The sequence below is a fragment of the Corynebacterium neomassiliense genome, from assembly GCF_900626215.1.
Lineage (GTDB): Bacteria > Actinomycetota > Actinomycetes > Mycobacteriales > Mycobacteriaceae > Corynebacterium > Corynebacterium neomassiliense.
Genome location: NZ_LR131106.1, coordinates 446,727 through 504,397 on the forward strand (window position 1 = coordinate 446,727; position 57,671 = coordinate 504,397).

The 57,671-nt window shown below is 68.0% G+C and carries 45 protein-coding genes and 1 pseudogene (1 of these 46 only partly in view); 13 read left to right on the forward strand and 33 right to left on the reverse strand.

The window, feature by feature from the left end; all coding sequences use genetic code 11:
* The 3 genes and pseudogenes from E0E18_RS14105 to E0E18_RS02025 form a co-directional block, all read right to left on the reverse strand.
* A pseudogene (locus tag E0E18_RS14105) lies at positions 1-349 on the reverse strand (hypothetical protein); the annotation flags it as partial.
* Positions 350-353: 4 nt separating this feature from the next.
* Positions 354-1,832 (reverse strand): Fe-S cluster assembly protein SufB, encoded by a 1,479-nt coding sequence (sufB, locus tag E0E18_RS02020; RefSeq protein WP_272914242.1) that lies wholly within the window; start codon positions 1,830-1,832, stop codon positions 354-356.
* Position 1,833: 1 nt separating this feature from the next.
* Positions 1,834-2,499 carry a helix-turn-helix transcriptional regulator gene (locus tag E0E18_RS02025; protein WP_066587741.1) on the reverse strand — a complete coding sequence of 222 codons (666 nt, stop codon included), beginning with the start codon at positions 2,497-2,499 and terminating at the stop codon, positions 1,834-1,836.
* Between the two features lie 243 nt (positions 2,500-2,742).
* On the opposite strand from E0E18_RS02025, the gene mptB reads away from it, so the two are divergent.
* The 4 genes from mptB (at position 2,743) to E0E18_RS02045 (ending at position 7,518) form a co-directional block, all read left to right on the forward strand.
* Positions 2,743-4,506: a polyprenol phosphomannose-dependent alpha 1,6 mannosyltransferase MptB gene (gene mptB / locus E0E18_RS02030; protein ID WP_202616676.1), complete on the forward strand. Its 1,764-nt coding sequence runs from the start codon at positions 2,743-2,745 to the stop codon at positions 4,504-4,506.
* 74 nt (positions 4,507-4,580) lie between these two features.
* Complete coding sequence (locus tag E0E18_RS02035; protein WP_066587747.1) at positions 4,581-5,540, forward strand: ABC transporter ATP-binding protein; 960 nt, start codon at positions 4,581-4,583, stop codon at positions 5,538-5,540.
* Positions 5,537-6,337, forward strand: coding sequence for an ABC transporter permease (locus tag E0E18_RS02040; RefSeq protein WP_066587749.1), 801 nt, complete (start codon positions 5,537-5,539; stop codon positions 6,335-6,337). Before E0E18_RS02035 ends, E0E18_RS02040 begins: the two co-directional genes overlap by 4 nt.
* Positions 6,338-6,450: 113 nt before the next feature.
* Positions 6,451-7,518 (forward strand): COX15/CtaA family protein, encoded by a 1,068-nt coding sequence (locus E0E18_RS02045; RefSeq protein WP_110482509.1) that lies wholly within the window; start codon positions 6,451-6,453, stop codon positions 7,516-7,518.
* Between the two features lie 91 nt (positions 7,519-7,609).
* On the opposite strand, the gene E0E18_RS02050 is transcribed toward E0E18_RS02045, so the two are convergent.
* Positions 7,610-8,596, reverse strand: coding sequence for a hypothetical protein (locus tag E0E18_RS02050; protein WP_130839196.1), 987 nt, complete (start codon positions 8,594-8,596; stop codon positions 7,610-7,612).
* A 56-nt stretch (positions 8,597-8,652) separates the two neighbouring features.
* Positions 8,653-8,982, reverse strand: a complete 330-nt coding sequence (locus E0E18_RS02055; RefSeq protein ID WP_130839197.1) for a hypothetical protein — start codon at positions 8,980-8,982, stop codon at positions 8,653-8,655.
* 97 nt (positions 8,983-9,079) lie between these two features.
* On the opposite strand from E0E18_RS02055, the gene E0E18_RS02060 reads away from it, so the two are divergent.
* A complete protein-coding gene (locus E0E18_RS02060) occupies positions 9,080-9,592 on the forward strand; it encodes a hypothetical protein (RefSeq protein ID WP_130839198.1) in 513 nt (170 codons plus the stop codon).
* The gene (locus tag E0E18_RS02065; protein WP_202616677.1) at positions 9,567-9,959 is read left to right on the forward strand and encodes an ImmA/IrrE family metallo-endopeptidase; all 393 of its coding nucleotides are present in this window, start codon (positions 9,567-9,569) and stop codon (positions 9,957-9,959) included. The genes E0E18_RS02060 and E0E18_RS02065 overlap by 26 nt, the downstream gene beginning before the upstream one ends.
* Positions 9,960-9,997: 38 nt before the next feature.
* Here E0E18_RS02065 and E0E18_RS02070 read toward each other — a convergent pair whose 3' ends face one another.
* Positions 9,998-10,954 (reverse strand): heme o synthase, encoded by a 957-nt coding sequence (locus E0E18_RS02070; protein ID WP_272914252.1) that lies wholly within the window; start codon positions 10,952-10,954, stop codon positions 9,998-10,000.
* Between the two features lie 204 nt (positions 10,955-11,158).
* On the opposite strand from E0E18_RS02070, the gene tkt reads away from it, so the two are divergent.
* Genes tkt through pgl form a run of 5 tightly spaced genes read left to right on the forward strand, consistent with a single transcriptional unit; the run spans position 11,159 to position 17,900 of the window.
* Complete coding sequence (tkt, locus tag E0E18_RS02075) at positions 11,159-13,240, forward strand: transketolase (RefSeq protein WP_130839201.1); 2,082 nt, start codon at positions 11,159-11,161, stop codon at positions 13,238-13,240.
* A gap of 37 nt (positions 13,241-13,277) precedes the next feature.
* Positions 13,278-14,378, forward strand: coding sequence for a transaldolase (gene tal / locus E0E18_RS02080; protein ID WP_130839202.1), 1,101 nt, complete (start codon positions 13,278-13,280; stop codon positions 14,376-14,378).
* Positions 14,375-15,892: a glucose-6-phosphate dehydrogenase gene (gene zwf / locus E0E18_RS02085; RefSeq protein WP_066587776.1), complete on the forward strand. Its 1,518-nt coding sequence runs from the start codon at positions 14,375-14,377 to the stop codon at positions 15,890-15,892. Before tal ends, zwf begins: the two co-directional genes overlap by 4 nt.
* 35 nt (positions 15,893-15,927) lie before the next feature.
* Positions 15,928-17,058 (forward strand): glucose-6-phosphate dehydrogenase assembly protein OpcA, encoded by a 1,131-nt coding sequence (locus E0E18_RS02090; protein ID WP_130839203.1) that lies wholly within the window; start codon positions 15,928-15,930, stop codon positions 17,056-17,058.
* Positions 17,055-17,900: a 6-phosphogluconolactonase gene (pgl, locus tag E0E18_RS02095; RefSeq protein ID WP_272914243.1), complete on the forward strand. Its 846-nt coding sequence runs from the start codon at positions 17,055-17,057 to the stop codon at positions 17,898-17,900. Before E0E18_RS02090 ends, pgl begins: the two co-directional genes overlap by 4 nt.
* On the opposite strand, the gene secG is transcribed toward pgl, so the two are convergent.
* From secG to rpe, 15 genes are all read right to left on the reverse strand, one after another.
* Positions 17,888-18,124 (reverse strand): preprotein translocase subunit SecG, encoded by a 237-nt coding sequence (gene secG / locus E0E18_RS02100; protein WP_066587784.1) that lies wholly within the window; start codon positions 18,122-18,124, stop codon positions 17,888-17,890. The two genes, pgl and secG, sit on opposite strands and share 13 nt — an antisense overlap.
* 166 nt (positions 18,125-18,290) lie before the next feature.
* Positions 18,291-21,041 (reverse strand): phosphoenolpyruvate carboxylase, encoded by a 2,751-nt coding sequence (gene ppc / locus E0E18_RS02105; RefSeq protein WP_202616747.1) that lies wholly within the window; start codon positions 21,039-21,041, stop codon positions 18,291-18,293.
* Between the two features lie 301 nt (positions 21,042-21,342).
* Positions 21,343-22,131, reverse strand: a complete 789-nt coding sequence (gene tpiA, locus E0E18_RS02110; protein WP_110481409.1) for a triose-phosphate isomerase — start codon at positions 22,129-22,131, stop codon at positions 21,343-21,345.
* A complete protein-coding gene (locus E0E18_RS02115) occupies positions 22,128-23,354 on the reverse strand; it encodes a phosphoglycerate kinase (RefSeq protein WP_130839205.1) in 1,227 nt (408 codons plus the stop codon). Before E0E18_RS02115 ends, tpiA begins: the two co-directional genes overlap by 4 nt.
* Positions 23,355-23,528: 174 nt before the next feature.
* A complete protein-coding gene (gene gap / locus E0E18_RS02120) occupies positions 23,529-24,536 on the reverse strand; it encodes a type I glyceraldehyde-3-phosphate dehydrogenase (RefSeq protein WP_130839206.1) in 1,008 nt (335 codons plus the stop codon).
* A gap of 165 nt (positions 24,537-24,701) precedes the next feature.
* Positions 24,702-25,721 carry a DNA-binding protein WhiA gene (gene whiA, locus E0E18_RS02125; protein ID WP_237559597.1) on the reverse strand — a complete coding sequence of 340 codons (1,020 nt, stop codon included), beginning with the start codon at positions 25,719-25,721 and terminating at the stop codon, positions 24,702-24,704.
* Entirely contained in the window at positions 25,711-26,790 is a 1,080-nt protein-coding gene (locus E0E18_RS02130; protein WP_130841132.1) for a gluconeogenesis factor YvcK family protein, read from the reverse strand. The genes whiA and E0E18_RS02130 overlap by 11 nt, the downstream gene beginning before the upstream one ends.
* A gap of 50 nt (positions 26,791-26,840) precedes the next feature.
* Complete coding sequence (gene rapZ / locus E0E18_RS02135) at positions 26,841-27,776, reverse strand: RNase adapter RapZ (RefSeq protein WP_130839207.1); 936 nt, start codon at positions 27,774-27,776, stop codon at positions 26,841-26,843.
* Positions 27,777-27,804: 28 nt separating this feature from the next.
* Positions 27,805-29,895: an excinuclease ABC subunit UvrC gene (uvrC, locus tag E0E18_RS02140; protein WP_130839208.1), complete on the reverse strand. Its 2,091-nt coding sequence runs from the start codon at positions 29,893-29,895 to the stop codon at positions 27,805-27,807.
* Positions 29,896-29,908: 13 nt separating this feature from the next.
* Positions 29,909-30,427: a PH domain-containing protein gene (locus E0E18_RS02145; RefSeq protein ID WP_130839209.1), complete on the reverse strand. Its 519-nt coding sequence runs from the start codon at positions 30,425-30,427 to the stop codon at positions 29,909-29,911.
* A 50-nt stretch (positions 30,428-30,477) separates the two neighbouring features.
* Positions 30,478-30,960, reverse strand: a complete 483-nt coding sequence (gene ribH, locus E0E18_RS02150; RefSeq protein WP_066588737.1) for a 6,7-dimethyl-8-ribityllumazine synthase — start codon at positions 30,958-30,960, stop codon at positions 30,478-30,480.
* A gap of 65 nt (positions 30,961-31,025) precedes the next feature.
* Positions 31,026-32,387: a bifunctional 3,4-dihydroxy-2-butanone-4-phosphate synthase/GTP cyclohydrolase II gene (locus E0E18_RS02155; protein WP_390620348.1), complete on the reverse strand. Its 1,362-nt coding sequence runs from the start codon at positions 32,385-32,387 to the stop codon at positions 31,026-31,028.
* Positions 32,347-33,027 (reverse strand): riboflavin synthase, encoded by a 681-nt coding sequence (locus E0E18_RS02160; protein WP_066588730.1) that lies wholly within the window; start codon positions 33,025-33,027, stop codon positions 32,347-32,349. The genes E0E18_RS02155 and E0E18_RS02160 overlap by 41 nt, the downstream gene beginning before the upstream one ends.
* A 101-nt stretch (positions 33,028-33,128) precedes the next feature.
* On the reverse strand, positions 33,129-34,142 hold the full coding sequence (ribD, locus tag E0E18_RS02165; protein ID WP_066589935.1) for a bifunctional diaminohydroxyphosphoribosylaminopyrimidine deaminase/5-amino-6-(5-phosphoribosylamino)uracil reductase RibD: 1,014 nt from the start codon (positions 34,140-34,142) through the stop codon (positions 33,129-33,131).
* Positions 34,143-34,240: 98 nt separating this feature from the next.
* Positions 34,241-34,912 (reverse strand): ribulose-phosphate 3-epimerase, encoded by a 672-nt coding sequence (gene rpe / locus E0E18_RS02170; protein ID WP_130839210.1) that lies wholly within the window; start codon positions 34,910-34,912, stop codon positions 34,241-34,243.
* Between the two features lie 282 nt (positions 34,913-35,194).
* On the opposite strand from rpe, the gene E0E18_RS02175 reads away from it, so the two are divergent.
* Both E0E18_RS02175 and E0E18_RS02180 read left to right on the forward strand, forming a co-directional pair.
* Positions 35,195-40,864: a glutamate synthase-related protein gene (locus tag E0E18_RS02175; RefSeq protein WP_130839211.1), complete on the forward strand. Its 5,670-nt coding sequence runs from the start codon at positions 35,195-35,197 to the stop codon at positions 40,862-40,864.
* The gene (locus E0E18_RS02180; protein ID WP_130839212.1) at positions 40,861-42,630 is read left to right on the forward strand and encodes a diflavin oxidoreductase; all 1,770 of its coding nucleotides are present in this window, start codon (positions 40,861-40,863) and stop codon (positions 42,628-42,630) included. The genes E0E18_RS02175 and E0E18_RS02180 overlap by 4 nt, the downstream gene beginning before the upstream one ends.
* A 31-nt stretch (positions 42,631-42,661) precedes the next feature.
* Here the strand turns inward: E0E18_RS02180 and E0E18_RS02185 are convergent, their stop codons facing one another.
* From E0E18_RS02185 to carA, 12 genes are all read right to left on the reverse strand, one after another.
* Positions 42,662-44,206: an RsmB/NOP family class I SAM-dependent RNA methyltransferase gene (locus E0E18_RS02185; protein WP_130839213.1), complete on the reverse strand. Its 1,545-nt coding sequence runs from the start codon at positions 44,204-44,206 to the stop codon at positions 42,662-42,664.
* The gene (fmt, locus tag E0E18_RS02190) at positions 44,206-45,255 is read right to left on the reverse strand and encodes a methionyl-tRNA formyltransferase (protein ID WP_130839214.1); all 1,050 of its coding nucleotides are present in this window, start codon (positions 45,253-45,255) and stop codon (positions 44,206-44,208) included. The genes E0E18_RS02185 and fmt overlap by 1 nt, the downstream gene beginning before the upstream one ends.
* Complete coding sequence (def, locus tag E0E18_RS02195; RefSeq protein ID WP_130839215.1) at positions 45,252-45,752, reverse strand: peptide deformylase; 501 nt, start codon at positions 45,750-45,752, stop codon at positions 45,252-45,254. The genes fmt and def overlap by 4 nt, the downstream gene beginning before the upstream one ends.
* A gap of 11 nt (positions 45,753-45,763) precedes the next feature.
* On the reverse strand, positions 45,764-47,875 hold the full coding sequence (locus E0E18_RS02200) for a primosomal protein N' (protein ID WP_161972234.1): 2,112 nt from the start codon (positions 47,873-47,875) through the stop codon (positions 45,764-45,766).
* Between the two features lie 16 nt (positions 47,876-47,891).
* Complete coding sequence (gene metK / locus E0E18_RS02205; protein ID WP_066588720.1) at positions 47,892-49,109, reverse strand: methionine adenosyltransferase; 1,218 nt, start codon at positions 49,107-49,109, stop codon at positions 47,892-47,894.
* An 83-nt stretch (positions 49,110-49,192) separates the two neighbouring features.
* A complete protein-coding gene (gene coaBC, locus E0E18_RS02210; RefSeq protein WP_130841138.1) occupies positions 49,193-50,491 on the reverse strand; it encodes a bifunctional phosphopantothenoylcysteine decarboxylase/phosphopantothenate--cysteine ligase CoaBC in 1,299 nt (432 codons plus the stop codon).
* A gap of 254 nt (positions 50,492-50,745) precedes the next feature.
* A complete protein-coding gene (rpoZ, locus tag E0E18_RS02215) occupies positions 50,746-51,027 on the reverse strand; it encodes a DNA-directed RNA polymerase subunit omega (RefSeq protein ID WP_066588716.1) in 282 nt (93 codons plus the stop codon).
* Between the two features lie 37 nt (positions 51,028-51,064).
* The gene (gmk, locus tag E0E18_RS02220) at positions 51,065-51,679 is read right to left on the reverse strand and encodes a guanylate kinase (protein WP_066588713.1); all 615 of its coding nucleotides are present in this window, start codon (positions 51,677-51,679) and stop codon (positions 51,065-51,067) included.
* Positions 51,680-51,684: 5 nt separating this feature from the next.
* Positions 51,685-52,005, reverse strand: a complete 321-nt coding sequence (gene mihF / locus E0E18_RS02225; RefSeq protein WP_066588710.1) for an integration host factor, actinobacterial type — start codon at positions 52,003-52,005, stop codon at positions 51,685-51,687.
* 266 nt (positions 52,006-52,271) lie between these two features.
* Complete coding sequence (pyrF, locus tag E0E18_RS02230) at positions 52,272-53,219, reverse strand: orotidine-5'-phosphate decarboxylase (RefSeq protein ID WP_130839216.1); 948 nt, start codon at positions 53,217-53,219, stop codon at positions 52,272-52,274.
* Positions 53,206-56,550, reverse strand: coding sequence for a carbamoyl-phosphate synthase large subunit (carB, locus tag E0E18_RS02235; protein ID WP_130839217.1), 3,345 nt, complete (start codon positions 56,548-56,550; stop codon positions 53,206-53,208). The genes pyrF and carB overlap by 14 nt, the downstream gene beginning before the upstream one ends.
* Positions 56,551-57,671: the 3' portion of a glutamine-hydrolyzing carbamoyl-phosphate synthase small subunit gene (gene carA / locus E0E18_RS02240; RefSeq protein WP_066588702.1), read on the reverse strand. The gene runs 31 nt beyond the window's last position; only the last 1,121 of its 1,152 coding nucleotides appear in the window; its start codon lies off the right edge, out of view; its stop codon occupies positions 56,551-56,553.

Consider the following 57,671-nt stretch of genomic DNA (forward strand, 5'->3'; position numbering starts at 1 on the left):
CCCCCCCTGTCTTCAGCCTCCCCTTTTGGTGGGCGGCGTCAGAGGTATATAAGAGACAGGGCCGGTCCGGCGCCCCCGCCACAGAACTGTCCATGGGCAGTTCTGTGGCGGTGACGCCGGACTGTCCTGCGGTGTCGACCGTCACTCTGGCGCGGACGGCGGGGGCGGCGGTGTCGTTCTGCAGCCCGCGGAGGCGCCGCAGCGGTGTGAAACGCCAGTCCTCGTCCCTGCCGTAGGGGACCGGGAAGTCCTCGGGGTCCGTTGACTGGAACCGGTCGCCCTTGGTGGGTGTCCGGTTGGCGGGGGTGAGTGAAGCCGGGGTGGTCGTCTTGGTCGTCAATGTCGTCATTGTCCTAGCCCACCGATCCTTCCATCTGCAGTTCGATCAGGCGGTTGAGTTCGAGTGCGTACTCCATCGGCAGCTCCTTGGCCACCGGCTCGACGAAGCCGCGGACGATCATCGCCATGGCCTCGTCCTGCTCCAGTCCCCTGCTCATCAGGTAGAACAGCTGGTCCTCGGAGACCTGCGACACCGTCGCCTCGTGCCCCAGGGTGACGTGATCGTTACGGATGTCGTTGTAGGGGTAGGTGTCGGACCGGGAGATCGAGTCGACCAGGAGGGCGTCACACTCCACGTTCGCGGTGGAGTGGTGGGCGTCCTTGTTGATCTGGATCAGGCCACGGTAGGCGGCACGACCACCGTTGCGCGCCACCGACTTCGAGACGATGTTGCTCGAGGTGTACGGGGCCATGTGCACCATCTTCCCGCCGGTGTCCTGGGTCTGTCCCTCACCGGCGAAGCCGATGGAGAGCACCTGGCCCTTGGCGTGCGGCCCTGTCATCCACACCGCCGGGTACTTCATGGTGATCTTGGAGCCGATGTTGCCGTCGACCCATTCCATCGTCGCGCCCTCTTCGGCACGGCAACGCTGGGTGACGAGGTTGTAGACGTTGGTCGACCAGTTCTGGATGGTGGTGTACCGGCACCGGCCGCCCTTCTTCACGATGATCTCGACGATCGCGGAGTGGAGCGAGTCCGACTGGTAGATCGGTGCGGTGCACCCTTCCACGTAGTGGACGAAGGCACCCTCGTCGACGATGATCAGGGTGCGCTCGAACTGACCCATGTTCTCGGTGTTGATCCGGAAGTAGGCCTGCAGCGGGATCTCCACGTGGACGCCCTTGGGGACGTAGACGAAGGATCCGCCCGACCACACTGCCGTGTTGAGTGCCGCGAACTTGTTGTCGCCGGCCGGGACGACGGTACCGAAGTATTCCCTGAACAGGTCGGGATGCTCACGCAGTGCCGTGTCCGTGTCGAGGAAGATCACACCCTGCTTCTCCAGGTCCTCGCGGATCTGGTGGTAGACGACCTCGGACTCGTACTGGGCGGCGACACCGGCGACGAGACGCTGCTTCTCCGCCTCCGGGATTCCGAGCTTGTCGTAGGTGTTGCGGATGTCCTCGGGCAGTTCCTCCCAGGACGTGGCCTGCTTCTCCGTCGACCGGACGAAGTACTTGAACTCGTCGAAGTCGATGTCGCTGAGGTCGGCGCCCCAGGTGGGCATGGGCTTGCGGCCGAAGGTGTCGAGTGCCTTGAGGCGACGCTCGAGCATCCACTCGGGTTCGTTCTTCTTCGCGGAGATCATCCGGACGACGTCCTCGGACAGGCCGCGTCGGGCGGACTCGCCCGCGGCGTCCGAGTCATGCCATCCGTACTCGTAGGCTCCTATGGAGTCGATGATTGCGTCGTCCTGACGCAGTTTCTCCTGGTCCTTGGCCAGCCGCGCCTCTTCGACGGCGTCCGGTGGGGTGGGTGCTGCTTGGGTCATGTCAGCTCTCCTTCGTGGGGGAAGGGTGAATGGTGGTCAGCGGAATGTGGGTGGTGCAGATGCCGTTGCCGTCGGCGATGGTCGCCAGCGGCTGGATGTGTCGGCCGAGCAGTTCCGCGACTACCCGGTGTTCCGCCGTGCAGAGTTCGGGGAACTCGTGCGCGACCTCCTGGACGGGACAGTGGTGGCGGCAGATCTGGACGCCGCCGCAGGCGTGGTCGACGGTCGCGGCGTACCCGCGGGAGGTCAGTGCCCCCGCGATCTGGCGGGCCTTTTCGTCGACAGAGCCGTCCCGGTCCGGACGGACCCCGCTGAACAGCTCCTCCATCCGCTGGTCGGCGAAACGTTCGACTGCGGCGTCCCCGCCCGTCTCGCGCAGCGCCCTGAGGGCCAGCAGTGCCAGACTGTCGTAATCATGTCCGAACTGGCCACGACCGGCGTCGGTGAGGCGGAACAGGCGTGCTGGCCTGCCCCGGCCTCTGGTGCCGGCGGCGGTGGCCCGGGGTGCCTCGACGGTTTCGGCGAGTCCCTCGGCGACGATGTTGTCGAGATGACGCCGTACCCCCGCGGCACTCAGGCCGAGTGCGTCGCTGATGTCCGTGGCACTGACCGGTCCGTTACGCAGGATCTGGGTGAGTACCGCCCTACGGGTGTCTCCCTCGCTCATCCTGCCCACCTCCTTGTGCTGTGCCTGGTTGCGCAGGCCCCGGTGTCCACCGGGGCCTCCATGATTAGACAACACGAGTGTGGCGTAATTCCTTCCCGTTGTCTAATAAGGGTAGGCTGACCTGCAACTTTCCAGGTGCTCCGTGGAGGTGAATTACGCAACGCGCCCGAGCGCGGCCGGGGCGTCCCACCCCCCGGCTAGAATGCCCGTGTGCCCCGCCGTGAAGCTCAACCGTCCCCCGGAATGTCCGGTCTCCGTTCCCTGTTCCCGGACCTCGGGACCGCAGGCTCACGCAGCGCGCTCCTGCACCGCCCCTCCCCGGAGACCGTCGGAACCCGGACCGTCTTCCCCGCCCGCGACCGCACCAGGTTCAGGGCGGCACAGCTGTCCGGAACCTTCGGGGCGGTCCTTGTCGCGGTCGGCGGTCTCGGTGCCGGCGCAGTACCGGTCGTCGACAACAGTCTCTGGTCCCTGCCTGTCGTGGGGTTCCTCTCACTGCTGCTCCACTCGACGACCGTCACCGTCTTCGTCGGCACCGGGTTCCTGGTGCTCGGATGGCTGATGATGTGGAGGTACTGTCTGCCGGCCCGTGACAGAGACGGCGCCGCGGCCCCGACGGTGCCCCTGCGGACCCTCTGGCGTACGGTCCTTGCCTGGTCACTGCCACTGCTGGCGACTGCCCCGCTGTTCACCCAGGACATCTACTCCTATCTCGCCCAGGGGTCGGTCGCCGCGCGTGGCCTCGACCCCTACTCCGCCGGGCCGGCGGACCTGCTGGGAGTCGACGACCCGCTGGCCAGGTCGGTCCCGCTGGTGTGGGCGCACTCCCCCGCCCCGTACGGGCCGGTGGCGGTGGGCCTGGCGTCACTGATCTACCGGGCGGTCGGGGACGCCGTGGGCCCCGCGGTCCTGCTCCACCGGGTGATCGCCGTCGCCGGGCTCGCACTGGCCGCGTGGGCGATGGTCAGACTGGCCCGTCGCTGCGGGGTGAGGCCTCAGGCGACCCTCTGGCTCGGTGCGCTCAATCCGCTCGTTCCCCTCCATCTCATCGGCGGACTCCACAACGAGGCACTGATGATGGGGCTGATGCTCGCCGGTCTGGAACTGTCCCTCACCGCGACCGACCGGAGCGCCGGACACCGGAACCGGTACCGGGTCCTGGTCGGTGCGGCGGGTCTGGTGCTCATCTGTTGCGCCGGCATGGTCAAGGTCACCGCCTTTCTTGCCCTGGGTTTCGCGGGGGTCGCCGTCGCCCGCTACCTCGGCGGAAGATTCCGCGACCTGGTCGCCGTGGCCTGCGTCTACCTGCTCGGAGCGGTGGCCGTCGTCGCCGCCTTCTCCTACGGGTCAGGTCTCGGGACCGGCTGGCTGCTGGTCCAGGGAGGTGCTGCCGACGTCGTCAGCTGGATGTCCCTGACCACCGACATCGGCCTGCTCAGCAGTTCAGTGGGAAGTGCGCTCGCTCTCGGCGACCACACGGACACCGCCCTGACGGTCATGCGGCTGGCCGGCCTTGCGGTCGGAGGGTTCTGGGTGGTCAGGATGCTGTGGGCTTCGTTCCGCGGGGCGGTGCACCCCGTCGGCGGCTTGGGAGTGGCGACATTCTTTCTCGTACTGTTCTTCCCCGTGGTCCACCCCTGGTACCTGCTCTGGGCTGTCATGCCGCTGGCAGCCTGGGCAGACCGGGCGGGCTTCCGGGTCACCGTGGCCGTGATCTCCTCGGCCCTGAGTTTCTTCATCCTTCCCCGGGGTCTGAACCTCCCGCCGTCGACGGTGTCCCTGATCTATCTCATGTTCGTGTTCTTCTTCCTCGTGCTCCTCGGGGTCGGGGTTCTCGCCTACCGTCGGATCCGGGCCGCAGAATCAGGTTCCGGTACGGCGCACGGAACGGTCACCGGGGCGGTGTCCGGGACGGTTCCCGGCAGTGGACCGAACAACGACGCGAACAACGCTGCCGCCGCCGCCAACGATGCTGCCGACGGCGCCGACTACACTGGAGCGTCGTGACGAATTCAGCGACGAGTTCAGCCGCCCGACCCGCCGACCGGCAACCGGGCCCTTCCCCGGAACCGGTCCTGCACATGGCGGGGGTCGTGAAGAAATTCGGTCCCGTGACCGCGGTGGACGGCCTGGACCTCGACCTCGGCAGGGCCGAGGTTCTGGCACTCCTCGGCCCCAATGGGGCAGGAAAGACCACGACCGTCGAGATGTGCGAGGGGTTCATCACCCCGGACAGGGGCACTGTCCGGGTTCTGGGGACGGACCCGGCCACCGATGCGGACCGTCTCCGGGGCCGTATCGGGATCATGCTTCAGGGTGGAGGCGCCTACCCGGGCATCAGGGTCGGTGAGATGCTCAGGCTCGCGGCGTCCTACTCCGCTGATCCTCTCGACCCGGACTGGCTGCTGGAGATCGTGGGGTTGTCAGGCCACGAGAAATCGAACTACCGGCGGCTGTCCGGCGGACAGCAGCAGCGGCTCTCGCTGGCACTCGCCCTTGTGGGCCGTCCGGAGCTGGTCTTCCTCGACGAACCGACGGCAGGTCTGGACGCCCAGTCCAGGCTCGCGGTGTGGGAGCTCATCTCAGCCCTGAGCAGGGACGGTGTGTCGGTTGTTCTGACCACCCATCTCATGGACGAGGCGGAGGCGCTTGCGGACCGGGTCGTGATCATCGACCACGGGGCGGTCGTCGCCCAGGGGACGGTCTCCGAGCTCACCGGGTCGGCTGACCCGGTGGTCACGGTGAAGTGTTCGGGAACTCCTGATCTGGACGCCCTCCGCGACCGGCTGCCCGGCGTCACGGTCACCGCGGTCCGCCCGGACCGTTTCACGGTGACCCCGGTTTCGCCGGCGTCGCACCCGTCTACGGTCTCCCCTGTGTCCCACGGGGCCGGTGGGACCTCTGCCGTCACTCCGGCCCTGGTGGCCGGCATCGCCTCCGCTGTCGGCGACCAGGGCGTCCTCATCACCTCACTGACCGTGGAACAGCGCAGTCTCGAAAGTGTGTTCCTCGACATCACCGGACGGGAGATCCGCTCATGAGCACCTCAGGGCACACCCCGGGCCGCTTCGCACCGGGGACGTTCCGTCCCGGTCCCTCGCGTGCACCCGCGGTCCAGATGCTGAAGTCCCAGGCGAAGATCGAGACTCTGCTGTTCCTCCGTCACGGGGAACAGCAGCTCGTGTCCCTCGTGATTCCCCTGGGAATGCTCGTGATCTTCAGTCTGCTGCCGCTCACCGGACTCGACGACCCGGTGGACTCGGTCTATCCCATGACCCTCGCGGTGGCACTGATGGGCGCGGGGTTCACCGGACAGTCCATATCGGTGGCGTTCGACCGGAGGTACGGGGCACTCAAACGCATCGGTGCCTCGGGTGTGCCCACGCGGATCCTCATCGCCGGCAGGATCGCAGCGGTCCTGGCCGCCGTCGTGACCCAGCTGGTTGTCCTGACAGCGGTGGCGCTGGTGCTGGGGTGGAGGCCCGACTTCGCCGGAGCACTGCCGGCGGCGGCGTTCCTCATTGTCGGAGCGGCCGCATTCACCGCACTCGGACTGCTGCTCGGCGGAACGCTCAGTTCCGACCTGGTCCTCGCCCTCGGCAACACCGTCTGGTTCCTTCTCATGGCTGCTGCCGTGGTGACTGTCCTCGACCCCGCGCTTCCCGTTCCGTTGACCGTCGCACTGGACGTGCTCCCCTCCGTGGCGCTGACCCACGGTCTGCTGGAGGCGGCTGCCGGCGGTTTCGACGGTGGTGCACTGCTCGTCCTCGTGGTGTGGGGTGTGGGGGGCACCCTCGCTGCGCTGCGCTGGTTCTCTTTCACGATGGACGCCGACTAGACTCGGCGACCGTGACCACGACGCCGGAGACGCCCGAGAAACTCAGCAGCCCTGTTCCGGAGGCGGCGGTGCCGGCAGTACCGCCGGCGGACGTCGCGGCTGCGGCGACCGCGTTGCGTGAACGTGCCGCCGCGGCCACCGGAGTGTTCCGGGGCCTGACTCTCCGCCTCTACGCGGCCGTGGCCCGCCTGTGCCGCCGTCTGCCTGTGCCCACGGTGCAACGGCAGTGGCTCTACGCTGTCATCCTCATGTTCTGCCAGGGGGGCATCACCTTCACCGGATCTCTGGTGAGGGTCACAGGCTCCGGCCTGGGCTGTCCGACGTGGCCGGAGTGCCAGCCGGGTTCCCTGGTCCCGGAGTCGGGGGCGGCGCCGGCGATCCACCAGGCCATCGAGTTCGGCAACCGGATGCTCACTTTCGTCGTGTCCCTTGCCGCGTTGCTGGCGTTCCTGGCGGTCCTGCGTGCGGCCCGCCGCAGTTCACTGCTGGACATTGCCTTTCTGCAGGGTCTGGGGATCATAGCCCAGGCGGTCATCGGCGGCGTCACCGTCCACATGGATCTGGCGTGGTGGATGGTCATGGCGCACTTCCTGCCGTCGATGCTGCTGACTTTCTTCGCGGCCGTGCTGGTGGTGAAGGTCCGCGAGCCTGATGACGCGGTGAAGCACGCCGGTATGCCGGCGGCCCTGCGGTGGGCCACCTGGATCTCTGCGGCCAGTCTGGCGGTGGTTCTGGTCACCGGGACGATGACGACCAGTTCCGGCCCCCACGCCGGTGACGACGCTATCCGGCAGTCCGACCGACTGCAGATACCGCTGATCGAGATGGCGAACCTTCACGCCCACGGGATGTACCTTTACCTGGGTGTGACTGTCGGGCTGCTGGCTGGTCTTTTCGCTGTCCGGGCTGACCGCAGGATTCTGAGGGTGGCAGGCTGGCTCATTCTGGGCATAGTCCTGCAGGCGGCTGTGGGGATCATCCAGTACAACATGAATGTGCCCAGGTGGACGGTCCCCCTGCACGTCATCGGTTCTGCCGTGCTCACTGCGGCGACCGGGATGCTGTGGTCGATGAGGTTCCGCAGGGGGGATGCCTCACTTGACCGGACCTTCGACAACTGGGAGGACGGACAGGGCAGGCAGGACGCCCGGGGCGGGGACGCGGACACTGTCCGGTCCTGAGGCTGCCGGACAGAAGGAGGGCGGGTGCGGGCGCTCCGGCCCCGGTGCGCAACGGCAGCCGTCCGGGGGGGACATCGGGGTCGGTGGAGGGTCAGCGGGGAGGAAGCGTCCCCAGGTAGGACTGCCGGTACCGGTCGGTGACGCGACGGGTCGCCGACCTCTCCGGTGGGAGTCCGTCATTGAGAGGTTGCGGCAGTCCCACGGTCGGAAGATCCATCGGCAACCGGACGGGTACCTCTGCCATGAACGTCGTGACCACTGACTCGACCGCTTCTTCGTCGGCGGCGAAGTGCCGGTCGGCAAGGTGACTGGTGTCCACCCGTCCGAGGCCGAGGTCGGTGGCAAAGTCTTCGCGGGAGTACCCGGCCCGTCGGGCTCCGTCCGCAGTCATGGGCGCGAAATAGTAGGTGTAGGACCGGTACAGGTCGCAGTCTCCGATACCCGGAGGGGTCCCGTCCGGAAAGGCTTTCCGGGTTCTTTCCCCGGCTGCGCGCTCCGCTGCCCTGTCGAGAGCTTTCCATATGAGCACTGCCGCGGTCACTCCGAGTACCAGTCCGAAGATCCCGGTGAAAAAGCCGACCCCGAAAAGCTGCACAACCACCGCTGCCGTAACGAGGACCGTGACGGCTTTCGCCGGTGCCCGGAGCCTGACGGCCGGTGGTTTCTCAACTGAAGAGACCCGGCTTTCGGCCTCGCTCACCAACTGTCTGACAGTCCGTGCATCTGCGACGAAGGCTAATCTGAATGACGCCCTGTACTCCCTGATCACTGTCAGAAACGGGACGGCAAATCCCTTCTCCCATGCCGTGTACTTCTTTCCGGTGGTGGTGTCCAGCCACTGCTGGTAGCGGAAGTTCCGGTTCTCCGCTATCTCCCTCTGCTGGGCCTCGAGCTGTGCCCGTGCGATCTCAGAATGGTCCTGAGATTCCCGGAGAATCCGGTCGAGCTGGTCGTTGGCCAGGTTCTGGGAGCGGAGAATTTGCTGCTGGGCGGCCAACGACTGCTTCTCTCTCCGTATTCTCCTGTCTCTTTCGGAGCCGCCGAAGAAGTCGTCTACGGCATCTTCAAAGTCTGGCATGACGGTATAAGGTGTCCTTTCCGCGGTCTGACTGAGTCAGTAGGTGTCAGTCAGTGTCAGTCTGAGTCACCGGAAACGAGCCGTGTCCAGATGTGCAGTTCGCGGGGTGTTCCCATCAGGGAGGCGACATGCACGGCCATGGGCAGTCCCACAGGGGCGCCGTTTCTCAGTGCGTGGAGTTCTTCAGGGGTGACGCGCAGCGATGCTGCGAGTTCACGGTCGTCGGTGATGCCGAGGGATCCGGCTATACGGTCGAGTGCTCCGGGTCGGAACTCATAGACTGCCCGTACCATCGGCTCCCCTCCCTCCGCTGCGATCTGCCCGTGGCGCCGGTCTGCGGGCACCGGCCGGCCGGCTCCGGGCCGGTAGTCCGGATCTTCCGGCACCTGAAATACATAATGCAATCTCAGCGGACAATATGCAACAGTCCGCGGATGTGCTCTCCCCCCGCGTATGACTACATCGTGCACTAGCATGGGGACAATGAATTACCGTGCGTGGATCAACGCGCTCATCGGAACGGACACTCTCCGGGTCGCCTCAGCGAAGATCGGTCTCTCCCACAGCACCATCACCCGCCAGCTCAGCCGGGGTACCCTCACTCCCACGGCCGTCATCTCACTGTGCCGCGCCTACGGGAGATCTCCGGTGGACGGACTGGTGGAGACCGGCTACCTACGGGCCGAGGAGACCGAAGGTGTCGGTGTGCCCCGTGCGCTCGTCGCCGCGACCAACCAGGAACTGCTCGACGAAGTCCTGCGGCGCAGCGATCCTGAGGCCCGCACCCTTTTCGGTCTGGACGATGACCTCATCAACCCCGCTCCGGAGGGTCGGCACGCGGGAGCGACAGGGGGTACGGGAAGGCAGGGAAAACAGCCTGTCACCGACCGTGACGACGGCACGGTGGTCTCCTGGCGGCCGCACCCTCATGCGGCCGACGGCAGCCCGGACGAGGATGAAGGACGCGCGGATGCCGGAAGCGACCCCCTCCACTGAGGATCTGCTGGCCCTGGCAGAGCTGCTCACCGGCAGCAGCGTCCGCTGGTACCGGGGTGGCCCCAAGGGTGAGTGGGACAGTGACGCCCGACGGATAAGTGTGCGCCACGGAATGTCGGACGCCCAGACCAGATCGACTCTCGCGCACGAGCTCGCGCATGTGGTCCACGCCGACCCTGCGGACTGCGGAGGCGCGCAGGAGGCGCGGGCAGACCGCTTCGCCGCACATCTGCTGATACGCGTGGAGGACTTCGTCCGGGCGGAAACTGTCTACGGCGGGGACGAGGACAGGATTGCCGAGGAACTCGGGGTCACCCGACACCTCGTCAAGGCATGGAAACGCTCGGTGGCAGGGCACCCGGACTGACCCGCTGGCGGGCCCGGGGGAATTCCGGGAAGCTGCAGTCAGGCGCCGCCGAGCATCTCCGCGACCGTCTGCAGTCCGACCACGGCGTCCACCGAGAGCCCGACAAAGAGGATGGACAGGTAATTGTTCGACAGGAAGAACAGGTTCATGGGTTTGACCTTCTCGCCGCTCTTCACTCCGGTGTGCAGGGCCCAGGCCCGGATGAGGAACCAGGCACCACTGACGACGGCGACTGCCGCGTAGATCCAGCCGGCCGCGGGAACCAGGAGCAGGGAACAGATGACTGTCGCCCACGTGTACCAGAGGATCTGGCGGGTGACCTCCACCGGTGGTTTGACCACCGGCATCATCGGAATTCCCGCGGCCTCGTAGTCCTCGCGGTAGCGCATGCCGAGGGCCCAGGTGTGCGGTGGCGTCCAGAAGAAGATGATCAGGAACAGCACCAGTGCCTGCCCCCATGACTCCCAGCCGGCGTGGAAGGCACCGCCGGTGGCGTCGGTCGTCGTCGCCCATCCGACCATCACCGGCATACATCCGGCCGCACCACCCCAGATGACGTTCTGCCAGGTCCGCCGCTTGAGCCACTTCGTGTAGACGAAGATGTAGAAGAGGATCGTGACGATGATGAACACGGCGGCCAGCCACGATCCGCAGAGCAGCCAGAGCCACAGGACACTGGCCACCGTCAGGCACCACGCGAACACCGTCGCCTGACGCTTGGTCACGGTGTGACGGGCCAGGGGGCGCCTGTGGGTCCGGCGCATGATCTGGTCGATGTCGTAGTCGGCGATCATGTTGAAGGCGTTCGCCGCAGCAGCGCCCATCCACCCGCCCACCAGGGTCAGCAGGACGAGTCCCAGGTCGATCTGACCGCGCTGCGCCTGGAGCATGGAGGGGATCGCGGCCACAAGGAGAAGCTCGATGACCCGTGGCTTGGTCAGCGAGATGTACGCCTTGATCTTCTCCACAGGTTTCCTGTCCTCCGTCTGCCACAGTCATGTCGCCGTCCCCGCTGACCGGGCAAAGTTGACCGGGCAAACCGGAACTCTCCTCCGGCGACCGACGGCGGCGCTGCCAGTCCGTCAGGTTACCTGAGCCCCACCGGTGATCGTAATCCACCGCACCGCAGCCCCATAACCATTCCGGGGGCACTACACTGTCGGGGTATCCCCGAAACACTTCAGGAAGGCGACCCCAGCGTGACTCTCCCCCCGGAACTCGAATCCCGTACCGTCCGGCGCTACCCGGAGGACTGGACTGAGCTCGACACCCGGGCGGTCGACACCGCGCGAGTGCTCGCGGCAGACGCCGTCGAGAACTGCGGATCCGGCCATCCGGGCACCGCCATGTCTCTCGCTCCCCTGGCCTACACCCTCTACCAGCGTGTGCTGCGGCACGATCCCGCAGACCCCGCCTGGATCGGCCGTGACCGTTTCGTCCTCTCGGCAGGTCACAGTTCCCTCACCCAGTACATCCAGCTCTACCTGGGCGGATTCGGTCTGGAACTCGACGACCTCAGGGCCCTGCGCACCTGGGGCTCCCTCACACCAGGTCACCCGGAGGTCGGGCACACCCCCGGGGTGGAGATCACCACCGGACCGCTCGGACAGGGCCTCGCGTCCGCCGTGGGTATGGCCATGGCCTCCCGCCGTGAGCGCGGGCTCTTCGACCCGGACGCCCCGGCCGGGGAGTCCCCTTTCGACCATCGCATCTACGTCATCGCCTCCGACGGTGACCTCCAGGAGGGTGTCACGGCCGAGGCGTCCTCGCTTGCCGGCACCCAGCAGCTGGGGAACCTCATTGTCTTCTGGGACGACAACTCGATCTCCATCGAGGACAACACCGACATCGCCTTCACCGAGGACGTCGTGGCCCGCTACGCCGCCTACGGCTGGCAGACCCTCGAGGCGGACGCCGAGGACGTCACCGCGATACTCGCCGCCGTGAAGGAGGCGCAGGCCGACACGGCCCGGCCGTCCTTCATCCGGATCCGGTCGGTCATCGGTTACCCCGCCCCCACCAAGATGAACACCGGCAGCGCCCACGGGGCGGCGCTCGGGGCCGACGAGGTCGCCGGTGTCAAGAAGATCCTCGGCTTCGACCCGGAGCAGAGCTTCGCCGTGGACGACGACGTCATCGCCCACACCCGGCGACTGCGCGAGCGCGCGGCAACGGCACACGCAGACTGGCGGAAGGACTTCGACGCCTGGTCCTCAGAGAATCCGGACCGCCGTGAACTCCTCGACAGGCTGAGCGAACGGCGTCTGCCGGAGGGCTTCGACGCCGACCTGCCGACCTGGCAGGCCGGGGAGAACCTGGCGACCCGCAAGGCGTCCGAGGCGGCCCTCCAGGCACTGGGCGCGACTCTTCCGGAACTGTGGGGAGGGTCGGCCGACCTTGCCGGGTCAACCAACACCATCATCAAGGGCTCCCCCTCCTTCGGACCGGTCTCGATCTCCACCGGGGCCTGGGACGCCGAGCCTTTCGGCCGTAACCTCCACTTCGGGATCCGGGAGCACGCCATGGGGGCGATCCTCAACGGCATCGCCCTGCACGGCGGCACCCGTCCCTACGGTGCGACATTCCTCCAGTTCTCCGACTACATGCGGGGCGCCGTCCGTCTCGGCGCCCTGATGGGCACGGACGTCTACTACGTCTGGACGCACGACTCCATCGGCCTCGGCGAGGACGGCCCCACCCACCAGCCGGTCGAGCACCTCGCGGCGCTGCGCGCGATCCCGAACCTGTCGGTCATCCGTCCGGCGGACGCCAACGAGACTGCCGTGGCGTGGGCCGCTGCGCTGAAGGCCCCGGCCGCCCCGAAGGCACTGGTCCTCACCCGTCAGGGTGTCCCCGTCCTCGAGGGCACCGCCGACCTGGCCGCTGCGGGTGTCCCACGCGGCGCCTATGTGCTCGTCGAGTCCACCACCGAGGTACCGCAGGTGATCCTCCTGGCCACCGGTTCCGAAGTCCAGCTCGCCGTCGAGGCCGCTGCGACGCTGGAGGCCGGTGGAACGGGTACGCGGGTCGTCTCCGTTCCCTGCATGGAGTGGTTCGAGCAGCAGGACGCCGACTACCGGGAATCCGTGCTGCCCTCCGCTGTCACCGCCAGGGTCTCTGTCGAGGCCGGTATCGCGATGCCGTGGAAGGCCTACACCGGACTCGACGGTGTGAACATCTCACTCGAACACTTCGGTGCCTCCGCCGACTACAAGACCCTCTACCGCGAGTACGGCATCACCGCCGACGCCGTGGTCGACGCCGCCCGTTCCCTCCTCTGATCCCGGTACACCCACCACTGAAAGCTGGTTCTTCCCGATGACCTCCACCGCAGTAGCCGACCTCGCCGCCGCCGGGACGTCCGTCTGGCTCGACGACCTCTCCCGGGACCGCATCACCACCGGAAACCTCTCCGATCTCATCACCGACCGCGGCGTCGTCGGGGTGACGACCAACCCTGCCATCTTCGCGACGGCGATGTCGAAGGGGACCGCCTATGACGCCCAGATCGCCGAGCTCAAGGCTGCCGGCGCAGACGTCAGCGAGGCTGTGTTCACCATGGCCGTCGACGATGTCCGTGACGCCTGTGACATTTTCACGGACACCTGGCGTGCCTCCGACGGCGTCGACGGGCGGGTGTCCATCGAAGTTGACCCGCGTCTCGCCGGCGATCCTGAGGAGACTGTCGCTCAGGCCAGGGCACTGTACGAACGTGTCGGCCGGGACAATGTCATGATCAAGATCCCCGCCACGGAGGTGTGCCTGCCCGCGATCACCGAGGTCCTCGGTGCGGGCATCAGCGTCAACGTCACCCTGATCTTCAGTGTCGCACGCTACCGCCGGGTCATCGAGGCCTTCCTGGCCGGTCTCGAGCTCGCGGAGGCCAACGGTCACGACCTGTCCACGATCCACTCCGTCGCGAGCTTCTTCGTCTCCCGCGTCGACACGGAGATCGACCGCAGGCTCGGTGAGATCGGCGGGGACGCCGCAGGTGCGCTCCTCGGCCGGGCCGGTGTGGCCAATGCACGGCTCGCCTACCGCGCGTTCGGAGAGCTTCTGCTCGACAGTCCCCGTTGGCGTGACCTCGCCGACCGGGGCGCACACATCCAACGTCCGCTGTGGGCGTCCACGTCGGTGAAGAACCCCGACTACCCGGACACCCTCTACGTCACGGAACTGGTCGGACCCCACACCGTGAACACGATGCCGGAGAACACGCTGGACGCCACCGTCGACCATGCGGTGATCACCGGTGACACCCTGACCGGCACCTCCGATTCCGCGGCGGGGACTTTCCGGGCGCTCGAAGAGGTCGGTGTCGACCTGGACGACGTCTTCGAGGTTCTTGAGCGTGAGGGCGTCGAGAAGTTCGTCAGTTCCTGGACTGACCTGCTCGGTGTGATCGGGGCCCGCCTGTGACGTCCAACCCTCTGCGCAACGCCGAGGACAGGCGTCTGCCCCGGATCGCCGGCCCGTGCGGTCTGGTGATTTTCGGCGTCACCGGTGATCTGGCCCGGAAGAAGCTCCTCCCTGCGGTCTACGACCTTGCCAACCGTGGTCTGCTCCCCGCAGGTTTCAGTCTCATCGGCTACGGCCGTCGGGACTGGACCAAGGAGGAGTTCGAGGCGGAGGTACTGTCCTCGGTCCGTGACCGGGCGCGTACCCCGTGGCGGGATTCGGTCTGGGACCAGCTCGCGGCCGGCATCCAGTTCGTCACCGGTGACTTCGTGACTGACTCGGCCTTCGACCGTCTCGCGGAGATGACCCGCAGGATGGACTCCGAACGCGGTACCGCCGGGAACTGGGCCTACTACCTGTCAGTGCCGCCCCAGTACTTCTCCGACGTGTGCAACCAGCTCGAGCGGGCAGGCCTGGCAGACAGTTCCGGCGGTTGGCGGAGGGTCGTCATCGAGAAGCCTTTCGGCCACGACGAGGAGTCCGCCCGCGAGCTCAACCGGACCGTCAACGCGGTGTTCCCCGAGTCTTCGGTGTTCCGCATCGACCACTACCTGGGCAAGGAGACCGTCCAGAACATTCTGGTGCTCCGGTTCGCCAACCAGATCTTCGAGCCGCTGTTCAACTCCAGGTACATCGACCATGTACAGATCACCATGGCCGAGGACATCGGACTCGGCGGCCGTGCCGGCTACTACGACGGCATCGGTGCCGCCCGTGACGTGATGCAGAACCACCTCCTCCAGCTCCTGGCCCTCGTGGCCATGGAGGAGCCGGTCACCTTCTCTCCTGCGGAACTGAAGGCCGAGAAACTCAAGGTCCTCAAGGCGACACGGGCCCTGGGACCGTTCACCCAGACCACTGCCCGCGGCCAGTACACCGCAGGCTGGCAGGGTTCGGAGTTCGTGCCCGGTCTTCGCGAGGAGGCCGGTTTCGACCCGGAGTCAGGTACGGAGACGTACGCGGCCGCGACGTTCGGGATCAACTCCCGACGCTGGGCCGGTGTGCCGTTCTACCTGCGGACCGGGAAGAGACTCGGACGCCGCGTGACAGAGATCGCCCTGGTGTTCAAGTCTGCCCCGCACCAGTCCTTCACCGAGGCACAGACACAGACCCAGGCGGACAATGTCCTGGTGATCAGGGTGCAGCCCGATGAGGGTGTGCTGCTGAGATTCGGGTCGAAGGTACCGGGTTCGGCGATGGACGTCCGTGACGTGAACATGGACTTCTCCTATTCCGAGGCTTTCACCGAGCAGTCCCCCGAGGCCTACGAGCGTCTCATACTCGACGCGATGCTCGATGAGGCGAGCCTCTTCCCCACCAACGAAGAGGTGGAAGAGTCCTGGCGCATCCTTGACCCGGTACTGGACTTCTGGGCGGGAGCCGGGAGACCGGAGGACTACCCTGCCGGCACCTGGGGCCCCGAGGGCGCCGACCGGATGCTGGAACGCTTCGACAGAGCTTGGAGGAGACCGTGACATCCGGTGACTTTCCCGTGGACAGGACCCGGCACATGACCGGACACGAGACAGAAAACATCTCCGGCACCGCCGGCACACCCGCTCCCCCACGCGACGCCGAGAAGACACCGCCGACGGCGGATCCCGTCGCGGCCCCCGCTGATGAAGTCCGCACTGACGGCGGCGTGAACCTGGGCAGGACCAGCACGCACCGCATCGAGAAGACACTCCGTGCCCTCAGGGAACAGCGTGGTGAGGTCGCCACCGGACGCGTACTGACCCTCATCGTCTCCGTGCGTTCCGAAGAGGATCTTCCCTCGGTCGTCCGCGGCGCCAATGAGGCGGCCCGTGAGCACCCTGCGCGGGTGATCGTCGTGGTGCACGACAGGACCACCGACGAAGTCTTCCTCGACGCGGAACTCTATGTGGGCGGGGACGCGGGAGCCGCCGAGGTCATCCTCATGCGTCTCCACGGTGAGCTGGCCGACCACGCGGACGCCGTGGTCACCCCCCTGCTTCTGCCGGACACCCCGGTGGTGGTCTGGTGGCCGTTCACCTCGCCCCGCAATCCTGCCGGGGACGCCCTCGGCACTCTCGCGACCCGGCGCATCACCGACTCTTTCTCGGACGCCGCGGCCGGGAAGGGGACGAAGGCCATCTTCCGTCGGCGTATCGGATACTCGCCGGGGGATTCCGACCTGGTGTGGAGCCGTGTCACTCCCTGGCGGGGACTCCTGTCAAGTGCCATGGACCAGCGCTCCGGCGAGACTGTCACCGCCGTGGAGATCACGGGGCCTGCGGAGGACCCGGCCGTCGACATCGCGGCCGGCTGGCTGGCTGACCGACTCCATGCCCCTGTGACACGCCTGTCGGGCAGTGCCCCTGCGGTTCCTCTTGACGCGGACGGGTTTCCCACCGCGCCGGTTGAACGGGTGGTCCTCCATTTCGACGCCGATGATCTGGTCATGGAGGTTGTCGACCACCGCACGGTCCGTATCCTCAACGGGGGAACGGAGAATCTGGTGACCCTGCACCGCAGGACCCTCGGCGAATGCCTTGCCGAGGAACTGCGGCACCTGGAACCTGACACCGCGTTCGGCGACGCCCTCCACGGACTGCCCCGGGTGACCGTCGCCGCCGACGGGCCCGGTCACGCCCCGTCTGTTCAGGAGAGTGCGCGGTGAGTGCGGAGGCTTCCCCTGTGCCTGCGGAATGCGTGGTGTGGCAGAACCGGGACGACCTGGTTTCCGGTGTGGCCCGCCGGATGGTCGAACTCATCGCCTCGGTACAGCAGGGTGGCGGTGTGGGGGGAGTCCACGGGCCGGACGGTTACGCCCGTGTCGTCCTCACCGGCGGCGGGGCGGGTATCGGCGTCCTGTCTGAACTGGCGGCGCTGGACCGTGCCGCACGGGCGGGGGCGGACTCCTTCCCCGTCGTTGCCGTGGACTGGAGCAGGGTCCACGTCTTCTTCGGTGATGAACGGTATGTGCCGGCCGACGACCCGGAGCGTAACGAGGGGCAGGCGGACGCCGCGTTGCTGTCACACGTCGGCATCCCCGCGGAGAATGTGCACCGGTACGCGGTGCCGGCCGGGGACGAGGACCCTGCCGGGCCCGGGCTCGACCGCGCCGCGCAGGAATACTCACAGTGCCTGGAGCGTTTCGCCCCGGAAGGATTCGACCTCCATCTGCTGGGCATGGGACCGGAGGGGCATGTGAACTCCCTGTTCCCCGGCACGGCGGAACTGACCTCGGAGCGGTCGGTGGTTCCGGTGAGGAACTGTCCCAAGCCCCCGCCCGAGCGGGTTTCGCTGACGCTGGCCGAGGTCCGTCGTGCCCGTCAGGTGTGGCTGCTGGTGTGCGGTTCCGCCAAAAAAGAGGCCGCGGGTCACGCGGTCTCCGGTGATGATCCTGCCGGGTGGCCGGCGGCCGGGGCGCGGGGGTCGGTGTCGACGGTCGTCCATGTCGACACGGACGCGGCGCCGGACACGGTACCGGGGCCGGCTAAGGTCCGTCAGACCCCGTAGTTGAGGGCGAGGTTCAGGCCGATGACGGCGAGGACCCAGATGACGGCGGTGGCGATCGTGAGCCGGTCGAGGTTCTTCTCCACGACGGTGGAGCCTGAGAGGCTGGACTGCATTCCCCCGCCGAAAAGGGTGGACAGGCCGCCTCCCTTACCCTTGTGGAGGAGCACGGACAGTCCCATGAGGAGACTGGTGAGCACCAGAACAATCTGGAGGGTGAGAATCACGGGGTCTTCTGCCTAACGTCGGTCGGGTCACGGTGGACGGCCACGACCCGGGGGCCGTGGACAACTCCACGTATTCTAGCACCAGGGACCGCGGGTGCAGTCCTCCCGCTGCCGGGGTGTCCGCCGCCGGGCTGTCCCCGGGACCTGCTGTCAGACGAGCCGGAGTCTACCCGGAGTTCCGCAGCCCGGTGGCGAGCCCGTTCATCGTCAACCGGATACCGTCGAGAACGTCCTCCGACCTGTCCCCTGCCCGGTACCGGCGCAACAGTTCGACCTGCAGGAGGTTCAACGGGATGAGGTAAGGGAACCGGTTGCGCATCGACACCGCCAGCCCGGGGTTGTCGTCGAGGAGGCTTTCGGTACCCGTGACTCTGACGTACATGTCCAGGGTCAGCCGGAATTCGTCGACGATCGCGGTGTAGATCCGTCGGGCACTGTCCGGGTCGGCGACCAGCCCGGCGTAGAGCCGGGCCACAGACAGGTCCGCTTTGGCCATCACCTGGGCCATGTTGGACATCACGGAGCGGAAGAACGGCCAGTCCCGGTGGAGTTCACGCAGGTAGCTGAGACGTTCGGCGTCACCCTCCGTCCAGTCCCTCAGTGCCGATCCCACCCCGTACCACCCCGGGAGCATGACCCTCGACTGTGACCATGACAGGACCCAGGGGATGGCACGCAGATCGGCGATGCTGCTGGTCTGCTTCCGCGAGCTGGGACGGGAACCGATGTTGAGGTTCCCGATCTCTGCCAACGGTGTCGACGAGGTGAAGTAGGAGATGAATCCCGGGTCGTCGTGCATGAGTGCCGAATAGGTCTCCCGGGAGCTCGCGGCCAGCGCCCGCATCGTCGCGTAGGCGCGGTCGGGGTCGCGGATCCGGTCGACCGGCAGCAGGCTCGCCTCCAGGGTCGCCGAGACCAGGGCCTCCAGGTTCCTCCGTGCCACCGAGGGGACCCCGTACTTCGCGGAGATGATCTCCCCCTGCTCGGTGATCCTCACACTGCCCTGGACTGCACCTTCCGGCTGGGCGAGGATAGCCTCGTGGCTGGGCCCGCCGCCACGACCTACAGTTCCGCCTCTCCCGTGGAAGAGGCGCAGGCCCAGTCCGGCCTCCCGTGAGGCTGCGACGAGGGCGAGCTCGGCGTCATAGAGTGCCCAGTTCGCGGCGAGGTATCCGCCGTCCTTGTTGGAGTCGGAGTAGCCGAGCATGACCTCCTGAACTCCGTCGCGGTGGGTGACGACGTAGTCACGGTAGAAGTCCAGCTGCCACAGGGCGGTCATCACGGACGCCCCGGCGTCAAGGTCGTCGATGGTCTCGAACAGGGGGATCACGTCGACTGCCCCGCTGAGGACGCCGTCGTCGACCCTGACCAGCCCGACCTCCTTGAGCAGGAGGAACGGTTCGAGGATGTCCGAGACGGAGGACGCCATGGAGATGATGCAGTGCGGGACCACCTCGGGGCCGAACTTGGTGGCGGCGGAGGCCGCGGCCCGGAATATCCCCAGTTCCCTCGCGGTGACCTCGCTCCACTGTGCCGAGGGGTCGGACAGCGGGCGCGGGGTGTGCAGTTCCTTGGTCAGCAGTGTGACCTTGTCCTGTTCACCCAGTGCCGCGTAGTTGTCGGTCACTCCTGCCCGTGCCAGCATCTCGGTGAGGACCGCTTCGAAGCTCTCGGAGTTCTGGCGGAGGTCCAGTGCGCTGAGCCGGAAACCGAAGGTGCGCAGTCCGCTGATCACTGTCGCGAGTCTGTGGTCGGCGATGATTCCGTCGTTCGAGGCGCGGAGGGAGCGGTCGACAACTCCAAGGTCGGTGAGGGCGTCCGCGACTGCCGCATAGGGGCGGTGACCGTCGGCCAGTCGTGGCGGTACGGCGTCCTCCCCCAGTGCTGTCGTGGCCGTGGCTGCGAGCCTGCCGCGGATGCCGTGCACCGCCCTGCGGTAGGGTTCGTCGGCCCGGGAGGGGACGTCGTCGTTGCCACGGTCGGCGAGTTCCGTGAGCTCGGGGAGGACGTCGGTGAGCCGGGTGGACAGGCTCAGTTCATGCTCCAGTTTCCCGAGTTCGTCGAGGTACCAGGTGAACACTGTCTGGGCGGCCCTGTCCGTGGCGTACCGGACGGTGTCTCCGGTGACGTAGGGGTTGCCGTCGTGGTCGCCCCCGATCCAGGATCCGGGCCGCAGTACCGGGGTGTCCGGCACCCCGGGACCGTAGATTTCCCGGAGTGTCCCGCTGATCTTCAGGTTGAGCAGCGGTATCTCCCGGAGGAGGCTGATGGTGTAGTAGCGCAGTCCGACGTTGATCTCGTCTTCGATCCGGGGACGGGCCGAGCGGATCAGGGCGGTCTGCCAGAGGATGGTGACGCGGCGGCGGATGTCACGGTCGATGTCGGTGAGGATCACGTCACTGCTGGCGGTGCGTCCGGCTGCGATGATCCTGCCCCGCTCCCGCATGAGGCGGGTGATGTCGGCCTGCACGTCGAAGACGGTGCGGCGGCGGGTCTCGGTGGGGTGGGCGGTGAGGACGGGAGCGACGTAGGCGTGCTCCATGACCTCGGTGACCCGGTCTGCGGTGACCCCGCTGTCGGACAGGGTGCGCCAGGTCGCGGCCAGCGTTGCTGCGGGGGGTGGGTCACCACGTTCGGCGAGGTGGTCGCGGACCCGCTCCTCGTGGAGGTCCTCTGCGAGGTTGGCGAGCAGCGCGAAATGGCTGAATGCCCTGATGACCGGCAGTGCGCGGTCTGCGGGGAGGTCGCGGAGCCTGTCCGCCAGGTCGCTGACGGGGGTGCTGCCCTGACGGATGGAGAAGGACGCCCTGCGCGCCGACTCCACCAGGTCGAAGACCGCCTCCCCCTCCTGTTCCCGGATGACGTCACCGAGGATCGCCCCGAGGTAGCGGATGTCCTGCCGTACACCGGGGACGATCTCCGGGGTGTCCACGTCCGGGGGGACGACCGGGACGGCTGTGCCGGGGACGGTCTGCCGGGCCGGGGTGTCCCGTCCGGCGTTGTGACCGTCACTGTTCCCGGCGTTGTCGTCAGTTGCGGACGGTGTCGTGGAGTCCATGACAGCCATTGTGCCGTCTGACGGCCGGCCCCGCAGAACGGACGGGACCCGGGTCAGGTGGCCGGTGGCAGGACCGTGGCTGTCAGGCCCCGCGGTGGGTCACCGCTGTCAGGCCCCGCGGTGGGTCACCGCTGTCAGGCCCCGCGGTGGGTCACCGCTGTCAGGCTTTGGCCGCTGCGGCGCACAGGCGCGCGAACTCCTCACCGTCGAGGCTCGCGCCGCCGACGAGGGCTCCGTCGACGTCCGGCTGGCTGATGATCTCGGCGACGGTCCCGGTTTTCACGGAACCCCCGTAGAGGATCCGCACCGTCGATGCGACCGACTCCCCACCCAGTTCGGCGAGGACCCCACGCACGGCGTGGCAGACCTCCTGGGCGTCCCCTGAGGAAGCCACTCTGCCCGTACCGATGGCCCACACCGGCTCATAGGCGATCACGAGGTCGCCCAGACGGGACTCCGGCACCCCGGCGAGGGAGGCCCTGGTCTGCTCCGAGACGAAGGCGACATGCTCGCCCGCCTCCCTGGTCTCGAGGGACTCTCCGACGCAGACGACCGGTGACAGCCCGGCACCCAGGGCTGCGACAGCCTTGGCTGCGACGGTGGCGTCATCTTCGGAGTGGTATCTCCGACGTTCGGAATGGCCGACGATGACCCAGCTGCAGCCCAGTTTCGCCAGCATCGACGCGGACACCTCTCCGGTGTAGGCGCCGGACCCGTGGGCGGAGACGTCCTGGGCACCATAGGTCAGCGGAATCCTGTCCCCGTCGACGAGAGTCTGCACACTGCGGATGTCGGTGAAAGGAGGCATGACTGCGACGTCGACATGGTCGTAGTAGTCGCGGGGCAGGGCGAAGTCCAGCTTCTGGACCAGCTGGAGAGCCTCCAGGTGGTTGAGGTTCATCTTCCAGTTGCCGGCGATGAACGGGGTGCGCTTACCGGTGGTGGTCATGAGCGCTGCTCCTGGTTCTCGAGGACGGCGATACCGGGCAGTTCCTTACCTTCGAGGAACTCCAACGAGGCCCCGCCGCCGGTGGAGATGTGACTGAAACCGTCTTCGTCGAGGCCGAGTGTGCGCACTGCTGCGGCGGAGTCACCTCCACCGACGACGGAGAACGCCCCGTCGGAGGTGGCCCCGATGATGGCGCGGGCGACCCCGCGGGTTCCCTCGGCGAAAGCCGGGAACTCGAAGACACCCATCGGGCCGTTCCAGAACACGGTCCGCGCCCCGTCCAGGATCTCGCCGAAGGCTCTGACGGAGGCAGGTCCGATGTCGAGTCCGGACTGGTCGTCCGGGATAGCGTCCACGGCGACGGTGGTGGCGGGGGCGTCGGCGGAGAACTCCGGCGCCACGACGACGTCCGAGGGCAGGACGATGACGGAACCGAAACGTTCCAGAAGGTCCCGACAGGTGTCGACCATGTCCTCCTGCAGCAGGGAAGTGCCCACGCTGTACCCGCGGGCGGCGAGGAAGGTGAAGCACATTCCTCCGCCGATGACCAGATGGTCGACCTTCGGGGCGAGAGCCTCGATGACGGCCAGCTTGTCGGAGACCTTTGAACCGCCGAGGACGACCACGTAAGGCCGGTCCGGGGATCCGCTGACCCGGCGCAGGACCGAGAGTTCGGACTCCACGAGCCCGCCGGCGTAGTGCGGCAGCAGGGTGGCGACATCGTAGACGGACGCCTGCCTGCGGTGCACGACCCCGAAACCGTCGGAGACGAAGGCACCGTCGTCGGCGGTGAGGGCGGCCAGTTCTCTGGCGAAGGACAGTCGCTCGGCGTCGTCCCGGGACGTCTCGCGAGGATCGAAACGGACGTTCTCCAGCAGCAGGATGTCGCCGTCGTCGAGGCCGTTGGCCCGCTCGTGGGCGTCCTCACCGGTCACATCGGACGCCAGCGGAACCCAACGGTCCAGCCTCTCCGACAGGGCTTCGGCGACGGGGGCGAGGGAGAACGCCGGGTCGACCCTGCCTCCCGGCCTGCCCAGGTGGGCTGCGACGATGACGCGTGCACCGGCGTCGGACAGGCGGCGCAGCGTGGGCACCGAGGCGTCGACCCGGCCCGGGTCGGTGATCTCCCCGTCCTTCAACGGGACATTCAGGTCGGCGCGGACGAGGACGTGGCGCCCCTCGACCCCGTCGGCGATCAGGTCGTCGATGGTTTTCACGGTCATGTAGTGGTCTCCTGGATCTGTGCGGACTGACGGGAAAAGTGTAGCCGCCGGGGGTGGCAGGTTATCGGAGGGCAGGACGGACAACCCCACCCGTCACCGTTCACCGGTGCGGCGGTGGGGTCGGTGGTGAAGTCGCTGTCAGGACACGGGGGTGGTGCAACTCCGGGAGGGACGTCAGAGACGTTCCCCGACGTACGCGGTGAGGTCCACGAGACGGTTGGAGTAGCCCCACTCGTTGTCGTACCAGGACACGACCTTGACCTGGTTGTCGATGACCTTCGTCAGTGCGGAGTCGAAGATAGAGGAGTGCGGGTCTCCGACGATGTCGGTGGAGACCAGGGGCTCGTCGTAGGAATAGGACAGAATCCCCTTCAGCTCCCCCTCGGCCGCTTCCCTCAGGGCGGCGTTGACCGCGTCCACGCTCACCGGCTTCTCTGCGTCGAAGGTGAGGTCGGTGACGGACCCCGTGGGGACGGGGACGCGCAGGGCGTAACCGTCGAGCCTGCCCTTGAGCTGCGGAAGTACCAGGGAGACGGCCTCGGCGGCGCCGGTGGAGGTCGGGACGACGTTGAGTGCTGCGGCGCGGGCACGGCGCAGGTCCTTGTGCGGGGCGTCGTGGAGGCGCTGGTCACCGGTGTAGGCGTGGACGGTGGTCATCAGACCGCGGACGATGCCGAAGTTCTCGTCGAGGACCTTGGCCAGCGGCGCCAGGCAGTTGGTGGTGCAGGAGGCGTTGGAGATGATGTCCTGGGTGGCGGGGTCGTAATCGGTGTGGTTCACCCCGACGACGAAAGTGCCGTCCTCGTTCTTCGCGGGCGCGGAGATGATGACCTTTTTCGCGCCGGCGTCCAGGTGCGCCCGGGCGGCGTTCGCGTCAGTGAAGAAGCCGGTGGACTCGACGACGATGTCCACCCCCAGGTCACCCCAGCTGAGGTTCTTCGGGTCGCGCTCGGCACTGACGATGATGCGGTGGCCGTCGACGGTGATCGACTCGTCGTCATAGGTGACCTCTTTCCCGAGGCGTCCCATGATCGAGTCGTACTTCAGCAGGTTGGCGAGCGTCCTGTTGTCGGTGAGGTCGTTGAAGGCGACGATCTCGAGATCGGCGTCACTGTCCTGGAGGGCACGGAAGAAGCTGCGGCCGATGCGACCGAAGCCGTTGATGCCTACTCGTACTGTCACGGTGGTCTCCTGGGTAAGGGGGAACGGTTCCGGTTCCGACACTACCCACGTGAACCCGGGTGTGCAGGAAGTGTGCGGAACCGTTCACCGTCTGTTCCGGGCAGAGCTGCCTGACCTGCCCACCACCGGTGCACGGGGCAACCGGTCAGCCAGTCGTCGAGTAACTCAGGGGACCGTGTCAGCCCCACCGTGGTCGACGGCGGCGGTGGTGTCCGGGACGCCGAGTTCGCGGGCACGACGGTCCGCCATGGTCAGCAGGCGCCGGATCCTCCCGGCCACGGCGTCCTTCGTCATCGGCGGTACCGCCAGGTGACCCAGCTCTTCCAGGGAAGCCTCCCGGTGCGTGACCCGCAGCACGCCAGCCTGGTGGAGATGCTCGGGGACATCGTCACCGAGAAGCTCCAGCGCCCTGCCCACCCGGGCGGCGGCCGTGGCGGCGGCCCTGGCTGAACGTCGGAGGTTCGCGTCGTCGAAGTTGGCCAGTCGTGTCGAACCTGACCGGCTCTCCCGGTGACGGCACTGTTCCTCCCACCTCCTGCGTCCACGGACCGCACCCATCTGTCCGAGGAGCTCCGCGGTGCCCTCACTGTCACGGACGACCACCCGGTTGACCCCACGAACCTCACGGGTACGGGCGGTCACACCGATCCGGCGGGCCGCGCCGACGAGCGCCAGCGCCGACTCGTTGCTCGGGGTCGCCACGCTCAGCGCCGCGGGACGCCCCGGGTCCCCGACCGAACCGTGGGCGAGGAATGCACCCCTCCACGCCGCGGCGCACTGTGCGGCACTGCCGCCGATGATGAACGGCGGCAGTCCCCGTACCGGGTGACCGCCACGGTCGATCAGACCGGTGCGTCGGGCCAGTTCGGTGCCGCCCCGCGACCACCGCAGGTGGTACCAGGATGAGTCGGGGACAGTGGGGCGTGCGGGGGCGGCTCCCGTGCGGGAGTCCCGCCCGGCGGGCGGCAGGCAACCGTCGTCCACGGGAAGTGAGAACAGTTCCTCCACGGCGTCGACGAGCCGGCGGGACGTACCCGCCCCCTCGACCTCAGCTTCGACGACGATCTCCCCGTCGACGAGGTGCATCGACCCGGTGTAGCGCAGTAACGCACTGACTTCGGCGGTGAGTACGTCCGGACTGGTCACCGTGACACCGAGAAGCTCCTGACGGACGTCAGCGGTCAAGGTCCACGGTGGCACCCGCTTCTCCCTTCACTGTCAAAGTTCCGCTCCCTGTGCCTGCTTCCGTTCCGCCTCCGGACGCGCGCCGGCCACCGGTGCAGTCGAACTCCCTGAGAACGTCGGCGAGCTTTGACGGGGAATGCCGGTCGGTGAAACGGCCACGGCCGTCATCCTCCCGGACGTCCCGGTAGATCACGGTCGCACCGAGTCGTGCGGCCGCCCGCTCCAGGTGGCGACGTTCCCGGGCCGACTGCACGGAACTCCTGTCGACGACGACGACGTCGATCCGCAGTTCCGGGCAGTGCTGCAGAAGCATATGGATGTGGCGCTCCATCGAGAATCCGTTGGTCTCGCTGGACTCGGCGACCAGGTTCATGATCACGACCCGGACAGCGTCGGTGCGCAGCAGTGCATCGACGATACCCGGGATGAGCAGGTGCGGGATGACCGAGGAGAACCATGATCCGGGGCCCAGGGTGACGAGGTCGGCGTCCAGGATGGCCTGCACCGCCTCGGGGGTCGCCGGGGCGTCCTGAGGGATGAGACGGACACGCCGCACCTGGCCGAGGGTGGACGCCACCGCCACCTGGCCACGGACGGCCGTGACCTCACGGGGATCGTCACCGAGCCCCTGGACCTCTGCCTCGAGGTCCAGCGGTTCCAGGGACATGGGCAGCACCCGGCCACGGACGCCGAGCAGATCGGACAGCTCGTCGAGGGCGGCGACACTGTCCCCCATCACCTCGGTGAGTCCGCCGAGGATGAGGTTTCCCACCGCGTGACCGGCGAGTGCCCCGTGCCCGCCGAAGCGGTGCTGCAGGGTACGTTCCCACATTCTGCCGCGGGGCGTGTCCCGCACCAGGGCGGCCAGGGCCATCCTCAGGTCACCGGGTGGCAGGGAGCCCAGTTCGCGGCGCATCCGTCCGGACGAACCGCCGTCGTCGGCGACGGTCACCACGGCTGTGACATTCTCCGCCGCACCCCGGGCCGCCCTGAGCGTGGCGAACAGCCCGTGGCCCCCGCCGAGACAGACGACACGGTTGACTGTGCGTTCACCGGCGGACGCCGCGATGTCCTCCGAGGGCAGTCCGGGATCGGTGGTGTCAGGAATTCCTGTGACGGTCACTTCCGGTCACCTCCGGCCTCCGGGAACCTGTCCTCGTATTTCACGAGATCGCGGTGCACTGTCCTGACCTCGAGATCCTCGTCACCTGACAGCCGTGCGGCGAGTGCCTCCGCGACGGCCGGACTGCGGTGCTGGCCGCCGGTGCACCCGACTCCCACGGTGATGAACCTCTTGCCTTCCCGCCGGTAGCCGGGCAGGGCGGTCTCCACCACGCGCTGGACCGCGTCAAGGTAGTCCCTGGCCTCCGGCCGGTCCAGTACGTAGTCGGCTACTGCGGCCTCCAGTCCGCTGTGCTCCCTGAGCTCCGGCTCCCAGTAGGGGTTCGGCAGGAACCGTGCGTCGAACATCAGGTCCAGGTCCCGGGGGGCACCGTTCTTGAAGCCGAACGACTGCACGGTCACGTGCTCGCGGCGGTCGGACAGAGCGGTGAAATAGTCCTCCAGTTGCCGGCGCAGGTCATGGACACTGGTGCCGGTGGTGTCGATCACGATGTCCGCGCGTTGCCTGATGCCCTCGAGCATCTCCCGTTCGCGGTTGATGCCTGCCTGGAGAGTCTCCCCGTCCTGCAGCGGGTGGGTACGGCGCAGCTGGCCGTAGCGGCGTACGAGCGTGGCGTCATCGGCGTCGAGGTAGAGGACGACCGGACGTCGGCCGGAATCGTGCAGGCCGGCGAGCACCTCGGTGAGCGACCCCACGAAATCCCGGGAACGGACGTCAGTGACGATCGCAAGCCTCTCGACCGGGGAATGCGACTCGAAACTCAGTTCCACCATCCTCATGATGAGCTCGGGCGGGAGATTGTCGGCGACGTACCAGCCCATCTCCTCCAGCACGGTGGCGGCCTCCTTACGACCGGCACCGGACATTCCGGTGATGAGGACCAGTGACGCCTCCTGCCGGGGAGCGGGCGAGGATACGTGGCGGTTGTCCATGGGGACCAGTCTAACCGGCCCACGCCCGTCAGTCCGACGGACCCGACTCACCTGCCTCACCTGACTGCGGTGGCGGACCTGACTGTGGCGACCGGCGGGTTTGCGCGGCCTGCCCGTCCAGCGCACTGATGACGGCCGCCGCGAGCCGGGGACCGAAGCCGGGCAGTGCCGCGACAGCCTCCTCCCCCGCCTCCCTCACCCTCGCCACCGAACCGAAGGCCTTCACCAGCTGGGCACGGCGCTTCGGCCCCAGGCCGGGGACGTCGTCGAGAACCGACCGGGTCATCCGGCGTCCACGGCTGGCACGGTGGAACGTGATCGCGAACCGGTGGGCCTCGTCACGGATCTGCTGCACCAGGTACAGTGCCGGAGAATTGCGCGCGACAATGACCGGATAGTCCTGCCCCGGCACCCACAGCTCTTCCAGCCGCTTGGCTATACCCACGAGAGTGACGTCGGTGACCCCCAGTTCGTCGAGCACGGCCTGCGCCGCCTCCACCTGGGGACGCCCACCGTCGACGATGAACAGCTGTGGAGGATAGGCGAAACGGGCGGTGCCGGCCTCCGCCTCCCGGACGGTGACCTCGCCCTCGAGACGCTCTCCCCCGTCGTCACCCTCGGGGACAGCGGTCCGGTCCTCCCGGTACCTGCGGAACCTGCGGCGGACCACTTCCGCGATCGAGGCCACGTCATCGGAGTGCCCCCCGCCGGCCGCCTCCCGGATACGGTACCGACGGTAGTCGGCTTTCCTGGGCAGACCGTCCTCGAAGACCACCAGACTGGCGACGACATCGGTGCCCTGGATGTGGGAGATGTCGGTACATTCGATCCGCAGGGGCGACTCGTCCATCCACAACGCCTCACGCAGGTCCTCCAGTGCGGCGGAGCGCGCGGTGATGTCTCCGACGCGGGCCAGCTTGTGCTGGCGCAGTGCCTGGCGGGCGTTCTCCGCGGCCGTGTCCATCAGGGCTTTCTTGTCACCCCGTTGCGGGGTGCGCAGAGTCACCTTCGCCCCCCGCAGTCCTGTCAGCCAGTCGGTCATCTCCGCGGCGTCCTCCGGCTGTGCGGGCAGGAGAATCTCCCGGGGTACCGGCTCGAGTGTCACCTCACGGCTCGCCGCGGCCCTGGAGTTACCGCCCACCGCGGATTCCGTCGCATCCGACAGTTCAGCCGACTGTCCGTAGAACTGGGTGAGGAAGTCTGCCAGCAGGCCCGGCAGGTCACCACCGTCGGCACCGTCGCCGGTCTCCACCACCCAGCCGCGCTGACCACGGATCCGTCCGCCACGGACGTGGAAGATCTGCACGGCGGTCTCCAGGTCGTCGCCGGCCGTCGCGATCACGTCGGCGTCGGTCGCGTCGGAGAAGACCACGGCCTGCTTCTCCATCGCGGAGTCCATCGCGGCGAGCTGGTCACGCAGGGACGCCGCGCGTTCGAAGTCGAGGTCGCCGGCGGCCTCCTCCATCTCATGACGGACCTCACGCATCACCCGCTCGGTGTTCCCCCCGGCGAGGAAAGAGCAGAACCCGTCGACGAGCTCCATGTGCTCCGACGGCGACACCCGGCCCACACAGGGTGCCGAGCACCGGTCGATGTACCCCAGCAGACAGGGTCTTCCCAGCTGCTCATGCCTGCGGAACACGCCGTTGGTGCAGGTACGTACCGGGAACACCCGTGTCAGTGACTCCAGGGTCTCCCGGATCGCCCACGCCTTCGGGTACGGACCGAAGTAGCGGACACCCTTACGCCGCGGACCCCGGTAGAGGAAGGCCCTGGGGTACTTCTCCTTCACGCTCACCGCGAGTACCGGGTAGGTCTTGTCGTCCCGGTACATGACGTTGAACCGGGGGGCGAACTTCTTGATCCACGTGTACTCGAGGTTCAGGGCCTCCAGCTCACTGGAGACCACGGTCCACTGGACGTGGTCGGCGCTGAAGACCATCGTCCGGATCCGGGGACTGAGGTGGGCGGGATCCTGGAAGTAGTTCGACAGGCGGTTGCGCAGGTTCTTCGCCTTGCCGACGTAGAGGACGCGGTCGTCGGCGTCCCGGAAAGTGTAGACGCCCGGGTCGGTGGGTACCGTACCCGGTGCCGGCCGGTAGGTGGAGGGATCTGCCATCTGAGGTCCCCGCCTACTCTTCGGGCATGTATCGGTCCTCGAGGCGACGGAACTCCTCGACCTTCTGCGCGACGGTTGCCTTGTCGCCGATCTGGAAGGCCATCATCGGGACAAACTCGAAGTCCGGGAGCTCCAGGCGGGCCCAGCGGGCGTTGCGGGGGAAGGACAGACCGTAGACCATCTTCCACGGGTAGAACCGCGCACCGGTGATGTTGCGGACCTCCACGCCACGGGCGTTGACCCTGACCCGTGGGCGCGTCAGGGTCAGGACCGCCGCAGAGAAGAGGACGCCCAGACCGACGAAAGCCCACTGGTCGACGACGGTCACGGTCGCCCCGGTGTCTCCCACGGCAGACACGACCCCCATGAAGATGTGCACCATCATGATCACCACCACGGCGATCCAGGCCACCCGCCTGAGGAACGGGGAGGTGACGGTCAGCAGCCAGTCTTCACTCCGGCCCCCGGCCTTCTGACGGGAACCGTTGCCGGTCGGTGCGGATGTATCAGCGGTGGAATCAGCCGTGCTCACGTCGGCCCACGTTACCCCGGGGCGCCGTCGCCGGCCTAACCCGGACCTGCCTACCCCCGGGTTCCGATGTCGTCGAGGACGAGCAGTGTGTGGAGGGCGGCACGGGCGGCGTCGGCACCCTTGTCCTCCACCGCACCGGGCACACCGGAACGTTCCACGGCCTGTTCCAGCGTCTCCACGGTGAGAACTCCGTTGCCCACCGGTCTGCCCGAGTCCAGGGCGGCACGGGTCAGTCCGTCGGTCACCGAACGGCAGACATAGTCGAAGTGGGCGGTGTCCCCACGGATCACGCACCCGTTGGCGACGACCGCGTCATGGGTCTGCAGGGCAGCCTTGACGACGACGGGAAGTTCCATGCATCCGACGACACGCCAGTCGTCGACGAGGACGCCGAGCTCCCTCAGTGTGGAGACGGCGTGGGCGTGGAGCCGGTCGGTGATGTCGGCGTTCCAGGACGCCGACACGACGGCGATCCGGTACCCGTCTCCACAGCCGGGCTTCAGGGTGATGTCGGCGATGCCGTCGGCGGACATGGGAGCTCCTCGTAGAAGGGTCGGTGGACGGGAATGGTCGTCCGGAATGGTCGTCGGAAGCGGTCTCAGTCGGTGCGGGCGGGACGTGCGGCACCGGGCTGTGCCCCGGCACCCGGCGTGCCGGGGTGCGGGGCAGGTTCCGGGAACCTGTCGGTCAGGGAGTCGAGCTGGTGCCCCATCCTGTCACGCTTGGTCCGGAGGTAGAACTCGTTCTCAGGATTGGGCGGAAGATCGATCGGCACCCGACGGGAGACGGACACGCCGTGCCGTTCGAGGTCGAGACGTTTCGCCGGATTGTTGGACAGCAGTGCCACCGACCTGACCCCCAGGTCACGGAGGATCTGGGCTGCCGCGCTGTATTCGCGCGAGTCGACCGGCAGGCCCTGGGCGGTGTTGGCGTCCACGGTGTCGAGTCCCCGGTCCTGAAGGTTGTAGGCGGTGAGCTTCGGCAGCAGTCCGATCCCCCGGCCCTCCTGACCGCGCAGGTACACGAGCACTCCCCTGCCGGATTCGGCGATGCGGTCCATCGCCACGTGAAGCTGTTCGCCGCAGTCGCAGCGCAGGGAACCGAAGACGTCACCGGTGAGGCATTCCGAATGAACCCGGACCAGCACGTCTTCACCGTCGTGGGAGGACGGGTCACCGGCGACGAGGGCGACGTGTTCGACACCGTCGATGACGCCGCGGTAGGCCACCGCACGGAACTCTCCGTGACTGGTGGGCAGCCGAGTCTCGACCTGACGGGTCACCACCGGAGTGTTCACCCTGCGCCATTCGGCGAGCTGCTCAATGGAGATCAGGGAGAGCCCGTGTTCGTCGCAGAAGCGGCGCAGTTCCGGAAGTCTCGCCATGCCGGTCGGGTCTTCGGTGGAGACGACCTCGCAGAGCACTCCGACAGGACGAAGTCCCGCGGCCCTCGCCAGGTCCACTGACGCCTCCGTGTGACCGACCCTCTCGAGGACACCGCCGGCCCGGGCCCGCAACGGCACCACGTGGCCGGGCCGGTGGAAGGTCGCCCTGTCTGAGGCGGGGTCGGCGAGCCTGCGGATGGTGGTGGCACGGTCGGTGGCGCTGATTCCGGTGGTCACGCCTTCTGCGGCGTCGACGGTGACGGTGTAGGCGGTGCCGCGCACGTCCTCGTTACGCGCGACCATGGGAGGCAGTCCCAGCCGGTCGGCGTCCTCGTCGGTGAGGGTGGCGCAGATGTACCCCGAGGAGTGCTGCACGGTGAAGGCGACGAGTTCGGGGGTCGCCTTCTCCGCGGCGAAGATGATGTCCCCTTCGTTCTCGCGGTTCTCGTCGTCGACGACGACGACCGCCTTGCCTGCCGCGATGTCGGCGATCGCGTCCTCGACGGGGTCGAGCAGGGAGGTTCGGGCCGTGGACTCACTCACCGTGACGAACCTCCGTACCTGCGGTGCCGGCATTATCTGTGCCTGTGCCGGTCGTGGAGGGGGACGCCCCGACGAGCCGCTCGAGATATTTCGCGAGCACGTCGCACTCGATGTTGACCCGGTCACCGACCTGCAGGTCACCCAGGACAGTACCGGCGAGGGTGGCCGGGATCAGTGACACCTCGAACCACGGTTCGGTCACCGGTCCGATCTCGGCCACGGTGAGTGACGTCCCGTTCACCGCGACGCTTCCCTTCTTGGCGATGTACCTGCCCAGTGACGGGTCCTCGAGCCTGAAGCGGAGGATCTCCCACTCACTGCCGGGGGTACGGGACTCGAGCACGGCGGTCCCGTCGACGTGGCCCTGCACGATGTGTCCGCCGAGACGCCCTCCGGCAGGGACCGCCCGTTCCAGGTTGACCCGGTCGCCGACGGTGAGGTCGCCGACGGTGGTGTAGTCGAGGGTGACCTGCATGCAGTCCGCCCAGAATCCGGGGTTGTCACCGGAGGCGTCAAAATCGGTGACGGTCAGGCAGACCCCGTTGACCGCGACGGATGCACCGTGGACGGCGTCCCCGACGACGGTTCTGCAGGCTATCCGGAGACGTCGGGCGTCAGCTGTGGGCTCCACGGCTGCGACGGTGCCCGTCTCCTCGACGATTCCAGTGAACATGGCAGTCAGTGTAGGGCACGTCGGCTTCCCGCCTGTCGTCCGGGTTCATCTGGTGGAGGCGACGGCGACTGTCCGGTGCCCCGGTCCGGGACGACTGCCGGTCAGGGATGTGTGCCGGCGACGGTGAGGATGTCCCCGCCGAGGATCTCCACGGACCGCAGGATGAGCCTCCGGGTTCCCGCCACGGTGGTGGCTGTGGCCGGGTCGGGTGCGACGACCGGCACGCCCGCCCCCAGCAGCGCCGGCGCCGTGTACGCGTCGACTTCGTCGACCATGCCTGCGGCGATGAAGGACGCCGCGAGGTGCGGACCTCCCTCGACCAGGACATCGACCAGGCCCCTGGCCGCCAGGTCCGTCAGGACGGCCTCCGGGTCGTGCCCGTCGTACCGCAGGGCAGGCAGGACCGCGGCGTCCTGCGGAAGCGACGTCCGTCCGAGCACCACCCGGGTCGGCTGCCGGTCACGCAGGCTGCCGTCGGGCAGCCGTGCCGTGAGGCGGGGATTGTCGGTGAGCACCGTCCCTGTCCCTACGATCACGGCGTCACGGCGGGCCCGGTCGAGGTGGACGCGGGCCCGTGCGCTGTCCCCGGTGATCCACTGCGAGGTTCCGTCGGTGGCTGCGGCGAAACCGTCGAGCGTCCCGGCGAACTTCAGTGTGAGGTGGGCACGGCCGTGCCTGCGTGAGACCAGCCAGGGTTCCACACTGAACCGGGGGACCCCGGACAGGTCCGTTGCGGAGGTGACCAGCGGTCCGGTGACCTCGACCCCGTGGTCACGCAGATAGTCGGCCCCGCCTCCCTCCACGTCCCCGGGGTCGGCGAAGGCGTAGACGACCCGTGCGACCCCGGCGTCGAGCAGTGCACGGGTGCAGGGGCCGGTCCGACCGGTGTGGTTGCAGGGTTCCAGGGTGACCACGGCCGTGCCGCCCCGGGCTGCCGGTCCCGCTGCAGTGAGGGCGTTGACCTCGGCGTGGGGACCGCCGACGGGACTGGTCGCACCGGTCGCGACGAGGGTACCGGCGGAATCGAGGATCGCCGCCCCCACCGGTGGGTTGGGCGAGGTTGTGCCGCGCACCTCCTGCCCGGCGGCATCAGCGGCGGCCAGGGCCCGGGCGATCCCGGGGTCGCCAGTGAGCCGGAGGTAGGGGTCGGGGCGTCCGGAACAGGCCTGTCCGACCGGTCCGTGTCCTGCAGGGCCGGTCACTGCAGGGCCGGTCACTGCCGGGCTTCCGCGGCGGAGGCCCGGATGGCGTCCACTGCAGCCTGGGGGTCGTCCGAGCCGAAGACACTGGACCCTGCGACGAGCACGTCCACCCCGGCAGCCCCGGCGGCCGCCGCGGTCTCCACGCTGATACCGCCGTCGATCTCGACCAGGGTTGACAGGGACCCGGCGTCTATCCGCGACCGCAGTGCCCGGACCTTGCCGAGAACCTCCGGCATGAACGCCTGGCCACCGAAACCGGGTTCGACACTCATCACCAGGACGACGTCGAAGGACGCCAGACTGTCGAGGAGCGGCTCCACCGGTGTCCCCGGCTTCACCGACACCCCGGCGCGGGTCCCGGCCCGGTGCAGTTGGTCGGCGAGGGCGGTGGCGGCCGCCACGTCCTCCACCGCCTCGAGGTGGAAGGTGACGCTGTCGAAGGCGGCGTAGAGCGGGGCCCACCGTTGCGGGTTCTCGATCATGAGGTGCACGTCGGTGAACAGGTCCGTGTGCGTGCGCACGGCCTCGGCGACGGGGAGACCGAAACTGAGGTTGGGGACGAAGTGGTTGTCCATGATGTCGATGTGGAGCCAGTCCGCCCCCGGGACCTGTGCGACACTTCCGGCGAGATCGGAGAAGTCGGCGGCGAGGATGGAGGGCGCGACCAGCGTCTGTCGGTTCATGCAGGTGATCTTAGTACGACGCCGGACACGCCCCGGCCGCCGGTCGGCGGCGGCCCGGCGGTCGCCGGCAGTCTCTTGGGTAACCTCTCCCGGCCCACATTGTTTCGGTCATATTTCACACGCGTTACCCTGCTATTTCGCCGGGATGTTCGATTCGATCTCACGATACGGATCGGTTAGTCTATCCTGACCAGAGCAATGGCACACCTGGCAGTCACGCAGAACTCCGCCACAAGCGGTTGCCGCTGACCGGGTACCCCGAGGCGAAAGATCAACCCGTTCATGAGTTCGACATTCGGCCTGTACGACCCGTCCCGCGAGCACAGCTCCTGCGGCGTCGGATTCCTCACACGTAAGGACGGCGTCCCCACCCACGACGTCCTGGACCGTGGCCACCGCGCACTCTGCGCCATCCCCCACCGGGGCGGCATGTCCTCCGAAGGCGTCGGCGACGGCGCCGGGGTGAACATCGACCTGTCAGTGGAATTCTTCTCCGCCGTCACCGGAACCCCCCTCGAGGAGCGGCGTTTCGGCGTCGGTAATTTCTTCATGCCCGAAGATCCGGGGCACACCGGTGACGCCCGCGACCTCATCGGATCCGCTCTCGAGGCCGAGGGGCTGGAGGTGGTGAAGATCCGGGAGGTGCCCGTCAACCCGTCGGCGGTCCGTCCGGCGGCACTGGCCTACCAGCTGCCGATCCTGCAGTGGATCTTCACCGTCCCCTCCGGCATGTCCGCCGGCGCCGCAGACCGTGCGGCGAACTCGGCACTGCTGCGCATCGAGCAGGAGGCGTACTCGCGTCCCGGTCTCCGGGGCCTGTATCCGTTGTCCTTGTCGACCCGCACCCAGGTCCTCAAGGGGAGGCTCAACGCCGACGAGGTCATCCCCTGGTTCGCCGACCTCACCGATCCTGCGCACAGTGTGCGCACCATGTACTTCCACACCCGGTTCTCCACGAACACGGAACCGCACCCGTCGATGGCGCAGCCGTTCCGTCTCATGGCGCACAACGGCGAGCTCAACACGGACCGCAAGAACCGGATCAGTGATGAGGCTGCCGCGGCCTCACGCCAGCGTCACATCATCCGCCCACCCGGACAGTCGGATTCCTCCCGTCTCGACCAGACCCTGCAGTCCCGGGTCTTCGACGACCGTCTCGATATCGTGGAGGCCGTGGTCTCACTGATGCCCCCCGCCTGGGAGAACGACACCTCACTCCCGGAGCCGGTCAGGGACATGCTGGAGTACTTCTCCCTGTACGAGGAGAAGAACGACGGCCCGGCGGCCGTGATCTTCAACGACGGCGACGTCGTCGGCGCCCGCCTGGACCGTCTCGGGCTGCGTCCCCTGCGCAGCATCGAGACGGCCGAGTACCTCATGGTCTCCTCGGAGGCGGGACAGCTCGAGGCGGAGCCCGACGAGGTCCTCCACCGGGGCCGGATCGAGGCAGGCGGCATGCTCATCCTGGACCACCGGACCGGTCAGATCCGGCGGACACGGGAGACCCTCGAAGAGCTCGCCTCCCGCCGGGACTACGCGTCCCTGCTCTCGTCCGCCCGTACCGACATCCGGGACATCCCGGTCACCGGTCTGGAACGCGGCACCAGCACTCTCGGGTACCAGGGTGACCTGTCCCTGGCCGGGCGGTTCGTGGCCTACTCGATGAACCAGGAGAGCTTCCGGTTCATGATGGACCCGATGCTGGCCAACGGCGCGGAGCGGATCTCTGCGATGGGGTACGGCAACGCGATCAACGCCCTGTCTGACACCGAGGGCGGGATGGCGAAGTACTTCTCGCAGCGTTTCGCCCAGGTCACCAATCCGCCGTTGGACTCGATCAGGGAGGCTGACGGGATGACGTTCCGGGTCGCCCTGGGTGCCAAGCCGGACGGCAGGGACACCGAGGACCCGCGCGAACCCACCCACCAGATCATCGTGGAGTCCCCGATCCTGTCCCATCTGGACATGCTGCGCCTGCGGGAGCAGAACCTGGTGCCGTTGCGTCGCTTCGACCTGCTCTACGAGCCGGTCGCCGGGGACCCGGACGCCAACGCCGACTCCCTCACCGACGCCCTCGACCGCCTTTGTGACGCCGTCGCCCGCTTCGCGGCAGAGAAGGGCGGCATCGCCGTGCTCTCCGACCGCTCAGTGGACAGCGGTCACGCCCCGGTCCCCCTGCTGCTCGCCGTTTCTGCGGTGAACCAGCGGCTCATCGCCGACGGCCTGCGCATGCGCGTGTCCGTGATCGCCGACTCCGGTCAGCTGCCCAGCTCCCACCACATCGCCTCCGCCCTCGGTTTCGGCGCCGCCGCCGTGTACAGCCTTTCCGCCCGTCTGCGGGCAGAGGAGAAGTATCCGGCTCCGACGGGTCCCGCCGGTGAGTACACGGAGACAGACAGAGCCTTCGACCGGTTCCGTAAGGCCGCACTCAAGCAGCTCGGGAAGACCATGGGACGGGTCGGCCTGTGCACCGTGGAGAGCTACATCGGCGGGGAGTTCTTCGAGCCGAACTACCTCGACACCCGTGACCCTGCCCTCGCCCGGTGCTTCCCGCACATGGACGCCCCGGTCCGGGGGGTGGGCTTCCGCCGCATCGCCGAGGCGGCCACTGAATGGCACCGGCGTGCCGCCTCGATCACCGAGGATTCCGACATTCCTCTGCTCGGACTGTTCAAGGAACGGTCGGAAGGCGCCGGCCACTCCTTCGGCACGAGTGCGGTGCGCGGGTTCACCGGTCTGACCGACGAACCCCTGGCACTGCCCTCCCCGACCGTCCCGCCGGCGGCCACGGCCGCCCGGTCAGGCAGCGGGAAGGACGCCACCGTCGCCGGGGACAGTGCCCGCGACAATGCCCGGGACAGTGACCGGGACAGTGACCGGGACGATGTCGGGGATGAGCTGCGTCTGCTCACCCTGGGCCAGCTCAGGGACGCCTTCGGGATCACCGACTCCGCCTACACGAACGCAGGCTTCGGACGCCTCACCGATGAACAGATCGACTTATTCAAGGTCACCCCGGGCTACCGCGACTTCGTCTCCACCACCAAGGCGGAGCGGGCACGGCGGCCTTCCGCCCTGCGTGACATCCTCGCCCTCCCCGCCGACGTCACCGGTATGCGGCTGTCAGAGGACTTCGACCGCCAGCTGGGGACCTTCTCTCTGGAAGGAAATGACTCGATCTGCGTCCGCGGACTCGACGTCAGCCCGGCCGGCACAGACACCTGGGCACTGGTGCTCACCGACCCGGAGGGACGTCTCGGCGGTCACGCTGAACTCGCCGTGTGGTTCCGTGAGACGTTCGGGGACGCCGTGCTGGGCGTTCGCATCTCCGCAGCTGAACTGCTCGTCAGCGCCCATGGCCGGGCTGCACGCTTCCTCGGTATGCTGCGTCCGGCACCGCCGAGTCTTGCCCTGTCGGAGGTCCAGCCCGCCCACGAGATCACCCGCACGCTGGCGTCCGGGGCGATGAGCCACGGTGCTCTCGTCGCCACCGCCCATGAGGCGGTCGCCCACGGCACGAACATGGTCGGCGGCATGTCGAACTGCGGTGAGGGCGGCGAGCATTTCTCACGGGCAGGGACCATCCGCGGATCGAGGATCAAGCAGTTCGCCTCAGGAAGGTTCGGGATCTGGGCCGGTTACCTCGCCGACCCCCAGCTCGAGGAGCTGGAGATCAAGATCGGGCAGGGCGCGAAGCCCGGCGAGGGCGGACAGCTGCCCGCGGCGAAGGTCACCGTGGACATCGCCGCGGCACGTGGCGGGACCCCCGGCATTGAACTTGTCTCCCCTCCTCCCCACCACGACACCTACTCCATCGAGGACCTCGCCCAGCTCATCCACGACTGCAAGGCCGCCCGCGTCCGGGTCATCGTCAAGCTCGTCTCCTCCGAGGGCATCGGCACGATCGCGGTGGGTGTGGCGAAGGCAGGGGCGGACGTGATCAACGTCGCGGGCAACACCGGCGGTACCGGGGCGGCGGCGGTCACCAGTCTGAAGTACGCCGGCCGTTCCGCCGAGATCGGGATCGCCGAGGTCCATCAGGCTCTGATGGTCAACGGGCTGAGGGACAAGGTCGTCCTGCGCTGTTCCGGTGCCCACCAGACTGGGCGCGACGTCGTGGTCTCCGCCCTCCTCGGCGGCGACTCCTTCGAGTTCGGCACCACCGCCCTGATGATGCTGCGCTGCGTCATGGCGAAGAACTGCAACATCAAATGCCCTGCGGGACTGACCACCAACGCGGAGGCGTTCAACGGTGATCCGCGTGCCCTGGCCCAGTACCTGCTCAACATCGCCCACGATGTCCGGGGGATCCTCGGCCGGCTGGGACTGCACTCCCTGCGGGAGGCACGCGGACGTTCCGACCTGCTCCAGCTGCTGGAGCACCCCGCCTCGGTCGGACGCCTCGACCTGCGGAAGATGCTCGCCCTCGTCCCGGAGAAGAAGGTCACCGACCCGGTGTACCTGGAGAAGAACTTCTCCACCGACGACCGCCTGCTGACGGTCGTGCGTGAGGCACTCGTCGACCGTGGCGAACGCAACGTCACCGTCGAGGGCATCGTCCTGCACAACTGGGACAAGTCCGTCGGCGGACAACTCGCGGTCGACATCGAACGCCTACTCAACCACTCCAACTCCGCGGAGGTCGGCACCGGTCCCGCCCTCACCGCAGCAGAGGTCGACGCACTCCCCGCCACACTCCGGGACGACCGGGGCCGTGCCTTCCTCGACGAGGGGACGGTCACCGTACGTACCTCCGGCTCAGCCGGACAGTCCTACGGCGTGTTCTGCAGTGACGGCATGGTCCTGGAGCACACCGGCACCGCCAACGACGGGGTCGGCAAGAGCCAGTGCGGCGGGACTGTGGTCGTCCGCTCCCCCGGCGGAGGTTCCACCGAGCCCGGAGGCAATGTCCTCATCGGCAATTTCGCGCTCTTCGGGGCGACCGGTGGGCGACTCTTCGTCGAGGGTGAGGCAGGCGACCGTTTCGCCGTGCGCAACTCCGGTGCGACGGCCGTGGTCGAGGGCTTCGGCGAGTTCGGTGCCGAGTACATGACCAACGGCACCGTCCTGAACCTCGGGTCGGTGGGCAAGGGCCTCGGCAACGGCATGTCCGGCGGTTTCCTCTACCAGTACGACCCCGACGGCAGGGTCCCGGAGATCGCCAGCCACGATTCCCTGGTCACCTTCCCGTTGTGCGATGCGGAACCCTTCCACGAGGCCACGGTGCTCCAGCTCCTCGACATGCACATCGGGGCGACAGGGTCCGCCCTGGCCACCCGGCTGCGGGAGGACTGGGAGAACACCCGGACGCACATCGTCTGCGGTATGCCCCGGGCACTGCTGCTCTACCAGGACGCCGACGCCATCCTCGCCGCCGCCGGCAGGAAGGAACTCCTCGACGAACTGGCCACCGCCGTGGCGACCGACCGGCTGCATGCGTTCAAGACCGACTACCGGGACCGGAGGGTCGTCGCAGGAGGCAGGGTGCCGGGTGCCGGTGACACCTCACCCGAGGGGGCCGCGACCATGTTCGGTCTCATCGCCTCGTACACAATTCTCAACGTCGCCCGGGAGTTCGCCCGTGAACGGGTCACCGGCGCGGTCGACCCCGGCGACCCACGTATCGACGACGCCACCCGCAAACTGATCCTCACCGAGGACTTCTTCGTGATGCAGAAGGTCGTCCGCTACCTCCGCGACTCCATGGACTCGCTCGACGACGAGCAGCTGGCCGTCCTCATCGCCACGAAACGGCTCGGGGACTACAAGGCGTCCCTGGAACGCCGTAACGTGCGGGGCACCGTGTCCCCCGCAACCTACGGGTGGATCATGCACCAGGACCTGAAGAACTGTGCCCGCCTGGACGACACCCGGATCGACAAAGCTATCGCCAACGCCTCCCTCGACGACCTTGTCGCAGGGTGGCGGGAGATGAAGGGAGCTGAGGTATGACACTCCGACTTCCCACCGGGGCCCCGTTCTCGGTGGAACAGCAGACCTGGCTCGACGGGTTCTTCGCCGGACTGGACCTGGGCCGCGAGCGCTACCAGGCGCCCGCCGCGCAGCTCACCGTCGAGGTGCTCTACGGGTCACAGACCGGAAACTCCTCCGACCTCGCCGACCAGCTCGCCGGAGGACTGCGCGCCTCCGGCCTGGGTGCCAACGTCAGTGAACTCGACAGTGCCGGCACCGGTGTCCTCACCTCCGGCGCAGGTCATGTTCTCATCGTCACCTCCACCTACGGTGAGGGGGACATGCCGGACAATGCGGAGATGTTCTGGGAGGCCCTGTCCTCCCCCGACATGCAGCGTCTGGAACACCTCAGTTTCGCGGTCCTGGCCCTCGGTGACTCCGGCTACGACGACTTCTGCCAGGCCGGCCGTGACATCGACATCCGACTGGAGCAGCTCGGTGCCCGTCGCCTCACCGCCCGGGTCGACTGCGACGTCGACTACGAGGACTGCGCCGCACGGTGGATCGACGCCGCGGTCGCGGCAGTCGTCGCCGAAGCTCCCGCCGGTGCCGCCGGAGCGCCACCTGCCGGTGCGGGGGCGGGGACCGGAAGTGCACAGGAGCGCAGGTCCACCGGTCCGAAATGGAGCCGGAAGAGTCCTTTCCCCGCCGCACTCGCCGCCAGTCGTCGCCTGTCCGCCCCCGGCAGTGCCAAGGAGATCCACCACTACGAGTTCGACCTCGCAGACTCGGGGATCACCTACACCGCAGGGGACGCTCTCGCGGTCATGCCGGTCAATGACCCGGAACTCGTCGGAGCGGTCCTCGGTCGTCTCGGGCTCGACGGCTCGCAGGACTCCCCGGGTGACGGCGGTGGGACACTGTTCGACACGGTGCTGACCTCCCGGGAGATCCGCACACCGGGACGGGACTTCATCACCGCGGTCGCGGACGCCGCACCCGAAGGAGTTCTCGCAGACGTCATCCGCCGTGACGACCGGGACGCCCTGGACTCCTACCTGTGGGGACGTGACATCCTTGACCTGCTCGAAGAGAACCCGTCGGTACGTTTCACGGCTGAACGACTGCTGGAACTGCTGCGTCCTCTCCAGGCCCGTCAGTACTCCATCTCCTCGTCACCGTTGGCGAGCCCGGACCGGATACACCTCACCGTCGCCTCGGTCAGGCACAGCAGCGGCCCCGGTGCCCGCAGCCACGGAGGAGTGTGCTCGACCTACCTCTCCGACCGTATCACCGACGGTGACCTGACCGGAATCTGGCTGCAGCCCAATGCTGCATTCAGCGTCCCGGAGGACGGTTCGAGACCGGTGATCATGGTGGGCCCCGGTACCGGCATCGCCCCGTTCCGGGGTTTCCTCCACGAGCGGGCGGAATCCGGTGCCACGGGTTCCAACTGGCTGTTCTTCGGCGACCAGCACCGCGCCACCGACTTCATCTACGAGGAGGAGCTGACGGGACTGTCGGAACGTGGCGTGCTGACGAAACTGTCGCTCGCCTTTTCCCGGGACCAGGCGGAGAAGGTGTACGTGCAGACCCGGATGAGACAGGAGGCGGAGGAGCTCTACCGCTGGCTCGAGGACGGGGCCTACTTCTACGTCTGCGGGGACGCCTCACGCATGGCCAAGGATGTCGAGACCGCCCTGCTGGACGTCATCGCCGGGCAGTCGGGTGGTTCGGAGAACGCGGCCCAGGAGTATCTGGCCCGTATGAAGAAAGAGAAGCGGTACGTCCGCGACGTGTACTGACCGACCCCTTCCGCTCCGGTCAGCGCGCCGGTCAGCGACGCAGTACGGCGAAGAACATTGCGTCGGTGCCGTGCCGGTGCGGCCAGAGCTGGACGAACGGGGCGGAGTCCAGAGTTCCTGACTCCCGCTCCCCTTCCCCTGTCAGCTCGGGGAACAGGGCGGTGGCGTCCTCGACGACAGCACCGGTCTCCTCGGCAACTGACAGGACGACCTCCCGGGTCTCTGCGGGGTGGGGCGAACAGGTCGAGTAGACCACCACACCGCCCGGCCGGGTGGCACGCAGGGCCGAGCGCAGCAGATCCCGTTGCAGGGACACGAGCCCGGGGACGTCCCCCGGCGACTTCCGCCACCGTGCCTCGGGTCGGCGGCGCAGGGCTCCGAGCCCGGTGCAGGGCGCGTCGACGAGAACCCGGTCATAGCCTGAGCTCTCCGCCGCCCCGCCCCGGCCCGCGGCGGTCGGAATCTCCAGGCCTTCGATCCCCTCGAGTCTGCGTCCGTCCCCCTCGAACACCGTCACCGGCAGTCCCCGGGTGGCGTTGCGCACCAGTCGGGCACGGTGGGGAACCGGTTCCACGGCATCGACGACGGCACCGTCACCCATCGCCCAGGAGGCGATGAAAGCCGTCTTGCCCCCGGGACCCGAGCACAGGTCCAGCCAACGGCCGTGGTCGTCGTCGACGCGTGCACGCAGCAGCGCCAGGGCGATGAGCTGACTTCCCTCGTCCTGGACCCCGGCGAGCCCCTCCTTCACCGGTTCGAGTTCCCCCGGGTCCCCCTCGGAAAGGTAGACGGCGTACGGGGACCAGCGTCCCTGCTCACCACCGGTGACCAGGGCCAGTTCCTCCCCGCTGATCTGCCCGGGGCGGGCGGCAAGGTGGACGAGGGGACGGATGTCGTCGGCTTCCAGGGCTTCGGGGAGTTCCGGTGAGAGCTGGCCCGGGCCGGCCCCCAGGGCGGCGTTGAACGCCTCGGCGATCCAGGCCGGGTGTGAGGTGCGCAGTGCGGCGCGTTCCAGCGGATCGGTCACCCGGCCGACCACCCGGTCAACGAGGGTGCCGGCCGGGGTCCTGGTGAGGGAGCGCAGGACACCGTTGGTGAACCCGGCCGCCTTCGCTTCACCGTTGGCCTTGACCAGTTCGACCGTGGTGTTCACCGCCGCGTGATCGTCGACCCTCGTGCGCATGATCTGGTAGGCGCCCAGTCTCAGGGCATCGAGGACGACGGCGTCGATCCTGTCGACCGGGCGTCCTGCGACATCGGCGATCACCGCATCGAGCAGGCCCTGCATCCGCAGTGTGCCGTAGGTCAGTTCGGTGGCGAATGCGGCGTCCCTGCCGTGGAGGTTCGCCGAGCGCAGTGCTTCCGGCAGGGCGATGTTGGCGTAGGCGCCTTCGGCGGAGACTCTGCGCAGGACGTCGAAGACGACGTCACGGACACGGTCCCCTGAGCCGGTTCTCCTGCGGGCGTCCTCATGTTCTCTGCGATGCGACTCGCTGCGGCGCCGGTACCCCCTGCTGCCGGTGTCCTGACGCCGGGACGAGCCCGCCGACTCTGACCGGGAACGGAATCCACCCATCACTGTTCTCCTTCGGGCATCTGCTCGGGTACGGGGTCGGGACCCCGGTCGGGTACGGGGTCGGGTACGGGGTCGAAGACAACTGTCCGGGCTTCGCCTGTGGACCCCTTTCCACCCAGGTCACCGCGTCCACGGGCCCAGTCGGCGGCCGTCATCATCTTCCTTCCCGGTGGCTGGATCCTGGTGATCTCCAGGGCTGCGTCACCGGTGCCGACGAGGACCCGTGACTTTCCGGCGAGCACCTCTCCCGGGGACAGTTCGGCCTCCTGTGTGACGGGCAGGAGCAGTCCCAGCTTGTACCGTTCACCGTCGAGGGTCGTCCATGCCCCCGGTGCCGGTGTGTGTGCACGGGTGACCCGCTGGATCACCGCGGCAGGACGCCGCCAGTCCACCCTGGCGTCGGCGGTGGTGATCTTCCCGGCGTACGTCGCTCCGTGGTCCGGCTGCTCTGTCACCACCGCAGTGCCGGACTCCAGTCCGGTCAGAGACTGTGACAGGAGTTCTCCACCGGAGACGGTCAGCCGGGTCAGCAGGTCATCGGCGGTGTCGGTGGGTGTCACGGTTTCCTCGACGGTGCCGATCACCGGTCCGGCGTCGAGGGCGGGGACGATTCGGAACGTCGTCGCGCCGGTGACCCGGTCCCCCGCGGCGATCGCCGCCTGGACCGGTGCTGCGCCGCGCCACCGGGGCAGCAGGGAGAAGTGCAGGTTGATCCACCCGAACCGGAAGATGTCGAGGACGTCGGACGGGAGGATCTGACCGTAGGCCACCACGGCGACGGCGTCCACACCGGTGTCCGCGTATCCGCGCAGGATCTCGCGGATCCGGTCGGCGTCCGGAGCCCCGGGCTTCAGGGAGGACCACCGGTGCACCGGAACGCCGGCGGCCCCGGCCACTTCGGCGACCGGGGACGGGTGCAGGCTCCTGCCCCGACCCCGACGCGCGTCCGGGCGGGTCAGCACGGCGACGACTTCGTGGGGGGAGTCCCCGAGCAGGTGGCGCAGGACGTGTGCCGCGGGTTCCGGAGTTCCGGCGAAGAGAATTCTCATCGGTTGAACCACTCACTCGCCCTGATGTCCGCCATGACGGCGCGTCGGCCCTCGGGTTCCATCCGCTGGAAGTACATCACTCCGTCAAGGTGGTCGGTCTCATGCTGTACACACCGTGCGAGCAGTCCGGTGACCTCCCGGTCCACCGTATCGCCGTCGAGGGTGACACCGGTGACGCGTACCTTGGCCGCCCTGGTCACCGGTCCGCCGGTTCCGGGCACCGACAGGCATCCCTCTCTGCCGGTCTGGGTCTCCGGGCCGACGGCCTCCCACACCGGGTTGATCACGTGGCCCCGGTCCCCTTCACAGTCGTAGACGAAGACTCTCCTGGTCACCCCGACCTGGTTGGCGGCCAGTCCGACCCCTCCGGCGGTGTCCATGGTCTCCAGCATGTCGGCGACGAGGGTTCGCAGGGTGGGGTCGGAGGGGTCGTCTACAGGTTCGGCGACGGTCCGCAGGACCGGGTCGCCGAACAGGCGGATATCAAGGGCAGTCATGACGGAACAGTCTAGCCGACCCGCACAGGGTCGACGACGACCCTCAGGGGTCCGGTCATACGCCGGGTGGCGCGCACCGACTTCGCCGCCCTGAGTGCACCGCCGAGCAGCGGGGCGGCGTCCTGCCCGGAGGCGGTGTGCGCCGGGGTCCTCAGGATCAGCCGGCGCGCCCGGTCGCGCTCCTGCTCCCCCAGCCCGGCGGGCGGGCGCACCCCCGGCGGCAGCTCCACCGGGCCGAGTACCTCCGGGTCCCCGAGTTCCCCTGGCAGCACCAGCAGCTCACGGAGCTCCTCCACCGTCTCGTCGGTACCGTCCACCGCGACCAGCACCGTGGCCGGCGGAAAGCCAGCCGACCTGCGCTGCCCGAGTTCCTCCGCCGCCGACCTCTCCGGGTCCCAGCGGATCAGCGCCTGTGCCTCGGGCAGGTCGGTCCGGGCGACGACGAGCACCTCACCACCGTCCGCACGCGGGACGACCAGGCAGGACGCCTCCATCCACTGCCGCAGCGTCCCTTCCGACGCCCGCAGGTCGGCACGTCCGAGGGACAGCCACGGGTCGAGCAGTACCGCCGCACCGTAGCCACCTTCTGCCACCGGTTCGGCCCCGGGGGTCGCCACGACGATCCTCGGACCGGCCGGCACGTCCGCACGTACCCCGGTCCCCCCGGAGACGACCACCGGGACACCGGGGAACGCCCGGCCGAGCTCCTCGGCGGTCCGGTCGGTGCCGACCACGGTCATGCGCAGGTGGCGTCCCCCACAGGTGCCGCAGGTGAAGTTCATCTCCGGGGCACCGCACCAGCGGCACCTCGGAGGGGCGTCACCGTCGCTGCCCGGAGGCAGTTCCAGTGGCCCGTTGCACCGGCGGCACCGTGCCGGGGTTCGGCAGTCCCTGCAGGCCAGGGCAGGCGCATAGCCTCTTCTCGGCACCTGGACAAGCGCCGGACGCCCCGCATCCAGTGCTCCGCGGACCGCACGGAACCCGGCCGCGGGAACCCGGGCGTGGGCGGCGTGAGGGTCGTGGACGTCGTCGAGGGCGTGAATCCACGGCATGCGGGAGCGCAGGTGCCCCGGGTCCGGGCGGAGGGTCGGGCAGAATCCCTCCTCGACCCACTGCTGCACCTCGGCACTACGGTGGGGACCGCCCACGATGAAACCGCATCCCTCCAGCTCAGCGCGTAGTCTGAGGGTTTCTCTGGCGTGGATGTACGGGGCACGCGGGTCGACGAGCGACTCATCGGCGTCACCGGTGAGCATGATCAGCCGGAGACCGGGGACCGGGACGGTCGCAGCGGACCGGGTGCCCACCACGACACGCCCCTGGCCGGCCAGGATGCTGAGATATCGCCGGTACCGGGCGGAGGGGCCGACAGCCGCCGTCAGTTCGGTGATCTGTGCCGCGGAGAGGAACCGGCGCAGAGCCGTACGCAGCCGGTCCACGTCACGCTGGTCCGGGACGATGAGAAGGACGCCACCCCCGGCCCAGGCCACGGCCGCGGCGAACTCGGCGGTGCGGCCGGCCCAGTCCTCCCCCGGGGTCCACAGCCATGACGCCCTCGCCGCCCGGCCGGACAGTACCGCGGCCAGGAGACTGTCAGCGTGACGGTAGCCGGCCCACCCGTCGAGGGCCGCCTGCCGTGCGGCGTCGGCAAGGTCAGGTGTGGGGACCAGGTCACCGTAGAGTTCCTCCCAGCTGACCCCGTTTCCGAACAGTCCGGCCTTCTCTGCACTGACGTGCCGGGCGGGCACCGCGGACCGGATAATGTCGGAACGTACCCCGGCGTACCGGTCGGCCAGCAGGTTGACGAGCTTCCACAGCTGCGCGGGCACCACCGGGGCCTCCCCGAGGACCCGTGTCACCGGGGCAAGGCGCCCCACGTGCTCGGTCGCGCGGCGACGTTCCACGACGACGGCGTCGACCAGGCGACCGGCGAAACGTACACGGACCCGGGTCCCGGCGACGGCGGTGGCGTCAAGATCCGGCGGTACGGAGTAGTCGAAGAGTCGGTCGAGGTGCGGCATGCCGAGCAGGGGGAGCACCCTGGCGACCGGCAGGGCGACCCGGTCGGTGACAGGACCGGAGCCGGGGTCGGTGACCGGTGGTTCCACGACAGGGTCGGACATCGGCTCGTCGACGGTGCTACAGGCCGGCCGCGTCCCTGAGTGCGTCGACGCGGTCCGTCCTCTCCCACGGCAGATCGATGTCGGTACGGCCGAAGTGCCCGTAGGCGGCGGTCTGCGCGTAAATCGGGCGCAGCAGGTCCAGTTCCCGGATGATCGCCGCGGGCCTCAGATCGAAGACACGGCGGACGGCCGCCTGGATCGATTCGTCGGTCTGACCCTCCACGGCAGTTCCGAAGGTCTCGACGTAGAGGCCGACCGGCTGTGCTTTGCCGATGGCGTAGGCGACCTGGACCTCCGCGCGGTGTGCGAGGCCGGAGGCGACGATGTTCTTGGCGACCCAGCGCATGGCGTAGGCGGCGGACCTGTCGACCTTGCTCGGATCCTTGCCCGAGAAAGCGCCGCCACCGTGGCGGGCCATGCCGCCGTAGGTGTCGACGATGATCTTGCGTCCGGTCAGACCGGCGTCGCCCATCGGGCCGCCGAGGATGAAGGACCCGGACGGGTTGATCAGGACGGTGAGGTCATCGGTGACCAGGTCGGTGATCCCCGCCTCCTCGATGACGGGATCGATGACATGTTCGCGCAGCTGTGCGGCGAGCCATTCCTGGGTCGCTTCGGGTGCGTGCTGGGTGGAGATGACGACCGTGTCGAGGTGGTGGGGCCTGCCGTCGGAGTCGTAGGCGAACGTGACCTGGGTTTTGCCGTCGGGACGCAGATTGTCGACGATGCCCTCCTTGCGGACCTGGGTCAGCCGCCGGGACAGCCGGTGAGCGGTCGCGATCGGTAGTGGCATCAGTTCCGGGGTTTCGTCGGTGGCGTAGCCGAACATCAGTCCCTGGTCACCGGCACCCGCCTGGTCGTCGGCGTCCCGCGAGTCACCGGCGTCACCGTTGCGGTACTCGTGGGAGGTGTCGACCCCGTCGCCGATCTCCTGGGACTGTTCGCCGATGGCGACGTTGACGCCGCAGGTCGATCCGTCGAACCCGACCTCGGAGGAGGTGAATCCGATCCGGCGGATCGTGTCCCGGACCAGCTGCGGGATCTCGACGTAGGCGCTGGTCCTGACCTCGCCGACGACATGGACCTGGCCGGTGGTGACGAGAGTTTCGACGGCCACGTGGGAGGTGGGGTCCTTGGCGAGCAGGGCGTCGAGGATGGTGTCGGAGATCGCGTCGCAGATCTTGTCGGGGTGACCCTCGGTCACGGACTCACTGGTGAAAAGGCGGAATGACACGCGGAGTTCTCTTCCTTGTAGGAGTCGGGCAGTTCAATTCGGACTATATTAGACCAAGCGGTCTATCAGGGGCGCCGGGGCCCTCACCCGGGAGCGAAAAGTTCTTCGAGCGCGTCGAGCACATGCGCCGCGACCACATGTTTGGAACCCGCGGGAACCTCCACGACATCCTCCTCCCCCGGATGGTCGCCCGGGGTGAGCAGCCAACCCGAACTGTCGTCCCGGCCGAAGACCCGTCCCCCTCCCACCGCATTACACATCAGCAGGTCACAGCCCTTCTTCGCCAGCTTGACCCGGGCCAGGTCCAGGGGGGTGTGGCCGGCGTCCCCGGTCTCCGCGGCGAAACCTGCGATGAGGAGGTCCTCGGGCAGGTCGCCGGTACGACGGGACTCCACGAGCCCCCGCAGGATGTCGGGGTTCTCGGCGAGTTCCAGTACCGACAGATCCTCTGCCCCGCCCTTCTTCAGCTTCGAGTCAGCCTCCGTCACCGGACGGAAGTCCGCGACCGCCGCCGCCATGACCACGGCGTCCACCCCCGGGGCGAGGTCATTGACCGTCGCGTGGAGGTCCCGGGCCGTACGCACCCTGGTGACGTGCGCACCCGAGGGCACGGGAAGGTCGTCGGTGAAACCGGCCACCAGCTCGACCCGGGCGCCTCGCTGCACGGCGATGTCGGCCAGTGCGAAGCCCTGCCTGCCCGAGGAGTCATTGCCGAGAAAACGTACCGGGTCCAGCGGCTCACGGGTACCACCGGCGGGGGTGAGCAGCCGCCGGCCGCCCAGCGAACGGCGGAAGATGCCGTAACGGTCCCGGGCGGCCGTCGCAAGGGTCGCGATGTGCCCGGGGTCCGGCAGCCTGCCCGGACCCGAGTCCGGCCCGGTGAGGCGCCCGTGGGCGGGTTCCAGCACCACAGTGCCACGGCGGCGCAGGGTCGCGACATTCTCCCTGGTGGCCGGATGCGCCCACATCTCGGTGTGCATCGCCGGTGCAAGCACCACCGGACAGGTCGCCACCAGACAGCTGGCGGTGAGCAGGTCGTCCGCCCGTCCCTGGGCGAGTCGGGCGATCAGGTCGGCGGTCGCCGGGGCGATGACCACCAGGTCGGCCTCCTGACCCAGCCGGACGTGCCGCACCTGGTCGACGTCGTCGAACACGGTGGTGGTGACGGGGTTGCCGGACAGGGCCTCGAATGTCGCGGCACCGACGAAACGCAGCGCGGACTCCGTCGGGATGACATGCACCTCATGACCGGCTCCGGTGAAGGCGCGCACCAGGGCGCAGGCCTTGTACGCGGCAATGCCGCCGCCGACGCCGACGAGAATCCGGAGGGTCTCGGAACCGGGGTCCGGAGAAGCGTCGGGGGAACCGTGTGAACCGTTCACGGTCGAGCCCGCGGTAGAGGCTGCGGTGGAGGCCGCGGTGGGGGCCGCAGTAGAGGCCACAGCGGACTCCGCAGTGGAATCCGAGGTGCCGTCCGTGGTGCCCGGGTGGGACGCTGGGGTCGAGTCAGTCACGGTGATCAGCCTAGCCCACCGCGGGTACGGACACACGGACGCCCGCCCCACCGGTGAGGGTGGGACGGGCGTCTACGGTCAGTGGTCGGGGACCTGTCGGTTCCGCCTCCCGGCCCTGTCTGTCAGCCTTCGGTGTGCTCGAGAAGGTCTGCGTCGATCTCGCGCAGGGCGATGGAGAGGGGCTTCTCCTTGTTCTCCGGAGCCACCAGGGGACCGACGAACTCGAAGACCCCCTCGCCCACGTTCTGGAAGTAGTTGTTGATCTGGCGGGCCCGCTTCGCAGCGAAGATCACCAGAGCGTACTTCGACGAGACCTTCGTGAGAAGATCGTCGATCGGCGGGTTGGTGATGCCGATCGGCGGGTCGAAGACCGTCGAGTTGTCGTTGACGTCCTGAGTTTCCACTCCGCACCTCATAGTTCAGCTAGTTCAGCGTTGGTCTTCAGCGTTGGTCGGCGGCCGGGGCCGCGCTGTCTGTCGTCTCTCCCCGGTTGAGCAGGATGTCCGCGATGGCGGACACCGCCTTGTCGAGATCGTCGTTGACGACGACCCGGTCGAACTCGCCGGATGAGTCGAGCTCCTCGCGGGCCGTCTCCAGACGGCGTGCGATGACCTCCTCGGACTCTGTCCCCCGGCCGGTCAGCCTGGCGACGAGGTCCTCCCAGCTGGGGGGTGCGAGGAAGACGGTCACCGCGTCCGGGATGAGCTTCTTCACGTTCCGCGCCCCGGCGAGGTCAACCTCGACCAGGACCGGACGCCCGGCGGCGAGTGCCTTCTCGACCGGGCCCCGCGGGGTTCCGGACAGCTGGAGGCCGCCGTGGATCTCCGCCCATTCGAGCATCCCTCCCTCGGCGACAGCTTTCCGGAACTCCTCGGTGGTGACGTAGTGGTAGTCCACCCCGTCGACTTCGCCGGGCCGGGGGGCCCGGGTGGTCATCGACACGCTGAAGAACAGGTTCGGAACGGTGTCCCTCAGACCCTTGACCACGGTGGACTTCCCCACTGCGGAGGGACCTGCGAGAACGACCAGCCGGGGCCTCGTCGTGTCTGTGGTCACCTGGCCTACGCCTCGAAGTTGAAGCGCTCCAGCAGGGCGCGACGCTGGCGGTCACCGAGACCACGCAGACGACGGGTGGGGGCGATTTCCAGCTCGGTCATGATCTCCTGGGCCTTGACCTTGCCGACCTTGGGGAGAGCCTCGAGAAGTGCGGAGACCTTCATCTTGCCGATGATCGGGTCAGTGTCAGCCTTGGCGAGGACCTGCTTCAGGTTGGTTCCGCCACGCTTCAGCTGTTCCTTCAGCTCGGCGCGGGCCTTGCGGGCCTCGGCGGCCTTCTTGAGGGCTTCTGCGCGCTGCTCCGGGGTCAACTGGGGAAGGGCCACGGGTTCCTCCGTATGTCGTATGTCGTCGGATGAGTTCTTTCGGGTGTTTCCCCCCGGTGGTGCGGACGTTACCGGTCCGCTGCGCCGGGGATCGCGGTCGGCACCGGGGTTACGGTGGCGACGAGACGGGAGTTCCGCTGCGGAGTCCGGTGGGACCGCCACGGGGAAACATCTCCGTGAAACAACGGGCCAAGTGTAGCGTCCCCACCTGCGGATGTCGAATACCGGCCCAGGTGGCTTGAGCAGGACAGGCCCGATTTCCGACCCTATACCGCCGGAGGGAATTCCGCTGAGGAACCGAGGACCGCCCGGCGCAACGCCCCGGTGTCCGGTCCGGCGGACAGGATCGAACGGGACATGCTCGGACTGGTGAGTCGGGCTGCTCCCCCGGCGATCCGGGCGACATCGGCGGCACTGCCGCCCTGCGCACCGACACCGGGCATGAGGACCATGCCTCCCACCGCGTCCAGCACCGGAGGGTCGGTGACGGTCGCTCCGACGACGACGCCGACATTGCCGGCACGTCCGTGGCGCACATGGGCGGAGTTGAGGGCGGAGACGCTGTCGACGACAGTCTGGGCGACGGTGGGACCGGTACCGTGCTCCCCTGTGCCCAGCCGCTGAAACTGGGGGCCTGACGGGTTGGACGTCGCCGCGAGCACGATGACGCCCCGGGCGGTCCGTTCCCCGACCTCCAGGACAGGGTCGAGGGACCCGAGGCCGAGGTACGGGGAGACGGTGACCGCGTCTGCGCGCAGCGGTGAATCCTTTCCCAGCCAGGCGGTGGCGTATCCGGCCATGGTTGATCCGATGTCACCCCTCTTCGCGTCGGCGATGACCAGTGTCCCTGCCGTCCTGAGGGCGGCCAGGGCGTCCTCGAGGACGGCGATACCGGCGGACCCGAAGGCCTCGTAGAAGGCGACCTGGGGCTTGACCACGCAGGCGGTGTCGGCGAAGGCGTCGACGCAGATGCGGGAGAACTCACGGAGTCCGTCGACGGTGACGGGGAGTCCCCAGGCCTCGAGGATGCCGGCGTGCGGGTCCATGCCCACGCAGAGGCGTCCCAGGGTCCCTGCCCGGGCGAGGAAGCGTTCCCCGAAGGTCCCGTCCTCCTGTGCCGGACCGCCTGCGGACGGTGGAGCGGGTAGGGCTCCGCGGTCAGCGGGTAGGGCTCCGCGGTCAGCGGGTAGGGCTCCGCGGTCAGCGGGCGTCATGGTCCACGTCCTGGATCGCGCAGACCCCGGTCTCGGTGTCCTTGAGCGCCTCGATCCCCTGGACCGCCGCGATGGCGCCCTGGACCGTGGTGACGCAGAGGACGCCGTGGCTCACCGCCGCCGACCGGATCTCGTATCCGTCGTCACGTGCCGCAGCATTCCCGGCAGGTGTGTTGATGATCACGTCGATGTCGCCGGCGTTGATGAGGTCGACGATCCTGCGGTCGGTGGATCCGGCGGGCAGGTCCTCGGTCTGCTTGGCGACAGTGGTGCAGTCGATGCCGTTACGCTGCAGCATCCGTGCAGTGCCCCGGGTGGCCACCAGATCGAAGCCGAGCGAGGCCAGCCGCTGGATCGGCAGGATCATGGTGCGCTTGTCTCGGTTGGCCACCGAGACGAAGCAGGTACCCGAGGTGGGCAGACGGCCGTAGGCGGCCTCCTGGGACTTCGCGAAGGCGGTGCCGAAGTCGTGGTCGAGGCCCATGACCTCACCGGTGGACTTCATCTCGGGGCTGAGGAGACTGTCGAGCACATGCCCCTGAGGGTCGCGGAAGCGGTTGAACGGCAGGACCGCTTCTTTGACGGCGATGGGGTGTCCGAGCGGCAGTGACCCTCCGTCACGGTCGGCGGGGATCATGCCCTCGGTGACGAGCTCACGGATCGACGTCCCGGTCATGATCCGGGAGGCGGCCTTCGCCAGCGGGACGCCGGTGGCCTTCGAGACGAACGGTACGGTCCGCGAGGCACGCGGGTTGGCTTCGATGACGTAGAGGACGTCGTCCTTCAGCGCGAACTGGACGTTCATCAGTCCCTTGACACCGATGCCGTGTGCCAGGGCTGCGGTGGAGCGGCGGACATTGTCGATGTCGGACTCACCGAGGGTCATCGGGGGCAGGGAGCAGGCGGAGTCACCGGAGTGGATACCCGCCTCCTCGATGTGTTCCATCACTCCGGCGAGGTAGACATCTTCCCCGTCGCACAGGGCGTCGACGTCGATCTCGATCGCGTTGTCGAGGAAGCGGTCGACCAGGACGGGGTGGTCGGAGGTGATCTCCGTGGCCCGGTCGATGTAGTCGTGCAGGGAATCCTCGTCGTAGACGATCTCCATTCCCCGTCCGCCCAGCACATAGGACGGGCGGACCAGCACCGGGTAACCGATCCCGGTGGCGACCTCGCGGGCTTCGTCGAAGCTGGTGGCTGTGCCGTAGGCGGGTGCCGGCAGGCCGGCGCGTTCCAGGACGTGGCCGAACTCGCCACGGTCCTCGGCCAGGTTGATCGCCGTCGGTGAGGTGCCGATGACGGGGACGCCGGCGTCGGAGAGCCGTTGTGCCAGTCCCAGCGGGGTCTGCCCGCCGAGCTGGACGATCACCCCGGCGACGTCACCGGACCGGGTTTCGGCGTGGTAGACCTCCATGACGTCCTCGAAGGTGAGGGGCTCGAAGTAGAGGCGGTCGGCGGTGTCGTAGTCGGTGGAGACGGTCTCCGGGTTGCAGTTGACCATCACCGTCTCGTAGCCGACGCGGGACAGTTCCAGTGCGGCGTGGACACAGGAGTAGTCGAACTCGATACCCTGGCCGATCCGGTTCGGTCCGGAACCCAGGATGAGGATCTTCGGCTTCCCGGTCTGCGGTGCGATCTCCGATTCGGCGGCCGGGTCGAGTTCGTAACTGGAGTAGTGGTACGGGGTCTTCGCCTCGAACTCTGCGGCGCAGGTGTCCACGGTCTTGAACACGGGGCGGATCCCCAGGGACCACCTCAGTGACCTGACCCCGTCCTCACCGGCCAGTTCGGGGCGCAGCGCGGCGATCTGGGCGTCGGACAGGCCGAGGAACTTCGCCTCGCGCAGCAGGTCGGCGGTCAGGACCGGGGCGTCCTCCAGCTCCCGGCGGAAGTCGACGAGCGCCTTGAGCTCCTCGAGGAACCACGGGTCGACTCCCTTGGAGGCGGTGTGGACCTGGTCGACGGTGGCGCCGAGGCGCAGTGCCAGCTCCATGTCGTACATCCTGCCCTCGGTGGGCCGGCCCAGGTCGTCGAGGACGGCGGCGAGGTCGTGGGCACGGTCGCCGGCGATCTGTTCGTCGGACAGGGTCCAGAATCCGGCGGCCTTCGTCTCCAGGGACCGCAGGACCTTGTTCAGTGCGGAGATGTAGTTGCGGGAGATGGCCATGGCCTCGCCGACGGACTTCATCGTGGTGGTGAGGGTGTCGTCGGAGCCGGGGAACTTCTCGAAGGCGAACCGTGGCGCCTTGACGATGACATAGTCGAGGGTCGGTTCGAAGGCTGCCGGGGTGACCCGGGTGATGTCGTTGGTGATTTCGTCGAGCGTGTAGCCGATGGCGAGTTTCGCCGCGATTTTCGCGATCGGGAATCCGGTGGCCTTCGATGCCAGTGCCGAGGAGCGGGAGACCCGGGGGTTCATCTCGATGGTGATGAGGCGGCCGTCCTCGGGGTTGACGGCGAACTGGATGTTGCATCCGCCGGTGTCGACGCCGACGGCGCGGAGGATGGCCAGGCCCTGGTCCCGCATCTTCTGGTACTCGCGGTCGGTGAGCGTCATCGACGGTGCGACGGTCATCGAGTCACCGGTGTGGACGCCGAGTGCGTCGATGTTCTCGATGGAACAGACGACGACGGCGTTGTCCGCACCGTCGCGCATGAGCTCGAGCTCGAACTCCTTCCAGCCGAGGATGGATTCCTCGATGAGGACATTGGCCTCAGGGGAGGCGTCGAGACCGCCCCCGGCGATGCGGTCGAGGTCCTCGTAGGTGTACGCGAGACCGGAACCGAGCCCGCCCATGGTGAAGGAGGGGCGGACGACGACGGGCAGTCCCAGCTCGGCGACGGCGGCGTGGACCTCGTCCATGTTGTGGCAGACCCGGGAGCGTGCGGACTCTCCGCCGATCGAGGCGACGATGTCCTTGAACTTCTGGCGGTCCTCGCCCCGTTCGATGGCGTCGATGTCGGCACCGATCAGTTCGACACCGTAGCGGTCGAGGATGCCGAGACGGTCGAGCTGGATGGCGGCGTTGAGGGCGGTCTGGCCGCCGAGGGTGGCGAGCACGGCGTCCACCGGGTGGCCGGCCTCCTGCTCGGCGGCGAAGATCTTCTCGATGTACTCGGGGCCGATAGGTTCGATGTAGGTGTGGTCGGCGAACTCGGGGTCGGTCATGATGGTCGCCGGATTGGAGTTGATGAGGGTGACCCGCAGTCCCTCCTCCTTGAGCACCCGGCAGGCCTGGGTGCCGGAGTAGTCGAACTCGCACGCCTGACCGATGACGATGGGGCCGGAGCCGATGACGAGGATGTGGTTGAGGTCGGTGCGCTTCGGCATTTAGTTGTTCCCTTCCATCAGTTCGATGAACTGGTCGAACAGCGGGTTGGCGTCATGGGGGCCGGCGGCGGCCTCGGGGTGGTACTGGACGGAGAAGGCGAGTCCGTTGTCGAGGGCGACTCCTTCGACACAGTCGTCGTTGAGGCAGGTGTGGGTGACCTGGGCGGTGCCGAAAGGTGTGTCGAAAGGTTCACCGGCCCGGCCTTTCAGTGCGAACCCGTGGTTCTGTGCGGTGATGTCGATGACGCCGGTGAGGTGGTTGATCACGGGCACGTTGACGCCCCGGTGACCGAACTTGAGCTTGTAGGTCTCCATGCCGAGGGCGCGTCCGAGGATCTGGTTGCCGAAGCAGATGCCGAACAGGGGGATGCCACGGCCGAGGACGGTGCGGACCTGTTCGACCATGACGTCGGCGGTGGCGGGGTCGCCGGGGCCGTTGGAGATGAACACCCCGTCGGGCCGGTACTCGGCGAGCAGCGGTTCGACCGGGGAGTCGGCGGGCACGACGACGGTCCTCACGCCGCGGGCGGCGAAGTTGCGCGGCGTGTTGGTCTTGATGCCCATGTCGTAGGCGAGGACCGTGAAGCGGGGTGCGGATCCGGCGTGGTCGCCGGTGGGTTCGACGATGTAGACCTCGTCGGTGGAGACTTCCCGGGCAAGGTCGGCACCGGCCATGGAGGGCTGTGCGGCGACGTCGGCGACGAGTTCCGCGACGGGCCGGTCGGCGGCGTCACCGGAGAAGACTCCGGCCTTGACTGAACCGCGGTCGCGCAGGTGACGGACGATGGCCCGCGTGTCGACCCCCTGGATTCCGACGACGCCCTGGGCCTGCATCTCGTCACTGAGACTGCGCCGGGCGCGCCAGCTCGACACGGTGCGGGAGAGGTCTCGGACCACGAGTCCGGCGACCCAGATCCGGTCTCCGCGTGATTCACCGTCCTCGTCGTTCCAACCGGTGTTCCCGATCTGCGGGGCTGTCGCCACCACGATCTGCCGGTGGTAGGAGGGGTCGGTCATGGTTTCCTGGTATCCGGTCATGGCCGTGGTGAACACGGCTTCTCCCAGGGTGGTGCCCTGGGCGCCGAAGGCCCGACCGCGGAAGACCCGCCCGTCGGCGAGCA

What these genes read in the sequence shown, in the direction of transcription:
- E0E18_RS02160 (WP_066588730.1), bottom strand. Translation starts at nt 33,027, where the DNA reads ATGTTCACTGGAATCGTCGAGGAGACGGGCACCGTCGCAGCCGTGGAG.
- def (WP_130839215.1), bottom strand. Translation starts at nt 45,752, where the DNA reads ATGACTGCCCTTGATATCCGCCTGTTCGGCGACCCGGTCCTGCGGACC.
- E0E18_RS02025 (WP_066587741.1), bottom strand. Translation starts at nt 2,499, where the DNA reads ATGAGCGAGGGAGACACCCGTAGGGCGGTACTCACCCAGATCCTGCGT.
- E0E18_RS02175 (WP_130839211.1), top strand. Translation starts at nt 35,195, where the DNA reads ATGAGTTCGACATTCGGCCTGTACGACCCGTCCCGCGAGCACAGCTCC.
- sufB (WP_272914242.1), bottom strand. Translation starts at nt 1,832, where the DNA reads ATGACCCAAGCAGCACCCACCCCACCGGACGCCGTCGAAGAGGCGCGG.
- E0E18_RS02040 (WP_066587749.1), top strand. Translation starts at nt 5,537, where the DNA reads ATGAGCACCTCAGGGCACACCCCGGGCCGCTTCGCACCGGGGACGTTC.
- E0E18_RS02155 (WP_390620348.1), bottom strand. Translation starts at nt 32,387, where the DNA reads ATGCCGGCACCGCAGGTACGGAGGTTCGTCACGGTGAGTGAGTCCACG.
- E0E18_RS02115 (WP_130839205.1), bottom strand. Translation starts at nt 23,354, where the DNA reads ATGACCGTGAAAACCATCGACGACCTGATCGCCGACGGGGTCGAGGGG.
- carB (WP_130839217.1), bottom strand. Translation starts at nt 56,550, where the DNA reads ATGCCGAAGCGCACCGACCTCAACCACATCCTCGTCATCGGCTCCGGC.
- rapZ (WP_130839207.1), bottom strand. Translation starts at nt 27,776, where the DNA reads ATGGACAACCGCCACGTATCCTCGCCCGCTCCCCGGCAGGAGGCGTCA.
- E0E18_RS02180 (WP_130839212.1), top strand. Translation starts at nt 40,861, where the DNA reads ATGACACTCCGACTTCCCACCGGGGCCCCGTTCTCGGTGGAACAGCAG.
- tpiA (WP_110481409.1), bottom strand. Translation starts at nt 22,131, where the DNA reads ATGACCACCACCGGTAAGCGCACCCCGTTCATCGCCGGCAACTGGAAG.
- E0E18_RS02060 (WP_130839198.1), top strand. Translation starts at nt 9,080, where the DNA reads ATGAATTACCGTGCGTGGATCAACGCGCTCATCGGAACGGACACTCTC.
- ribH (WP_066588737.1), bottom strand. Translation starts at nt 30,960, where the DNA reads ATGTCCGCCGACGGCATCGCCGACATCACCCTGAAGCCCGGCTGTGGA.
- E0E18_RS02035 (WP_066587747.1), top strand. Translation starts at nt 4,581, where the DNA reads ATGGCGGGGGTCGTGAAGAAATTCGGTCCCGTGACCGCGGTGGACGGC.
- mptB (WP_202616676.1), top strand. Translation starts at nt 2,743, where the DNA reads ATGTCCGGTCTCCGTTCCCTGTTCCCGGACCTCGGGACCGCAGGCTCA.
- pyrF (WP_130839216.1), bottom strand. Translation starts at nt 53,219, where the DNA reads ATGACGCCCGCTGACCGCGGAGCCCTACCCGCTGACCGCGGAGCCCTA.
- E0E18_RS02090 (WP_130839203.1), top strand. Translation starts at nt 15,928, where the DNA reads ATGACCGGACACGAGACAGAAAACATCTCCGGCACCGCCGGCACACCC.
- E0E18_RS02200 (WP_161972234.1), bottom strand. Translation starts at nt 47,875, where the DNA reads ATGTCCGACCCTGTCGTGGAACCACCGGTCACCGACCCCGGCTCCGGT.
- uvrC (WP_130839208.1), bottom strand. Translation starts at nt 29,895, where the DNA reads ATGGCAGATCCCTCCACCTACCGGCCGGCACCGGGTACGGTACCCACC.
- tal (WP_130839202.1), top strand. Translation starts at nt 13,278, where the DNA reads ATGACCTCCACCGCAGTAGCCGACCTCGCCGCCGCCGGGACGTCCGTC.
- E0E18_RS02185 (WP_130839213.1), bottom strand. Translation starts at nt 44,206, where the DNA reads ATGGGTGGATTCCGTTCCCGGTCAGAGTCGGCGGGCTCGTCCCGGCGT.
- E0E18_RS02065 (WP_202616677.1), top strand. Translation starts at nt 9,567, where the DNA reads ATGCCGGAAGCGACCCCCTCCACTGAGGATCTGCTGGCCCTGGCAGAG.
- E0E18_RS02050 (WP_130839196.1), bottom strand. Translation starts at nt 8,596, where the DNA reads ATGCCAGACTTTGAAGATGCCGTAGACGACTTCTTCGGCGGCTCCGAA.
- rpe (WP_130839210.1), bottom strand. Translation starts at nt 34,912, where the DNA reads ATGAACCGACAGACGCTGGTCGCGCCCTCCATCCTCGCCGCCGACTTC.
- fmt (WP_130839214.1), bottom strand. Translation starts at nt 45,255, where the DNA reads ATGAGAATTCTCTTCGCCGGAACTCCGGAACCCGCGGCACACGTCCTG.